This window comes from Ruegeria sp. B10 (assembly GCF_056539825.1).
This window is the reverse complement of sequence record NZ_JBQFVP010000015.1, coordinates 57,672-114,812: the sequence shown is the minus strand read 5'-3', so window position 1 is coordinate 114,812 and position 57,141 is coordinate 57,672. Positions and strand designations below refer to the sequence as shown.

The 57,141-nt window shown below is 55.4% G+C and carries 50 protein-coding genes and 1 pseudogene; 33 read left to right on the top strand and 18 right to left on the bottom strand.

The genetic code is table 11. The features are described 5' to 3' along the window. Positions 1-217: 217 nt before the first annotated feature. Positions 218-1,873: an adenylate/guanylate cyclase domain-containing protein gene (locus tag ACR0J4_RS19525; RefSeq protein ID WP_480668792.1), complete on the bottom strand. Its 1,656-nt coding sequence runs from the start codon at positions 1,871-1,873 to the stop codon at positions 218-220. Positions 1,874-2,102: 229 nt separating this feature from the next. On the opposite strand from ACR0J4_RS19525, the gene ACR0J4_RS19520 reads away from it, so the two are divergent. Further along, positions 2,103-2,336 carry a site-specific integrase gene (locus ACR0J4_RS19520; protein WP_480668788.1) on the top strand — a complete coding sequence of 78 codons (234 nt, stop codon included), beginning with the start codon at positions 2,103-2,105 and terminating at the stop codon, positions 2,334-2,336. Between the two features lie 723 nt (positions 2,337-3,059). Here the strand turns inward: ACR0J4_RS19520 and ACR0J4_RS19515 are convergent. Continuing rightward, a complete protein-coding gene (locus ACR0J4_RS19515) occupies positions 3,060-3,959 on the bottom strand; it encodes a LysR substrate-binding domain-containing protein (RefSeq protein WP_170643837.1) in 900 nt (299 codons plus the stop codon). A gap of 122 nt (positions 3,960-4,081) precedes the next feature. Here ACR0J4_RS19515 and proX point away from each other — a divergent pair, with 122 nt between their 5' ends. The 5 genes from proX (at position 4,082) to ACR0J4_RS19490 (ending at position 9,700) form a co-directional block, all read left to right on the top strand. Further along, positions 4,082-5,041 (top strand): glycine betaine/L-proline ABC transporter substrate-binding protein ProX, encoded by a 960-nt coding sequence (proX, locus tag ACR0J4_RS19510; protein ID WP_170549615.1) that lies wholly within the window; start codon positions 4,082-4,084, stop codon positions 5,039-5,041. A gap of 62 nt (positions 5,042-5,103) precedes the next feature. Further along, a complete protein-coding gene (locus ACR0J4_RS19505; protein ID WP_170549618.1) occupies positions 5,104-6,123 on the top strand; it encodes a glycine betaine/L-proline ABC transporter ATP-binding protein in 1,020 nt (339 codons plus the stop codon). A gap of 11 nt (positions 6,124-6,134) precedes the next feature. Continuing rightward, positions 6,135-7,052, top strand: a complete 918-nt coding sequence (locus tag ACR0J4_RS19500) for an ABC transporter permease subunit (protein WP_170549621.1) — start codon at positions 6,135-6,137, stop codon at positions 7,050-7,052. A gap of 1 nt (position 7,053) precedes the next feature. After that, positions 7,054-8,550, top strand: a complete 1,497-nt coding sequence (gene betC / locus ACR0J4_RS19495) for a choline-sulfatase (RefSeq protein ID WP_170643835.1) — start codon at positions 7,054-7,056, stop codon at positions 8,548-8,550. Between the two features lie 238 nt (positions 8,551-8,788). Further along, positions 8,789-9,700 (top strand): homocysteine S-methyltransferase family protein, encoded by a 912-nt coding sequence (locus ACR0J4_RS19490; RefSeq protein WP_170549627.1) that lies wholly within the window; start codon positions 8,789-8,791, stop codon positions 9,698-9,700. A gap of 223 nt (positions 9,701-9,923) precedes the next feature. Here ACR0J4_RS19490 and ACR0J4_RS19485 read toward each other — a convergent pair whose 3' ends face one another. Next, positions 9,924-11,234 (bottom strand): aminotransferase class I/II-fold pyridoxal phosphate-dependent enzyme, encoded by a 1,311-nt coding sequence (locus tag ACR0J4_RS19485; RefSeq protein ID WP_170549630.1) that lies wholly within the window; start codon positions 11,232-11,234, stop codon positions 9,924-9,926. A gap of 100 nt (positions 11,235-11,334) precedes the next feature. On the opposite strand from ACR0J4_RS19485, the gene ACR0J4_RS19480 reads away from it, so the two are divergent. Beyond that, the gene (locus ACR0J4_RS19480; protein ID WP_170549633.1) at positions 11,335-12,231 is read left to right on the top strand and encodes a LysR family transcriptional regulator; all 897 of its coding nucleotides are present in this window, start codon (positions 11,335-11,337) and stop codon (positions 12,229-12,231) included. A gap of 64 nt (positions 12,232-12,295) precedes the next feature. Here the strand turns inward: ACR0J4_RS19480 and ACR0J4_RS19475 are convergent. Further along, a pseudogene (locus tag ACR0J4_RS19475) lies at positions 12,296-12,964 on the bottom strand (IS6 family transposase). A 215-nt stretch (positions 12,965-13,179) separates the two neighbouring features. On the opposite strand from ACR0J4_RS19475, the gene ACR0J4_RS19470 reads away from it, so the two are divergent. Next, positions 13,180-13,608, top strand: a complete 429-nt coding sequence (locus ACR0J4_RS19470; RefSeq protein WP_480555423.1) for a CAP domain-containing protein — start codon at positions 13,180-13,182, stop codon at positions 13,606-13,608. A 584-nt stretch (positions 13,609-14,192) separates the two neighbouring features. Here ACR0J4_RS19470 and ACR0J4_RS19465 read toward each other — a convergent pair. Genes ACR0J4_RS19465 through paaG form a run of 4 tightly spaced genes read right to left on the bottom strand, consistent with a single transcriptional unit; the run spans position 14,193 to position 17,340 of the window. Continuing rightward, a complete protein-coding gene (locus tag ACR0J4_RS19465) occupies positions 14,193-14,789 on the bottom strand; it encodes a TetR/AcrR family transcriptional regulator (RefSeq protein WP_170643833.1) in 597 nt (198 codons plus the stop codon). 3 nt (positions 14,790-14,792) lie between these two features. Then, entirely contained in the window at positions 14,793-16,103 is a 1,311-nt protein-coding gene (gene paaK, locus ACR0J4_RS19460) for a phenylacetate--CoA ligase PaaK (protein ID WP_170643831.1), read from the bottom strand. 23 nt (positions 16,104-16,126) lie between these two features. Next, the gene (paaI, locus tag ACR0J4_RS19455) at positions 16,127-16,552 is read right to left on the bottom strand and encodes a hydroxyphenylacetyl-CoA thioesterase PaaI (RefSeq protein WP_170643829.1); all 426 of its coding nucleotides are present in this window, start codon (positions 16,550-16,552) and stop codon (positions 16,127-16,129) included. 2 nt (positions 16,553-16,554) lie between these two features. After that, complete coding sequence (gene paaG / locus ACR0J4_RS19450; protein WP_170643827.1) at positions 16,555-17,340, bottom strand: 2-(1,2-epoxy-1,2-dihydrophenyl)acetyl-CoA isomerase PaaG; 786 nt, start codon at positions 17,338-17,340, stop codon at positions 16,555-16,557. A 103-nt stretch (positions 17,341-17,443) separates the two neighbouring features. Here paaG and ACR0J4_RS19445 point away from each other — a divergent pair, with 103 nt between their 5' ends. The 20 genes from ACR0J4_RS19445 (at position 17,444) to ACR0J4_RS19350 (ending at position 38,020) form a co-directional block, all read left to right on the top strand. Beyond that, positions 17,444-19,462 carry a 3-hydroxyacyl-CoA dehydrogenase NAD-binding domain-containing protein gene (locus ACR0J4_RS19445; RefSeq protein WP_170643826.1) on the top strand — a complete coding sequence of 673 codons (2,019 nt, stop codon included), beginning with the start codon at positions 17,444-17,446 and terminating at the stop codon, positions 19,460-19,462. A gap of 85 nt (positions 19,463-19,547) precedes the next feature. Then, positions 19,548-20,567 (top strand): TRAP transporter substrate-binding protein, encoded by a 1,020-nt coding sequence (locus tag ACR0J4_RS19440; protein WP_170473496.1) that lies wholly within the window; start codon positions 19,548-19,550, stop codon positions 20,565-20,567. 57 nt (positions 20,568-20,624) lie between these two features. Next, complete coding sequence (locus tag ACR0J4_RS19435; protein ID WP_170549656.1) at positions 20,625-21,131, top strand: TRAP transporter small permease subunit; 507 nt, start codon at positions 20,625-20,627, stop codon at positions 21,129-21,131. Then, entirely contained in the window at positions 21,128-22,480 is a 1,353-nt protein-coding gene (locus ACR0J4_RS19430) for a TRAP transporter large permease (RefSeq protein WP_170643824.1), read from the top strand. Before ACR0J4_RS19435 ends, ACR0J4_RS19430 begins: the two co-directional genes overlap by 4 nt. After that, positions 22,480-23,667: a cytochrome P450 gene (locus ACR0J4_RS19425; RefSeq protein WP_170643823.1), complete on the top strand. Its 1,188-nt coding sequence runs from the start codon at positions 22,480-22,482 to the stop codon at positions 23,665-23,667. Before ACR0J4_RS19430 ends, ACR0J4_RS19425 begins: the two co-directional genes overlap by 1 nt. A 119-nt stretch (positions 23,668-23,786) precedes the next feature. Next, positions 23,787-25,817 (top strand): phenylacetic acid degradation bifunctional protein PaaZ, encoded by a 2,031-nt coding sequence (gene paaZ / locus ACR0J4_RS19420; RefSeq protein ID WP_170643821.1) that lies wholly within the window; start codon positions 23,787-23,789, stop codon positions 25,815-25,817. A 49-nt stretch (positions 25,818-25,866) separates the two neighbouring features. Continuing rightward, positions 25,867-26,682 carry a PaaX family transcriptional regulator C-terminal domain-containing protein gene (locus ACR0J4_RS19415; RefSeq protein WP_170643819.1) on the top strand — a complete coding sequence of 272 codons (816 nt, stop codon included), beginning with the start codon at positions 25,867-25,869 and terminating at the stop codon, positions 26,680-26,682. Between the two features lie 196 nt (positions 26,683-26,878). Further along, positions 26,879-28,081, top strand: a complete 1,203-nt coding sequence (pcaF, locus tag ACR0J4_RS19410) for a 3-oxoadipyl-CoA thiolase (RefSeq protein WP_170643817.1) — start codon at positions 26,879-26,881, stop codon at positions 28,079-28,081. A 16-nt stretch (positions 28,082-28,097) separates the two neighbouring features. Beyond that, positions 28,098-28,661 carry a phosphohydrolase gene (locus ACR0J4_RS19405; protein WP_170643816.1) on the top strand — a complete coding sequence of 188 codons (564 nt, stop codon included), beginning with the start codon at positions 28,098-28,100 and terminating at the stop codon, positions 28,659-28,661. Between the two features lie 24 nt (positions 28,662-28,685). Continuing rightward, a complete protein-coding gene (paaA, locus tag ACR0J4_RS19400; protein WP_170643815.1) occupies positions 28,686-29,663 on the top strand; it encodes a 1,2-phenylacetyl-CoA epoxidase subunit PaaA in 978 nt (325 codons plus the stop codon). A gap of 23 nt (positions 29,664-29,686) precedes the next feature. Then, positions 29,687-29,971 carry a 1,2-phenylacetyl-CoA epoxidase subunit PaaB gene (gene paaB, locus ACR0J4_RS19395; RefSeq protein ID WP_170747324.1) on the top strand — a complete coding sequence of 95 codons (285 nt, stop codon included), beginning with the start codon at positions 29,687-29,689 and terminating at the stop codon, positions 29,969-29,971. Next, positions 29,971-30,729, top strand: a complete 759-nt coding sequence (paaC, locus tag ACR0J4_RS19390) for a 1,2-phenylacetyl-CoA epoxidase subunit PaaC (protein ID WP_170643813.1) — start codon at positions 29,971-29,973, stop codon at positions 30,727-30,729. Before paaB ends, paaC begins: the two co-directional genes overlap by 1 nt. 6 nt (positions 30,730-30,735) lie before the next feature. Continuing rightward, positions 30,736-31,197, top strand: coding sequence for a 1,2-phenylacetyl-CoA epoxidase subunit PaaD (paaD, locus tag ACR0J4_RS19385; RefSeq protein ID WP_170549682.1), 462 nt, complete (start codon positions 30,736-30,738; stop codon positions 31,195-31,197). A 13-nt stretch (positions 31,198-31,210) separates the two neighbouring features. Then, on the top strand, positions 31,211-32,284 hold the full coding sequence (locus tag ACR0J4_RS19380; protein WP_170549686.1) for a 2Fe-2S iron-sulfur cluster-binding protein: 1,074 nt from the start codon (positions 31,211-31,213) through the stop codon (positions 32,282-32,284). 13 nt (positions 32,285-32,297) lie between these two features. Then, entirely contained in the window at positions 32,298-33,059 is a 762-nt protein-coding gene (locus ACR0J4_RS19375; protein ID WP_170643811.1) for a Phenylacetic acid catabolic protein, read from the top strand. A gap of 126 nt (positions 33,060-33,185) precedes the next feature. After that, positions 33,186-33,389, top strand: a complete 204-nt coding sequence (locus ACR0J4_RS19370; protein WP_170643809.1) for a hypothetical protein — start codon at positions 33,186-33,188, stop codon at positions 33,387-33,389. Positions 33,390-33,523: 134 nt separating this feature from the next. Next, on the top strand, positions 33,524-34,504 hold the full coding sequence (locus ACR0J4_RS19365; protein WP_480668787.1) for a helix-turn-helix domain-containing protein: 981 nt from the start codon (positions 33,524-33,526) through the stop codon (positions 34,502-34,504). A 110-nt stretch (positions 34,505-34,614) separates the two neighbouring features. After that, positions 34,615-36,021, top strand: coding sequence for an aldehyde dehydrogenase family protein (locus ACR0J4_RS19360; RefSeq protein WP_480668786.1), 1,407 nt, complete (start codon positions 34,615-34,617; stop codon positions 36,019-36,021). A 22-nt stretch (positions 36,022-36,043) separates the two neighbouring features. Further along, positions 36,044-36,889, top strand: a complete 846-nt coding sequence (locus ACR0J4_RS19355) for a hypothetical protein (RefSeq protein WP_480668785.1) — start codon at positions 36,044-36,046, stop codon at positions 36,887-36,889. Between the two features lie 9 nt (positions 36,890-36,898). Next, positions 36,899-38,020, top strand: a complete 1,122-nt coding sequence (locus tag ACR0J4_RS19350; protein WP_480668791.1) for a copper amine oxidase — start codon at positions 36,899-36,901, stop codon at positions 38,018-38,020. 308 nt (positions 38,021-38,328) lie between these two features. On the opposite strand, the gene ACR0J4_RS19345 is transcribed toward ACR0J4_RS19350, so the two are convergent. From ACR0J4_RS19345 to hmgA, 5 genes are read right to left on the bottom strand one after another with little or no spacing between them, the layout of a single operon-like run. Then, complete coding sequence (locus tag ACR0J4_RS19345; protein WP_170549697.1) at positions 38,329-38,517, bottom strand: DUF2783 domain-containing protein; 189 nt, start codon at positions 38,515-38,517, stop codon at positions 38,329-38,331. 4 nt (positions 38,518-38,521) lie between these two features. After that, complete coding sequence (locus tag ACR0J4_RS19340; RefSeq protein ID WP_170643805.1) at positions 38,522-40,135, bottom strand: FAD-dependent oxidoreductase; 1,614 nt, start codon at positions 40,133-40,135, stop codon at positions 38,522-38,524. Positions 40,136-40,176: 41 nt separating this feature from the next. Further along, positions 40,177-41,127, bottom strand: a complete 951-nt coding sequence (locus ACR0J4_RS19335) for an MBL fold metallo-hydrolase (protein ID WP_170549703.1) — start codon at positions 41,125-41,127, stop codon at positions 40,177-40,179. Positions 41,128-41,164: 37 nt separating this feature from the next. After that, the gene (fahA, locus tag ACR0J4_RS19330) at positions 41,165-42,424 is read right to left on the bottom strand and encodes a fumarylacetoacetase (protein ID WP_170643803.1); all 1,260 of its coding nucleotides are present in this window, start codon (positions 42,422-42,424) and stop codon (positions 41,165-41,167) included. A gap of 38 nt (positions 42,425-42,462) precedes the next feature. Beyond that, on the bottom strand, positions 42,463-43,818 hold the full coding sequence (gene hmgA / locus ACR0J4_RS19325) for a homogentisate 1,2-dioxygenase (RefSeq protein WP_170747325.1): 1,356 nt from the start codon (positions 43,816-43,818) through the stop codon (positions 42,463-42,465). A gap of 136 nt (positions 43,819-43,954) precedes the next feature. On the opposite strand from hmgA, the gene ACR0J4_RS19320 reads away from it, so the two are divergent. Together ACR0J4_RS19320 and maiA are read left to right on the top strand one after the other, a co-directional pair. Beyond that, the gene (locus ACR0J4_RS19320; protein WP_170747326.1) at positions 43,955-44,392 is read left to right on the top strand and encodes a MarR family winged helix-turn-helix transcriptional regulator; all 438 of its coding nucleotides are present in this window, start codon (positions 43,955-43,957) and stop codon (positions 44,390-44,392) included. Then, a complete protein-coding gene (gene maiA, locus ACR0J4_RS19315) occupies positions 44,393-45,010 on the top strand; it encodes a maleylacetoacetate isomerase (protein WP_170747327.1) in 618 nt (205 codons plus the stop codon). It abuts the gene before it with no gap. Here the strand turns inward: maiA and ACR0J4_RS19310 are convergent. The 5 genes from ACR0J4_RS19310 to ACR0J4_RS19290 form a co-directional block, all read right to left on the bottom strand. Then, complete coding sequence (locus ACR0J4_RS19310) at positions 45,007-45,462, bottom strand: MarR family transcriptional regulator (protein WP_170642267.1); 456 nt, start codon at positions 45,460-45,462, stop codon at positions 45,007-45,009. The two genes, maiA and ACR0J4_RS19310, sit on opposite strands and share 4 nt — an antisense overlap. Positions 45,463-45,929: 467 nt before the next feature. Then, positions 45,930-46,460 carry a TetR/AcrR family transcriptional regulator gene (locus ACR0J4_RS19305; protein WP_170549719.1) on the bottom strand — a complete coding sequence of 177 codons (531 nt, stop codon included), beginning with the start codon at positions 46,458-46,460 and terminating at the stop codon, positions 45,930-45,932. Further along, positions 46,457-47,452 (bottom strand): FAD-dependent oxidoreductase, encoded by a 996-nt coding sequence (locus ACR0J4_RS19300; RefSeq protein WP_170643994.1) that lies wholly within the window; start codon positions 47,450-47,452, stop codon positions 46,457-46,459. Before ACR0J4_RS19300 ends, ACR0J4_RS19305 begins: the two co-directional genes overlap by 4 nt. Then, complete coding sequence (locus ACR0J4_RS19295; protein ID WP_170644005.1) at positions 47,449-48,120, bottom strand: cupin domain-containing protein; 672 nt, start codon at positions 48,118-48,120, stop codon at positions 47,449-47,451. The genes ACR0J4_RS19300 and ACR0J4_RS19295 overlap by 4 nt, the downstream gene beginning before the upstream one ends. Before the next feature lie 694 nt (positions 48,121-48,814). After that, positions 48,815-50,224, bottom strand: a complete 1,410-nt coding sequence (locus ACR0J4_RS19290; RefSeq protein ID WP_170643993.1) for a CocE/NonD family hydrolase — start codon at positions 50,222-50,224, stop codon at positions 48,815-48,817. Positions 50,225-50,868: 644 nt separating this feature from the next. On the opposite strand from ACR0J4_RS19290, the gene ACR0J4_RS19285 reads away from it, so the two are divergent. The 3 genes from ACR0J4_RS19285 (at position 50,869) to ACR0J4_RS19275 (ending at position 56,923) form a co-directional block, all read left to right on the top strand. Next, positions 50,869-52,002, top strand: a complete 1,134-nt coding sequence (locus ACR0J4_RS19285; protein WP_170643991.1) for an efflux RND transporter periplasmic adaptor subunit — start codon at positions 50,869-50,871, stop codon at positions 52,000-52,002. Between the two features lies 1 nt (position 52,003). Continuing rightward, positions 52,004-55,147 (top strand): efflux RND transporter permease subunit, encoded by a 3,144-nt coding sequence (locus ACR0J4_RS19280; protein ID WP_170643989.1) that lies wholly within the window; start codon positions 52,004-52,006, stop codon positions 55,145-55,147. A gap of 165 nt (positions 55,148-55,312) precedes the next feature. Continuing rightward, the gene (locus ACR0J4_RS19275) at positions 55,313-56,923 is read left to right on the top strand and encodes an FAD-dependent oxidoreductase (protein ID WP_170643987.1); all 1,611 of its coding nucleotides are present in this window, start codon (positions 55,313-55,315) and stop codon (positions 56,921-56,923) included. The last annotated feature ends 218 nt before the right edge of the window (positions 56,924-57,141 follow it).

Below are 57,141 nucleotides of genomic sequence, written 5' to 3'. Positions count from 1 at the left end.
TCCCGCACACATGGGCGGCCGAAAAAGCGCTGCCGCAGTTGCAGGAGCACATTGCTACCTTCGAGGAGTTTCCTCCGATCCCCCCAGGAACGCCGGACCCCTACGAACCACCCACTGACTGAAGGGCGGCTTTGCCCCGCATTTTCCGAATTGCCGTCGTTCCCTGCAACTTAACTGAACATCTACTTTGCAGACATTTGCCGACTTTGCCAGTCACCTATTGAGGTAACCCTGCCTTCAACCAACCTTCACGCCAGTTGTTTGCGGAGGCTGGAACAGTGAAGATTGGTATCTGGGTTTCCTGTGAAGCGGCAGTCAAACCCGGGCGCAAAATCTGCAGGTCTTTAACCGCTTTGCGAGCGACTTCTTCATCAGTCAGGTGCCCCAGAGAAGCGATCAGCATGAGATGACTCATGACGAAGCTGGATCGCACTGACAAAGCATCCCGACAAGCTCCAGCCGCTTCCTCATATCGCTCAAGCTGAAAGAGTGCGCTTGCCTGAGCAAGGTAGGCGGCGTGGCGCAACGGATCATGCGGGCTAAGATCGACAGATTGAACCGCGTGTTTCAGAGCCTCCTCCGGCCTATCAAGCAGGCATAGGTTAATGGATGCTAGCATGTGAACTGTTGCAGCGTTTGGATTTTGCTTGAGCGCTTGTTTGAAAACGTCCCGCGCACGCGGCAGGTCTCGCGCGAGCATTGAGATGGAATGCGCCGCATACGCCATTGCGATCCCGTCTGCACGATCGCTCATGAGGACCCGTTCAGCGGCCTTGATAGCTTCCTTTGGTCCCTCACCAATAGGTTCAAGCCCTTGAACCATTCGTTGAATATGCAACCAAGCCAATAGCCCGGATGCGGACGTATAGTCTGGATCACGATCCAGTGCGAGTGTTGTGAGTTGTATGGCCTTGCGGTTGTCTTCGTCCGTCAAAAGATGGAAGTGCGATTGCGCCCGAAGGTACAGTTCGTAGGCTTCCAAATTGTCCGTTGGTTTCGCTCGTGCTCGGTTTGTTTCAGCGTGCCTCAGCGATGGCTCAATCGCTGTCACGACCTCAACGGTGACTTTGTCTTGAAGGTCAAAAATATCATCAAGCACACCGTCAAATCGATCTGCCCAAAGATGGCTGCCGTTTTCTGCATCAATCAACTGCCCTGTAATGCGGACGCGCTGACCTGCACGTCTGACCGAGCCCTCCAGAACATACCGCACCCCAAGAGTGCGCCCGACTTCGCGTATATCTGTGCTTTTACCTTTGAACGTGAATGACGAGTTTCGGGCCAACACCATCAGCCAGCGGAAACGAGACAGCTCTGTGATGATGTCCTCGGTAATGCCGTCTGCAAAAAACTCCTGTTCGGGGTCACCGGACATATTGTCGAACGGAAGTACGGCAATTCCGGGTCTGACATCTGTTGTTGTGGAAAGAATGGCCGAAGTGCCTTTGGGCCAGTGCCAAACACCGATGCGGCGTGTGATGTTCTTCAGCTCTGTTTGCTCACCGCCTTCAAAGTGAGATGCATCGCCGCGGTCCAAACTGTTATGCGAGGTGTCTGAGATCAGAACCTGATCCGGCTCGGCCAGCGCTTCGAGACGAGAGGCGACATTGATTCCGTCACCAAAAATGTCATCACCATCCGTGACGACCTCGCCGGTATGAATGCCAATTCGAAGTCTGATACCTTCAGGTTTCTGAGCTGACTGTATTGCGATTGCGCAATCTGCGGCATCTGATGTGGATTTGAACTCGGCAATCCAACCATCGCCCATGCTTTTGATCAGCGTTCCATCATGGTCTTCCAGCAGACACTGAAGCGTTTCTTCACGGAATGATCTGAGCGCTGCAATCGTACCTTCCCGGTCGCGATCCATCAGTGCAGAGTAGCCAACGATATCAGCTGCAAGCACTGTGGTAAGCCTTCTGTCCATTCGTTAACCCCCGTTTCTAGGAACTTAACGCGACGCTCAGGTTCTGTCAGCCCGACAAGGTCACCTTGGGGCTCAGTGGCGACCTCGGTGACAGCGCGGCATCCTGTTATGCCCTATCTAGTCAACTTCGGGTCTTCGTTGTGGGCGTGCATAGCGGATCGGAGGATCAGTTGTGGAAACACAAAACCCACCTGCCATTCGTGCTCTTCGTTCGTCTTGGAAAAAGGGACGCATCGTCGGTCAGAAACGACCTTTGAAACCTAAACACGTCTGGGCAATTCAAGTAAGATTAGAACTCGCAACGAACTATCGCGGCTCGCCTCTCTTTAAAATCGCCATCGCCAGCGAGTTGTGCGGCTGTGACGTGGTGAAGATGAAAGTCGTTTACATCATGGCGTCAGGTTAGATCAACGAGCTGTTTTCGGTGCTACAAAGCAAAACTTAGCAACCGGTCCGCTTAGAGATTTCTGAAGCAATTCAGATCTTAGTCGAGAGGTGGATGGAAGGCGAACTGATGGTCGGGTCTGAATACCTTTGGATAGGGCGTTTCCATGAGTCTATACACATTTCAAAGCGCCAGTATACGCTGACCGTGAGCGCTTGCGCGGCTGCCTTTGCTGCACCTTTCGGCTTGAGTTCACGCCAATGACTGGGAGACGTATGTCAGAGGAACGAACACTTCACTCCCGGTGCCTCGATTCGAACAACGCTTCACCTCATTCATAGTGTGCCTCCAGGCTGCGAGAAATGGTGATGCGTGATCCTTGGCTGGTAAATGTTCTTTCAAAACTTGATTGATCAAGGACAACTGGTGCGCGTGGCGAGCAGGAGCGTCCGAACCGAATGGAGATACTTCGCCTTTTTGACCGAGAGAGCTTCGAAATACGCCGCTTAAAAGAAAGTTTGGGAATGGCTGGGCTCCCTGTCCGAAGCCGCACCGTGACAAGGACGAAAACCTAATGAAGGGCAACTTCCGCGGCCCATTAGCTACGAGCAGCCCAAAGCTGTCGTTGATACATTAGTCCTATTGCTGCGCTGCGGTCCGTCAGAGAAGACATTTGCCGCAGGCGCAATATTGCGAACTGATTTAGAGTGCGAAGCGCACTTTCTGCTGTAGTACTGGCGGATCTTACAGTTGAGTTGCCTGATCAATTACCCAACTGCAGAACTTTCTTGTGTCTTCTCTGTCTGCAGCAGCGTTGATTAAATAGAAATAGTCGCGTTCGATTTCCAAGAATCCTTCCAACTTTATCAAAGTCCCGTCAGCGAGATATGGGTCGACCAATGGGTTTCCCGCCAAAGCGATACCTTGTCCCGCGATCGCGGCCTGCAGCATGTTGATATAGGTATTCATAGCCACGCCGCTGGAGTCCGCTGACAGCACCAAATCGTTGGCTTTAAACCAATGTGGCCAACGCGCCCCAGCCCGATAGATACCAGACAGGTAAAGCAAATTCTCCTTCATCAGATCCATGGGTTCTGACAGAGCAGTACTGGGAGAGTATTTTGGGCTCATCACTGGAAAAATGCGCTCGCGCAACAGCGGAATTACGTTGTCTCCGGTTGGCTTTTCCTTGGAATAACGGATCGCAACATCGACGTTTTCCGCGGCAAGGTCCAGCTTACGATCAGTGACTACAAGGTTCAGTTCAACCTCCGGGAACTGATTGCTGAAATCCACCATACGCGGCATGAGCCAGTAGGTCGCAAAGGCAGTCGTCGTGGTTACTGTCAGTGGGGTATCACCTGACGTCTTTGAGACATTCAGAACGGCGTTTGCAATCTGATGCAAAGCCGGAGCCACCTCAGCCTCCAGCATCCTGCCCGCCAGAGTCAAAGATACTTTTCTGTGGTCCCTGACAAACAGCGTCGTACCAAGTGCTTGTTCAAGCTCGGCAATCTGGCGACTAACCGACACGCGCGTGACGCCCAGCTCTTCTGCCGCACGTGTAAAGTTGGAATTTCTGCATGCTGCCTCAAAGGTTATCAGATGCGGCATCTTAGTAAGTGTTTTGCGAAGATTTACCATAACGTTCTGGTTAACAAACTGGATGGTATTTTGGAACTTCACAACTGCATTCAGATGACAAAAAATTACCCCAAGAGAAGAAACCGGCCAAATAGGCTCTTGTAAATTTCAGGGAGGAAAACATGACAAACTTCTCCAATTTTGCGCGCACCGCAGCGATGACAACCGTGCTTGGACTTCCGGCATTTGCGGCCGATCAGCCCGGCGCAGGTGTTGATGTCTCGCCAATTAAGGGATCGCCCGCCAACGCATGGTTTCAGCATATGGTCGTGCAACAGGGTTTGGAGGCTTTGGGCTACAACGTCGAAGAAACCTTGGAAGCAGATTTCCCGGCTGTGCATCTGGCTGTCGCGTCTGGCGACGCCGACTACACCTTCAATCACTGGAAACCCCTCCATAACGACTTTTTTGACAAGTCCGGCGGCGAAAGCACAATGACGCGTGTAAAGGCCGGGATTACCGGGGCAGGCCAAGGGTTCTTTATCGACAAGAAGACCGCCGAAGCGAACGGCATAACCAGCGTTCAACAGTTTTCCGATCCTGCCGTTGCTGCCCTGTTTGATGCAGATGGCGATGGTCGTGCCAACCTGTCCGGATGCAATCCCGGTTGGGGATGTGAAATCGCAATCGAGGATCATCTGGACAATTTGAACCTGCGCGAAAACGTTCAACATGATCAGGGTAGCTATTTCGCGATCATGGCGGACACTATTACGCGATATAACGAAGGTGGCGCCATCCTGTATTACACATGGACGCCAAACTGGATCAGCGATGTCCTGATCCCCGGTGAAGACGTAGTGCAGATCGGTGTTCAAAGCGACGGCGAGATGGACGCGGGTTTTGCTGTGAACGACGTCTATATTGTCGCGAACAATGAATTCCTTGAAGAGAACCCCGCCGCCGCCAAGTTCTTTGAACTGGTCGATATCCCGATCAGCGCCGTCAACGCGGCGCAAGTAAAACTGCGCGACGGGGAAAATACGCTGGAAGACTTCCAGCGCCACGCCGCCGATTGGATTGCCGAAAACCAAGCGCAATTCGACGGTTGGGTGGCCGAGGCCGCGGCTGCCGCAAACTAACTCTCCCCGAAGACTTTGGGGCGGCTTATCCGGCCGCTCCGGTTTTTTGAAGGAACAAGACAATGGCTGACGCACAGATCGAATGTCGTGACCTCTGGAAAATCTACGGCAACCGCTCGGACGAAGCCATGAAGGCGGTCCTGGCTGAGGGGCTGTCGAAAGAGGACGTAAGAGACAGATTTGGCTGCGTTCTTGGCGTTCGGGATGCGAGTTTCAGCGTCCGGAAGGGCGAGATTTTCTGCATCATGGGACTGTCCGGGTCAGGCAAGTCCACCCTTGTGCGCCACGTCAACAGGTTGATTGAACCGACGTCTGGCCAAATTCATGTGGCTGGCCAGCGTGTGGACACGATGGGCGAAGAAGAACTTCGCCAATTGCGAGCCGAAACGATTGGCATGGTCTTCCAGCATATGGCGCTGTGGCCGCATCGAACCTTGGGCGAAAATGTCGGATTCGGGCTCGAAGTTCGCGGCATTGATTTGCCAACACGGCGAGAGGCGGCAGTCAAGGCGCTCGAAGCCATGGATCTAGGCGGTTGGATTGATCACTACCCCGATCAGCTTTCGGGCGGCATGCAGCAACGTGTCGGTCTCGCCCGCGCATTGGCAGCCGACCCAGAAATCCTGTTGATGGACGAGCCATTCTCGGCGCTTGATCCTCTGATCCGCCGCCAATTGCAGGACCAGTTCCTGAACCTGTCGGCGCATATGCACAAAACCACGCTGTTCATCACCCATGATCTGGATGAAGCCATCCGGATGGGAGATCACATTGCCATCATGAATGACGGTGAGATCGTGCAGATTGGTACACCCGAAGAAATCGTGACCAGCCCCAAGGACGACTATGTCGCAGAGTTTGTGAAAGGCATCAGCCGTGTCGCGCTGGTCCGGGCGGAAACCATCATGGAGCCGCTGAACGGGCGGGAGACAACGGAAAAGACCGTGCGCGTCGACGCTGAACTGGGTGAGATCATTGATCTGTTCATGGAAGATCAGTCTCCAGTCACCGTCGTTAGTCCGGATCATGCCTCCGTTGGGCAGATCACCATCAAGGACGCGTTGACTGCGTTGCGCGGGTAAGGGGCGAAATCATGGATATCTGGAATATTTTTGACACCGAATGGGTCCCCGTTGGCACATGGGTTGAATCCTTCCTGCAATGGGTGGTGACCAATTTCCGCTTCATCTTTCAGGCGATCAAGGTGCCGTTTGAAATCGTTCTGACCGGATTGGAGGACGCTCTGACCCAGGCCCCAGACTTGGTGGTTCTGGCATTAATCATTTTGGTGGCCTGGCAGGCAGGCGGTCGCCGTCTGGGCCTGATCTCGGCGGCCTGCATGCTTGCCATCGGTCTGATGGGTGCATGGGAAGAAAGCATGACCACCCTGTCCATCGTTCTGACATGCGTTGTGTTCTGTTCACTGATCGGCATTCCGCTGGGTGTTTACTCGGCCAAGAATGATCGGTTCTGGACGGTTCTGCAGCCCATGCTTGATCTGATGCAAACGATCCCGTCCTTTGTCTACCTGGTGCCAATCGTGATGTTGTTCTCGATCGGCAATGTCTCAGGTGTAATCGTGACATTCATCTACGCCCTGCCGCCAGTGGTGCGCCTGACCAATCTGGGCATCCGACAGGTTCGGGGCGATATGGTCGAGGCCGCGCGCGCCTTTGGTGCTTCGAACCGGCAAACGCTGTATAAGGTCGAGCTACCTTTGGCGATGCCGACCATCATGGCAGGCGTGAACCAGACCATCATGATGGCCTTGAGCATGGTCGTGGTGTCTTCGATGATTTCCGTGACTGGTCTGGGCCAGATGGTTCTGCGGGGCATCGGGCGTCTGGACATGGGTCTGGCGACCGTCGGTGGGCTGGGCATCGTATTTCTGGCCATCGTCATTGACCGTGTATCGCAAAGCTTCGGCATTTCATCGCGTGAGCGTGGTCACAAGAAATGGTACGAAACCGGCCCGGTTGGATATGTCCGCAGCCTGATGGGACGGTGGTAACATGACCGAAGCTCGCCCAAATATCCTGTTCTTTCAGGTCGATCAGCTGACGGCGTCTGCCCTGCAAACCTACGGAGACACCATCTGCCACTCCCCGACCATTGATGATTTGGCCGCGCGTGGTGTGGTGTTTGAGAACGCCTATTGTAACTATCCGCTTTGTGCACCATCCCGCTTTTCGATGGCAACAGGGCAGCTGGCGTCGAAAGTTGGCGCTTATGACAATGCAGCAGAGTTTTCGGCCGAAATCCCGACCTATGCGCATTACCTGCGCGCAGCGGGCTATCAAACGGCCCTGTCCGGCAAGATGCATTTCATCGGCCCTGATCAGTTCCACGGGTTTGAAAAGCGCCTGACAGCGGACCTGTATCCGGGTGATTTCGCCTGGGTTCCCAATTGGGAAAACGAGGGCAAGCGCGACACCAACGATCCTCGGGCCGTGCGCATCGCCGGGATCTGCGAGCGATCGGTCCAGATCGACTATGATGAAGAGGTCACGTTCAAGGCAATACAACACATATTCGATATGGCGCGCGGTGACGACAAACGCCCGTTCTTTTTGCAAGTCTCTTACACCCATCCGCATGAACCTTACCTTTGCCGGAAAGAGTTCTGGGATCTCTACGAAGGAAAATACATCCCCATGCCCGCTGTCGGGGCATTGTCGGAAAATGAGCATGATCCTCACTCTGTCCGCCTACTCAAGGATTTTGGTATGTTGGGCATCCAGTTCAGTGACGAGGACGTTGTCCGCGCCATCCGCGCCTACTATGGATCTATCAGCTATATCGATAGCCTGATGACTCGGATCATGGATGCCCTGAGAGCAACCGGCGCGGACCAGAACACCGTAATTGTTTTCACTTCGGATCATGGTGAGATGCTTGGTGAACGTGGCATGTGGTTCAAAAAGCATTTCTTTGAAAAGTCCCTGCGCATTCCCCTTATCATCGCTGGCCCCCGTATCGCGCCGCAACGGGTTCAGGAGTTGACATCTCTTGTCGATGTCGTCCCGACCCTGAACACAATTGCCGAGATTGAGAACGCTGTAGAACCGCTGGAAGGTGTGGATCTGTTGTCACTCGCAGACAGGGGTAATCCGCCACCTGAACGCGCAGTCTATGCCGAGTATCTGGCCGAGGCGACCAAGGTTCCGATGTTCATGATCCGCCGTGGGAACTTCAAATTCATCTCGTCTTCCCATGACGGGATCATGCTCTTTGATCTATCGGACGACCCGAATGAGCGCACAAACCTCGCACATGCCGAGAGCCATCGCGAATTGGTCCACGGATTCATCCAAGAAGTCGAAGAAAAATGGAATGAAGCTGAGTTGATGGAAAGCATCGTTCTCAGTCAGAAACGACGCGCTCTGGTTCGCAGGGCAATGGGGCAAGGCGTCAAGCAGCGTTGGAACCACGGTGAGTCTGAAGCCGACAAAGTTCTATGGTACCGCGGAGAACAGGGCTACAACGAATGGGCGTTCGACTATATCTGACGCCAAACCAATGAGCCGCCATTTGTAACGGCTGTCTGGGCCCAAACCTGCCTTTGGTTAAAGCTTGATGACGCTGCAGTGCGGCCGGCAGAAGGAGACTTTCGCTGCGGTTCAGAGTTGCCCGGGAAGATGGGGTCAGTCCCGCGGAACACAGTGTGTCGCCGCCCTAAGGTTCACAGAAAACCCGAGACAATGTAGGTTTCTTTTGAAAGCTTAACAGCAATGGGAGTGGACTAAAATGGCACGACAGTTCCCACTCGAAGGTCAAAAGACTTATCTGGTTTATGCTGGCACTGGCACCGACCTGATATTTAATCATGGAGTTGAGTTGCCTGGTTTCGCGTCGTTTCCATTGCTGGAAGAGCCTGACACAAGGGCAATACTGGCCGGTCAAATGAAAGCTCTTGTCGATCTCGCGCGTGAAATGAATGTCGGATGCATCCTTGATGCGCCCACATGGATGGCGAACGCCGACCGGGCAGCGCCCTTGGGGTACGATGCAGAACGGCTCGTTGAAGTGAACAAAGATGCGGTCAGTCTAATGGAGGAATTACGCCAAACTTCCGCTCGCGATGATGTACTGGTGTCGGCCTGCATCGGCCCCCGCTATGATCCTTACGCCGATATCCCACCAGTACCCCTCGAAGATGCACGTCAGTATCACGCCGCTCAAATGCGAAGCCTGAAAGACACAAGCGTCGACCTGGTCACCGCTTATACATTCAACCGTCCAAGCGAGGCAGCGGGATGCATCTTCGCCGCCCGAGACGCTGATCTGCCGATCATAATGTCTCTGGCCGTTGAGACAGACGGGTGCTTGGCAGACGGAACCAAACTTGTGGACGGAATAGACCAGATCGATGCGGCAACCGACTCAGCGGCGCTGTTTTTTATGGTTAACTGCGCCCATCCGACCCATTTCGGCGGAGCGCTTGACAATCACCCTCGACTTAAAGGACTGGTGGCGAACGCTTCAAGTTGCTCGCATGCGGAGCTGGACGAGGCAGATGAGCTGGACGAAGGCGATCCAATTGAACTTGGTAAGCAGATTGGCGCGATTGCGCGGCAGAATCCTTCGATTAAAGTATTTGGAGGGTGCTGCGGTACCGACATGCGTCACTTGAAGTCAATGGCCCGCGAATTGTTGTAGCCAACATAGTTGAATCTTAGCGTTAGCGTTGAGATCTGCGGTGATACTGTGAATTCTGTTCGTAACTTTCTATGAGCGGCCCAATCCGAACCTTGAGCCAAGGATCGTGGTGCCACGGTGCGGTCCGTCAGACCGGCCATTCGCTGCACTTTCGAACCCTGGTTGGTGTCGGAAGTGTGCGGACGAAGCGGTCATTTATTCTCCTGCGGCGATATTTATAGATCTAGCCGTGAACGAAGTGCACACTTGCAAAATGACAGCGCCAGTCAGCCACTTCGGCGGCGATATCGTCGCCCTTCAATCCGCGCGCAATCAGAGAAGACAGTCTGTCGGCGTGATCAGACGTCATGCCCCATCTCACCAACTCGGGCGTACCTATGCGCAGACCATTCATATCGCCTTCGATTTCCTTCACCGGGAGGCCAATACCGCTAGCTAGGAACCCAGCTTTGCGCAGGGTCTTGGACGCAGCTTGTCCACCGCCAAAGCGTTCCGCCAGAACGGCGAACTGGTGAGAGGCGGTGAAGCCCTCGCGTCCGGCAAAAACTGGAACACCTTGCACGTCCAGGCCCTTAGCCAATGCGCGGGACATTGCGATCATCTCGGCAGCGTAGTCCTGTCCATAGTCGCGCCAATCAAGCATTGTTACAGCAAGCGCAGCTGACTTCGCAGCATCGAAGTTCGCCGTCATACCTGGGAATGCAATGGCATCCAGAGCCTTTGCGATCTCCGCATCGTTTGTGACAATCAGCCCCCCAGCAGGACCGCCGAGGCTTTTGTACGTACTCATTGTCATGAAGTGTGCGCCCTCGGCCAAGGGGTTACGCCAGGCTCTTCCCGCGATAATCCCGCATTGGTGCGCGGCGTCGAACATCACCTTGGCACCGACTTCATCTGCAATGGCCCGTACTTCTTTGACCGGGTGTTCAAAAAGGTTGAGACTTCCGCCGATCGTGATCAATTTGGGACGCTCACTTCGCACAAGCGCGCGGAGTTGGTCGAGATCGACGGTGTAGCCATCGGCATCGGTTGGTGCATCTATTGTTCGCAAACCAAACAACCCGGCGCATCCTGAGATGTGATGTGTTACGTGCCCACCGATCGATGCCGGCGGCGCAATGATAGTATCGCCGGCTTGGCAGGTGGCCATGAAGCCATAGAGGTTCGCAATCGCGCCAGAAGGCACGCGGATTTCTGCGAACTTTGCGTCGAAAACCTCCGCGCAAAGCTCCGCTGAGATGACCTCGATCTCTTCGATGGCTTCAAGTCCCATCTCATATTTTTCGCCCGGATATCCAAGCGACGGGCGCGAGCCAATTCCCGAAGACAGTAAGGCTTCAGCTCTCGGGTTCATTACATTGGTTGCAGGATTTAGGTTGAAGCATTCTTGCTCGTGGATTTCCCGATTTCGGGTGGCTAAATGCTCAATCCGATCCAGCAGAGCCTTGGATGAGGTGCGAGACGTTTCGGTTGCGATCTTCTGGACCAGTGCTTCGCTGTCGGCCGGCACCCAGTTTCTCATTTCTATTGTCATCGCAATTCCCTCCTTGGCTGCACACAGATTGGACAGATCGGAATGACAACGCAAACCAGTTTTGCTATTTCTGGGCTTAGAAAAACTAAGGCTGAGATCTATGGCTGTCGCTCCACGTCGCCCCAAAGGGCCACCCCTCAATGCTCTGCGTGCCTTCGAAGCTGCGGCGAGGCTAGAAAGTTTCGTTTCTGCGGCCGAGGAGTTGGGCGTCACGGCCGGCGCGGTCTCACAACATATAAAAGCTTTGGAAGGCTGGGCCGGAACTACCTTGTTTGAAAGAGGTGCTCACGGTGTTTCGCTATCCTCCTCTGGTCGCAAGCTAGCAGGAGAGTTCACACATGCCTTTGATCTTCTCGCGGCGGCGACGCAGAGTTTACGAAACCTAGCACCCAACCCCGAGATTCATATTGCCGCTTTGCCCTCAATTGCGCAGCTATGGTTGCCAGCGCGATTGGGCAAGCTGCGCGAGAAGCGTCCCGACCTGAATGTCTCGGTGACAGCGATGGAGAGGCCTCCCAGCCTGTCGAGAGAACTATTTGATCTGTCGGTTTTCTTTTCCGTCCCGGCTGAAACACCGGATCAGATCGTGCTTGCGGAAGACGAAATCCTCCCAGTTTGTTCACCAAAGATAGCAGATGGTCTTGATCTAGAGACCGCGCAGTTGCTGCATGACCAGACGTGGAAAGAAGACTGGTCCATTTGGTCAGAGGCGACGGGTGTTTCAGTTGGTGATCCCCAAAGGGGGCCGAGATATTCGCTATACGCCCTTGCCGTAGAAGAAGCGAAGTCCGGTGCGGGTGTGCTTATGGGACATAGCTGCCTGGTTGAGCAGGCGCTTCAGTCTGGGCAACTCAAGAAAGTTTCATCGGAAAGTATCGGAACGGGTCGGGTGTTGGCCCTCGAGCTTCCACATAGATCGAGACGCCATCCTGCGATTGATGAGGTCGTTAGTCTACTTCGAGAGGAAGGACAGCAATTTACGGATGAAAACTGCTGACATGTCGAGTGTTTCTGCGTTGGGCTCAAAACCGATTTCGGTGAAGACACAGAACCTGGGTTTTTCAGGCGTTGCATCTTCGGTTGAGAACGGGCGTGAGTTGACCTTTGCAGATCATGTGAGCCACTTCGATTCCATCTAGCGTTGCAGCTGCTGATGCTTCGGCGTTTGACCCAAGCATCGGTCGTATTCGCCTCTTAATGGATTGGTGGTCTTGTTCGATGATATTGTTCGAGTTCTTTCGCCTGACAATCTCTATTAGTATAGGGCAACCAAAGCCTTTGAGCATTCTGTTGATTGCTTTGTTACCCGCAGTGTTTGCGCCGCTTTTGTCGATGACAATCTTTCTTAGAAGGCCGTTGATGCTCCTGCATTTTGGCGAAGAACTTTGTGGCTGCCAGTTTGTTTCGACGTTCTGAAAGCATGAAATCAAGCATTTTGCCATGTTTGTCTACGGCGCGGTAATGACAGACCCAAGTTCCTTTCACCTTTATATGTAAGTCTCGTTCATTCTCCAGGAGCGGTCGCATGGCTCTTTCCGCCGAAGTTCTGCTTCAGCGATTGCACCGGAAAATTGCGTACCCCAACTGTTCAGCGTGTTGTGGTCGACCGGAACATCTCGTTCGTACTTGATTTCTTACAAATCGCGGCAGGAAACACCATAGCGAACATAAAAGAAGACCGTGAACTGGATAACGTCTCTCGGATACTTCGCTCCTTTGAATGAAATCATGATTAGGATTTCAACTGGTTAAGACCCGAAGTCATTCACTTTGCAGCCGCTACACCGCCAATTGCTAAAAGCTTGCAACAGAGCCCAATAGGCCGCGATTATCTTGGCCTGCGCATATCTAGTCCCTGAAGGAGCAGATTTATAGTAGCAAGACTTACGACCAATAATCTTCGTTTGTAGCAAACCAGGGTTGTAACTATTGGAAGATTCTGGGGATGACTGAAATGTTCCGTGTACTGCTAGTTTTGGCGTACCTGCTCCCTTCGACCATAGTGGCTAACACGTTGGCGACGGACGCATTGAATTCACTTCGCGAACGCCAAGGTCTTCACGCCTTGCTATATAGCGAAAAACTGGAGAAAGCTGCGAAATCTCATGCAGAGGACATGGCTAAGAGAGGTTTCTTTTCGCACACCGGATCAAACGGGTCTGATGTAGGAAGGCGGGTTCTCGGGGCAGGCTACAAATGGTGCTTCGTCGCTGAAAACATCGCAAAGGGGCAGCAAGGGTTGGATGCAGTTGTGTCGGCTTGGGCTCGATCACCCGGACATCGAGCGAACATGCTCTCTCGCGAGGCTAGGGAATTCGCGCTCTACGAAGCCGCGGATCGAACTTGGGTAATGGTTTTGGCCGCCCCTTGCTAGTTTCGCGCAGGATCAGCGGGTCAGTTGAAACAATGGTGACGGCCAATCCATTTGTTCGACACGGCCCAATTGAACGCTATGCGCATCTAATCTTCTCAATTTTATCCATATTGGGCATTGAACGGCTAGCGAGCGAGGCGTCTCCATGGCTGAGGTGCATATGGTAGCATGGCAAGAGTTCGTGTGACGACGCATACCACTGCGAGTGTTTTCTGCCGCGGCCCGAATTCCAACCTCCATAGAAGCACTGCCGGTGTCATTCTCATTGGCTTTAAACGTCACCAATTGCCTGACACGTACTGGCTCTTGAAGGGTGACCTGATCAACACTCAACCTAGCAGAACACAAGCCCGAAAACCGCGATGCTTAAGAAAACGCGATGCGGTCCAAAAGGTTGAGAAATGCCCGGCCATGTACTTTCCCAATGAAATTTGCCATTTTGGGTGTTTTAGATACGGTCATTTATACTAGTTGAACAGCCCAGCATCTGGTTTTCTCCTCATTCGAAATGCCAGTAGTCTGCGATGAGGAATCTCCCTTGAAGCCAATGAAAAGCCGTCAATTGAAAGAAGAGTGCTTCCCTCCTACAGCTTTCGAATGCCGTGGACCGTCAGTGTGCTGACCAGATCAGCGTAGTCTTCACGTGCCTTGGTTCCTGCTCCCGTGTTCCACATGTAATACCAGTTCAGCATGCCGAAGACTGACATTGTGGCTCCGCGCAGCTTGGCCTTGTCATCACCCAATGTCTCTGGAGACAGCTCCTGTAGGATATTGTTGATGAAGCTGACCATATCACGCTGGTACTCGCGCAGTTTCTTTTGCTGGTCGTCGGCGAGGGCGTTCATACCGCTGATCTGAACCCGGTGCTCGTCATCTGCACCTTGATAGGCGAACAAGATTTCGCGGACAGCCTTTCGCAGTTTCTCTTCTGGCCCAAGCCCTTCGAAATCAACGTTGCAAATGCGGTCACGTAAATCCTGAAGATAGGTCTCAAGGATGTCATACAAGATGGCATCCTTACTGTCATAATAATGGTATATGTTCGCCTTGGAGATCCCGCACTCTTTTGCCAACAGGGTCATCGAGGCGCGGTCGAACCCCTGGTCCGCAAAGATTTTCGCAGCTCTTTTGAGTATCTGTTCCCGCTTCTGGTCGTGGTCTTTGGCGATTGTCCTGGCCACGGCTTATTCCTTATCGCGGTTGTCGATGACGCGCTTCGCCTTGCCCTGAGAGCGTTCGACGTCGCCTGGATCACCTACAACAATTTCAGTTGAAACGCCAACAACGTCCTTGATGCGCTTCGTCAGCATTCGGGCTGCGGCAGTCTTTGACATCTCGTCGGTTGAGTCTGCTGACGCTTCGACAAACACCCTCATCGCGTCCATTCGGCCGGATTTGTAGAGTTCGATCTGATAGTAGGGGGCCAGACCGCCCGTCGCCATGACCTGCTCTTCGATCTGGCTGGGGAAAACGTTCACGCCCCGCAGGATCATCATGTCGTCGCTACGGCCGGTAATCTTTGCCATCCGCCGCATCGAACGCGCCGTTCCGGGCAACAGACAGGTCAGATCGCGTGTTCGGTAGCGGATCATTGGCAAACCTTCTTTGGTCAAAGTGGTGAACACCAACTCGCCGGTTTCGCCGTCGGGCAGTACTTCGCCTGTGGCCGGGTCAATGATCTCTGGTAGGAAGTGATCCTCCCAGATCACGGGACCATCTTTTGTTTCGACGCACTCGCTCGCGACGCCGGGGCCCATGATTTCAGAAAGGCCGTAGATATCGACCGCGTGCATGTCGAATGCGGTTTCAACCTCCGTTCGCATTGCGTCTGTCCAGGGCTCTGCTCCGAAAATGCCGACCTTGAGAGAGCTTTTTCTGGGGTCGAGCCCGGATTTGTGGAACTGTTCAAGGATGTTCAGCATGTATGACGGCGTCACCATGATCCCGTCGGGCTGAAAATCATTTATCAAGCCGACCTGTTTCTCGGTCTGCCCGCCGCTCATGGGGACAACGGTCGCACCCAAACGTTCGATCCCGTAGTGGGCGCCCAGTCCGCCGGTGAAAAGGCCATAGCCATAGGCGTTGTGGACCAAATCGCCCTTACGCAAACCTGCCGCCCGCAACGACCGCGCACCCAAATCTGCCCAGTTATCGATATCAGCTTTGGTATAGCCCACCACAGTTGGTTTGCCGGTTGTCCCGGAAGACGCGTGCAGTCGAATAATCTCACTGCGTGGGACCGCGAAAAGGCCGAAAGGGTAATTGTCGCGCAGATCGTTTTTATACGTGAACGGGAACTTCGAAATATCCGAAAGCTGTTGCAAATCATCCGGATGGACACCCGCCTCATCAAAGCGCTGCTTGTACATCGCCACGTTTTCGTAGGCATGTCGGACCGACCATTTGAGGCGTTCAAGCTGTGTCGCACGGATTTCGTCGATCGATGCGATTTCGATCGGGTCCAATTCAGTTTTGTTGGGGGACAGGGCGTCCATTGCGTTGCTCCTCCAGCGTATTTCTATTCGTCAAAATTCTGACCACCAACCGCGCGGGACATGCCCCGGAATTCGGCGACAGTCATGCCATCTTGATTTGTAATGCGTACGTCATAGACGCCGCTACGACCTGCGACAGCGGTTTCTGTCGCGGTTGCGGTCAGGCGGTCTCCCAGGCGGCCCGGTGCGAGATAGCTCATCATTGTATGTTGGCCGACGGTCGCCACGTTGCGACTGTTGCAGGCAAAGGCAAACGCGCTGTCTGCCAAGGCGTGGGTGACGCCGCCGTGGCATATGCCATGGCCGTTGCAGTGATGAGTTGCGACGGTCAGTGCCAGAATAGCGCGGCCTTCGTCGACGTTAACGAGTTCCATGCCGAACCATTTGCTGGCCTCATCATTGGCCCACATAGCAGCGGCAGATTTAGCGGCGCGTTCTTGCGGGGTCATCGTCATTTGCCCTGAAAACTTGGCGCGCGTTTTTCGAGGAAGCTGGACACGCCTTCGGCATAGTCCGCACTTTCCCCGCAGATCTTCATAGCGTCCGCTTCAATTTCAAGATGATCAGAAAGAGTGGTGGTCGCCGCGGTCTGAATGCACTGCTTGGTCTTACCCAACCCAACGGTCGGACCGTTGGCAATTTGGTTTGCCAAGGCGCGGGCTTCGGCCATCAACTGCTCATCGGGCAGGGCTTTCCAGATCAGGCCCCAGTCTTCTGCTTGTTTTGCTGGCAAGGGTTGTGCCGTAAACGCCAATCCTTTGGCTCTGGCCTCTCCCAACAGGCGGGGCAGGTGCCAACTGCCGCCAGTATCAGGAATCAGACCGACCTTTGCGAAACTCTGAATGAACTTGGCGCTTTCGCCTGCCAAAACCATGTCGCAGGCTAGTGCCAGATTGGCCCCGGCTCCGGCAGCAACACCGTTCACAGCACAAATAACCGGGAAGTTCAGCGACCGGATCAATCGCACCAAAGGCGCATAGAGGGTCCGCACGGTTTTGCTCAGATCAGGCGGGCCGTCCATTTTCGATGGATCACGGTCACCAAGATCCTGTCCGGCGCAAAATCCGCGCCCGACACCAGTCAAAAGGATGGCGCGCGCGCCGTTGTCCCGGGCGGATTTCAGCGCGTCTCGCAGCGCGCAATGCATCTCATCATTGAATGAGTTCAGTTTGTCGGGACGATTCAGTGTAATCTCAACCCAGGTCCCGTGATCTTCTACAAGAATCGTATCGCTCATGACTGCTCTGCCAGATGTCGTTTCATTTTTATCATTGCATTAACCGAACGGTTGGTCAATATATAAACAAGACTCGAATCCAGAGCGCTTGAAGGGCACACCCATGTCTCAGACGTCACTTGTGAATGTTGAACTCAAAGGCGATGTCGCCTGGGTCACCATTGACAACCCGCCGGTCAATGCGACCTCGCAAGCGGTCCGGCAGGGGCTTGCAGATGCTGTGGATGCGGTCAAGGGCGCGCGGGTGGCTGTGCTGCGATGCGCTGGTCGGACTTTTGTCGCGGGCGGCGACATGTCCGAATTCGGCAAGTCGCCGGTCGAGCCGCACTTGCCCGATGTCGTCCAAATGATCGAAGACAGCGAGGTTCCCTTCATTGCCTGTATGCACGGGAACGTTCTGGGTGGCGGACTCGAAATTGCGATGGCTTGCGCTTGGCGGATTGCTGCCCCCGGGACGGGATTTGGTCTGCCAGAGGTCAATGTTGGATTGATCCCCGGCGCGGGGGGCACGCAACGTCTGCCACGCCTTGTGGGGATGGAAGCGGCAATTGATCTGGCCTGCACAGGCAAAGTGCTGAAGGCGGAAGAGATGCTGCAGCTTGGGGCGGTCGACCTATTGGCCGGCGATCTTGAGGAGGCGGTCGAGAGTTTTGTGGCCGATCTGCCGGACCGTCCTTTGGCGGTCAGCCAACGTAGTGTCGCTGATTTTGCGCCTGATCTGATCGAGACCTCTCGGGCATCGCTGAAAAAGCGCGCCAAGGGGCAGCAGTCGCCGTTGGAGAACCTGACCGCGCTAACCTGGTCCCAAATGCCGTTTTCCGAAGCTCAGCCGATGGAGCGGACGCGCCATCTGACGCTTCGCCAAACTGCGGAAAGCCGCGCGCTGCGTCATGCGTTCTTTGCAGAACGCAGTGTCTCCAAGCCCTCTCTGATCAAGGATGTCCAGCCGCGCGATATCAGCCGTATTGCTGTGGTGGGCGGCGGCTTGATGGGGGGCGGAATTGCAACCGCCGCTCTGACGGCTGGCCTGTCTGTCAAGTTGATCGAGCGCGACTCCGAGGCCGCATTGGCAGCCCATGATCGGGTTGAAGACCTGTTGAAGGGCGCGGTCAAACGCGGAAAGATGACCGAGGCTAAATACCTGAATTGCCTGTCCCGATTTCGCGCCGTTGACAGCTATGCCGAAGCAGCCGACGCGGAATTGGCCATAGAAGCCGTGTTCGAGGAACTATCGGTCAAACAGCAGGTCTTTGCCGAATTGGCCAAGAACATGGACGTCGACGCAATTCTTGCCACCAATACATCCTATCTAGACCCGGCTGAAATCTTCTCGGGCATCGAAAACCAGTCACGGTGCATAGGGCTGCATTTCTTCAGCCCGGCTCATGTGATGAAACTGCTCGAGATCGTGCACACCCCCCAAAACACCCCCGAAGTGGTTGCCACGGGATTCGCACTGGGCAAGAAGCTTCGCAAGGTCTCGGTTCTGTCAGGCGTTTGCGACGGTTTCATTGGCAACCGTATGCTGGCCGCTTATCGGCGCGCGGCAGATTATCTGCTGGCAGACGGGGCACTGCCGCATGAAATTGATCAGGCGATGCGGGATTTCGGCATGCCGATGGGGCCCTACGAGTTGCAGGACTTGACCGGGCTGCAGATCGCCTGGGCGAATAGAAAACGCAACGCCGCCAACCGCAACCCGAGTGAACGCTATGTCACCATTGCCGACCAGCTATGTGAGTTGGAGCGGTTTGGTCAGCGATCCGGCAAAGGCTGGTACCGGTACGAAGATGGAAATCGCAAACCGATCCGCGACCCCGAGGTTGAGGCTTTGATCGAAGGGTATTCCGCTGCGCAGGGCATTACCCGCCGGACCTTTACGGCCGAGGAAATATCGTCTCGCCTTCTGGCTGTCATGGCAAATGAGGGCGCTTTGATCATCCAAGAAGGGATCGCTGAAAACGCAGAAGCCGTCGATATGGTTCAGATCCATGGCTATGGCTTTCCGCGTTGGCGCGGGGGGCCGATGAACTATCGCAAGGAAATTGGGAGTGACGTGTCCCAGTCGGTTATGCTGACAGTGGCCGAGGAAAGTCCGGCGTCTTGGGCCATCGCGGCCTAAACGAAGGCGCTTTAAAAGTGTTGATGGTTACAAAAGCAACCATTAACGCATTCAAAATGCATGTTTCACAGGGAGGAGACAGAACATGAAACTCAGCAACTTGAGCACCTTGCTGGCTTCGGCGGCACTGGCCATTTCAGGCACCGTTGCGATGGCGGCAGACTATACGCTGACCATTTCCAGCTGGGCACCGCCGACCCATGGCATCAACGCCAAGATGTGGCCGAAATTCGTCGAGATGGTTGAAGAAGCCACCGATGGGCAAGTCACCGCTGAACTGAAACTTGGCATCGCACCTCCACCGGCTCAGATGGACCTAATCATGGATGGGGCGGCGGATGCCTCGATCATTTTCCACGGCTACCAGCCCGGCCGCTTTGTCACCACCAAGATGATCGAACTGCCTGGATACGAGGGCTCGGCCGAGGCCGCATCGGTGGCCTATTGGCGTGCCTATGACAAGCACCTGAAAGCGGCGGATGAACATCGCGGCGTCAAGGTGATCGCGTTGCATACGCATGGACCGGCCCAACTGCATTCCAGCAGCCCTGTTACCACGCTGGACGAGGTATCAGGCCTCAAGGTTCGCATCCCCGGCGGTGTTGGTGGCGATGTCGGTACAGCGTTGGGCGCAACCGGTATCCAGGTGCCTGCTCCGAAAGTGTACGAAACGCTGGCTTCGAAAGCAGCCGATGGTGTCGTGATGCCATTTGAATCTCGCAAGGGCTTCAAGCTGACCGAAGTGGCTCAGAACGTTTACGAAGTTCCGGGCGGCCTGTATCGCGGTTCTTTTGCCTTCATCATGAACGAAGACACATTTGCCGATCTGCCTGCCGAGCTGCAGCAAGCGCTGGAAGAGCAAGTCTTTGGCGAGCCGCTGAGCCGTGAAATCGGTAAAATCTGGGACGAAATTGATGCCATCGGGCGCGAAGCCACCGAAGGCACAGACGGCAACGCGATCAACACCGCATCTGCAGAAGACCTGGAAAAGTTCAACGCAATTGCTGTCGATGTCCGCGCCAAGGTCATTGACGAAGTCAACGGTGCCGGGGTCGATGCTCAGGCCGCATATGACATGATCGTCAGTGAAATGGCCGCGCAATAACGCGAGCTGGTTGGCGGTCTCGCACCGCCAGCCGTTTCGACCGGGCGGGAATTCCTCATGCAATCTCTGGTATCCTTCGCGCGCCGCATCAGTGTTTTTCCGACAGTGATGGCCTGTGTGGCGCTTTTTATCCTCATGGTCATGACGTTTTGCGACGTCATTCTTCGGTCCATGTTCAACGCACCGATCGAAGCCGCGACCGAGTTGACGCGTATACTGATGGCGATCCTAGTATTCTCGGTTCTTCCGATGATTTCGGCTGGAAAGGGTCAGATTGCAGTCGACCTGACGGACGGGTTGTTTTCGCGACTGCGCCTAAGCCGCGCCCGGGATGCGATAGTCTATCTGGTCTCGGGCATCATGCTCTTCTGGCCGATACAGCGGGTCTGGATCCTTGCCGAACGGGCGCGGGACTATGGTGATGTGACCGAGTACCTTTCGATCCCCGTGTTCTATATCGGCTGGTTCATCGCCGCTTCCACCGCGATCACCGCCGTTGCGATGATCACGACCGGCCTTTTGCACATCTTCGCCCCCCATACTTTGTCGGAGCACCCTCAATGACTGCCGCACTGATCGGCTTTGGCCTTGTTCTTGTTCTCGTGCTTCTGCGCCTGCCGATTGTCTTTGCAATGGGCCTCGTCGGAACGCTGGGTTTTGCGTATGAACGCGGAGGCAGCATTTTGTCCGAACGCGGCTTGAAAGCGGCGATGTCGATGGTGGGTCGTCAGATCACCGACACGGCACAGGACTACGGCCTTTCGGTTATTCCGCTGTTTATTCTGATGGGCTTGTTCGTGAACAAAGGTGGGCTGGCGCGCGAGCTCTACGCCGTATCAAACGCATTTCTGGGCCATTTCAAAGGCGGGATCGCAATGGCTACGGTGGCGGCCTGTGGCGGGTTTTCGGCCATCTGTGGCTCGTCCCTGGCAACGGCGGCAACGATGTCCAAGGTCGCCATGCCGGAAATGCGCCGCTATCGCTATTCGGATGAGCTGTCGACCGCCTCCATTGCGGCAGGCGGCACGCTCGGCATTCTAATCCCGCCCTCCGTGATCCTTGTAATCTATGGTCTGCTGACCGAGACATCCATCGGCAAGCTGTTTGTTGCCGGTATCATTCCCGGCGTGCTTGGCATCCTTCTGTACCTGTTTGCCGTTCGCTGGACCGTCTGGCGCAAACCCGACTCCGGACCCGCAGGAGAAAAACACGGCTGGGGCGAGAAGCTGACGGCGTTACGGTCGGTTTGGGCGGTGTTGCTGTTGTTCTTTCTGGTCATTGGCGGGCTTTACGGCGCGTTTGATTTCCATCCGTTGAACCTGACCTTCAGCCCGACCGAAGCCGCTGGCATGGGTGCCATGGGGGCGTTTCTGATCGCTCTGTCGCGCGGTGGGCTGACTCTGAATTCGACCTTCGAGGTGTTGAAAGAAACAACCTATACCGCCGCGGCCTTGTTCTCGGTTCTGATCGGGGCTCAGATCTTTTCGAACTTTATCAACCTCGCGGGCCTGCCCGAGGCGCTGATCGGCCTTGTCACGGCCTATGACGTGGAACCGTTCGTGGTGATCCTGATGATCCTGGGCATCTACATCATCTTGGGCTGCGTCTTTGAATCGCTGTCGATGCTTTTGCTGACTGTGCCGATCTTTTTCCCGCTGGTGACGTCGCTGGGTTATGACCCGATCTGGTTCGGGATCGTGGTTGTTGTCGTGACGGAAATCAGCCTGATCACCCCGCCGGTTGGTTTGAACGTGTTCATCCTGAAAGGGGTGGTCGGGGACGTTTCGACCGCAACGATCTTCAAAGGTGTCACGCCCTTCTGGATCGCCGATATCTTCCGTCTGGCCCTGATCGTTCTGGTGCCCTGGCTGGTACTGGTGCTGCCCGAACATATGGGGGCGATGGGTCACTGATGTTTTGCCTGACGGCGCTTCCCGAAGGGTTTCACGAGGACCCTTATCCAGCCTATGCCGCGCTGCGCGAAGATATGCCGGTTTGCCCCCAACCCGACGGCTCGGTGATCCTGTCGCGATACGAGGATCTGGATCTGGTCTATCGGGATACGACGCGGTTCATCTCGGACAAAAAGGCGGTGTTTGGGCCCAAATACGGGGTCGACAGCCCGTTATATGAACACCACACCACAAGTCTGGTGTTCAACGATCCGCCCCTGCACACCCGCGTCCGCAAGGTGATGGTCGGCGCGATGAACCCGCGTGCCTTGGCGCAGATGGAGCCGGGATTGATCCAGCTCGTCGATAGTTTGCTGGATCAGATGCAAGCCAAAGGCACAGTCGAGTTGATCGAGGATTTCGCCGGGGCGATCCCCATCGAAGTGATCGGCAACCTGTTGGGTATTCCAAGGTCCGAACGCGAACCACTACGGGACTGGTCTCTGGCTATTCTTGGGGCTTTGGAACCACAATTGACGCCACAGCAGGAAGAGTGGGGCAATCGCGCCGTCTCCGAATTCAAAGAATTTCTGCGCCATATTATCGAAGACCGAAAAGCTAACCCGGGCAATCCGGAAACGGATGTTCTGACTCGGCTGATGCAAGACGACGCGGACGGAGGCCTTACCGACGTCGAACTCTATCAGAACTGTATCTTTATCCTTAACGCGGGGCACGAAACCACGACAAACCTGATTGGCAACGCTCTGGATTTGCTGGATCGGCACCGCGACCGACGGGCTGAGTTGCTGAACAACCCAGGCCTGATTACCACAGCAGTGGACGAATTCTTGCGCATGGAAAGCCCAAACCAGTTTGGCAATCGCCTGACCACCGAAGACGTAACACTCCATGGCTATACAATCCCAGCAGGCACGGATGTTCACCTGTGTATCGGCGGCGCCAACCGCGACCCAAGGCAGTTTGATCGGCCCGACGACATGCTGCTGGACCGCCGCCCGAACAAGCACCACGCCTTTGCCGGTGGCCCGCACACCTGCGTCGGTCTGACTCTTGCTCGGATGGAGGGCAAGATTGCGGTCAGTCGGTTTTTGAACCGCTTTCCCAATTATCAGGTCACAGAGGGCGCAAAGCGTGGTGGGCGAATTCGCTTTCGAGGGTTCGCCCAGCTTCCTGCACAGGTTTGACGTGACCGAACAAGAAAATGAAACGGTCTTTTTATTGACCGACCGTACGGTAAATATTATAGCTATCATAACCGCGCGCATAGGGCTGCGTAGATCATCTCAGGACTGAGGAGAGGCACATGACCATCCAACAGATTTCAAGTTTCGCGGTCGGTGAGTGGATCGCGCCGGGCGAAGGGGCCCGCAACATTGCCAGCGCCGTAACAGGTGAGGTGATCGCGACCGCTGGCAACACTGGCTTGGATGTGCAGGGCATGCTGGATCATGCACGCAATGTTGGCGGGCCAGCACTGCGGCAGATGACCTTTCATGAGCGCGCCAAGATGCTCAAGGCATTGTCGGTGCATTTGGGGCAGCACAAGCAGGCCCTGTACGACCTGTCATTCAACACGGGCGCGACCCAATCGGATCATCTGATCGATATCGATGGTGGGATCGGTACGATGTTCGTATTTGCCTCGAAAGGCCGCCGCGAAATGCCCGATGGTCACGTTTATCTGGATGGCGACGTCGAACAGCTGTCGCGGAATGGGACCTTTGTCGGTCAGCACATCTGCACCCCGCTGCAGGGTGTGGCGGTTCATATCAACGCGTTCAACTTTCCGGTTTGGGGCATGTTGGAGAAGCTGGCTCCGACCTTGCTGGCCGGTGTTCCAGCTATCGTCAAACCGGCGACGAATTCCTGCTACGTAACCGAATTGTGCGTGCGGTTGATGCTGGAGTCTGGCATTTTGCCTGCCGGGGCGCTCCAGCTTGTGTCGGGTGGTCTGGGTGACATGTTGGATCGCCTGACCATGCAAGACGTGGTCAGTTTTACCGGTTCGGCCGATACTGCGCTGAAACTACGGTCTAACCCCGTCATTCTGCAAAACTCCGTCCGTTTCGTGGCGGAACAGGACAGTCTGAACTGTTCGGTATTGGGCGCTGACGCCCAACCGGGAACACCGGAATTTGACCTGTTCATCAAGGAAGTTCAGCGCGAGATGACCACAAAAGCGGGTCAGAAATGTACCGCGATCCGCCGGATCATCGCACCCGAGCCGCATGTGCAGGCGGTGATCGAGGCACTTTCCGCGCGGCTGGCAAAAACGGTTATCGGCGACCCTAGGCTTGAGACAACGCGCATGGGCGCGCTGGTATCGAATGATCAAAAACTGGATGTACTGGAAAAGGCTGCGATCATTTGCCAAGAGGCCGAACGTGTGTTCGGCAACCCGAATGACTTTGCCGTTGACGGCGCAGATGCCCAAAAAGGGGCTTTCCTGCCGCCAATGCTGTTCCATTGCGCCAACCCGGATGCGGCACAGCGCGTTCATGACACCGAAGCCTTTGGTCCAGTCAGCACGATCATGGGGTATCGCGACACCGACCACGCGATTGAGCTCGCGAACCGGGGGCAGGGGTCTTTGGTCGCGTCTGTCATTACCCATGATTTGGATGTGGCGCGCAAATTCGCCAGGGGGGCCGGGGCGTATCACGGGCGGCTCTATTTCAACAACAGAGACTCGATGAAAGAGGCCACGGGCCACGGCTCACCCTTGCCGCATATGGTCCATGGCGGCCCTGGTCGCGCGGGTGGCGGCGAGGAGATGGGCGGTGTGCGGGGCGTGAAACACTACATGCAGCGTACAGCCATTCAGGGCTCGCCTGACCTGTTGACGGCGATTGGCTCGAAATGGGTCTCGGGCGCAACCGAGATCGAAGGCCCGGCGCATCCTTTCACGCGGCGCTACCACGATCTGGCAATCGGTGAGACAATTCACACGGCGCCGCGCACCGTCACGCTCGAAGGTATCGAGCACTTTGCGGAATTCACCGGCGACACCTTCTATGCGCACATGGATGAGGCCGCCGCGGAACGAAATCCGTTCTTCCCGGGTCGTGTCGCGCACGGATACCTGTTGTTGTCGTTCGCCGCCGGTTTGTTTGTCGAGCCTAACGAAGGTCCTGTTCTGGCCAATACAGGCTTGGATGGGTTGCGTTTCATGAAACCAGTTGTGGCCGGGGACAGCATCAAAGTGCGCCTGACCGTTAAGTCAAAGACCAAACGCAATGATCAGTATGGCGAGGTTCGCTGGCACGTCACGATGACTCAACAGGATGATGACCTTGTTGCCGAATACGAACTGTTGACAATGGTAGCCTACTGACGAAACCGGGCCGGATGGTAATTCGATCCGGCCCGCCTATACTGCGGCCATGAAAGACGCTTCCACAGACTGGTTCGACCATTGCGTTCGTCATTTGACCTCCGAAGGGTCTCTGCGGGTTTGGTCTGTGCTTGTCACGATCTTTGGCGATCTGGCGCAAAACAAATCCGATCAGATAAGCGGATCATTGATCACTGCGTTGACGAGCCTTGTGGGTATCAAGGCCGAAGCGACCCGAGTGGCATTGCATCGATTGCGCAAAGAAGGCTGGATCGAAAGTACGCGAGTTGGTCGTGCGAGTGTCCATCGGCTTACGGACTATGGCCGCACTCAAAGTGCAGCCGCTGCGCCACGCATTTACGCCCGCGAAACGGCCAAACCAGACATCTGGCATGTGCTGATGTCGAGCAGCTCGGAAACATCCCGAAAGGAACTGTCCGATCTGTTGCTGACTGGGGAATATATCTCATTAAACCCTTCCACAGCGATGGCAGCGGGAACCATGCCGCGCGATCTGGAAGACCTGCTAGGTTTTGAGACCACCGCGATTTCAGTACCAGATTGGTTAACAGAGCTATGCGGACCAGAGTCGCTGAAAACCGCGTATGACGAGTTTTGGACATCAATCCAGGCGATCGACGATCTGCTGCCGACGACCGGTGTGGATGATCCGATGAAATCGGCAGCGCTGCGTGTTCTTCTTGTGCACAATTGGCGTCGCATCATCTTGCGACACCCGGCTTTGCCCTCGGATTTTCTGCCCAGTGACTGGAAGGAGCCCGCCTGCCGCGAGGCGGTCTCTAGGATTTTGGACAGGCTGCCCCGACCGCAACTCAAAAATTTGGAAGCAGATTTGAGCACTTAGGTTTCTGGGACAAAGGCCCTCCTGATATCTCAAAGGATGATGGCTTGCTTTAACAGAAAACTGATTTCTTTTTATGTTACGATAATGTGCAGAAAAGTAAAATTCGGTAACATAATGCTTGCCTCGAATCGATGACGGAAATATAAACCGACCATACGGTCTATAATTGAGTGTGAACGCCCGGGAGAATTCACAGATGGATGCATTCATTTGCGACGCGACGCGCACGCCGATTGGGCGATACGGCGGGGCTTTGTCGTCGATCCGCACGGATGATCTGGCGGCCATTCCGCTGGCTGCGCTGAAAGAGCGGAACCCGCAAGTCGACTGGTCCAGCGTGGATGACGTCATCTATGGTGATGCCAATCAGGCCGGTGAAAGCAACCGGAACGTCGCCCGTATGGCGGCCTTGTTGGCTGGATTACCGATTGATGTTCCGGGGACCACCATAAATCGCCTGTGCGCCAGCGGCATGGATGCTGTTGGAATGGCCGCCCGAGGCATCAAGGCGGGTGACTATGACCTGGCGATCGCGGGTGGGGTCGAAAGCATGTCCCGTGCACCCTTTGTGATGCCCAAGGCGACATCTGCATTCACGCGCAGTAACACAGTTTACGACACGACCATCGGCTGGCGCTTTGTGAACCCGAAGATGCAGCAGGCCTACGGCATCGATTCAATGCCCCAAACCGCTGACAACGTTGCCGACGACTATGGCATCAGCCGCGCAGATCAGGACAGTTTCGCAGCGCGTAGTCAGGCCCGATGGGCCGCCGCGCGTGAAGCGGGGCTGTTCGCGGATGAGATCACTCCGATCTCGGTTCCACAACGTAAGGGTGACCCGATAGTGGTCGATACCGATGAGCATCCTCGCCCGGGAACAACGGCCGACAAGCTGTCGGGCCTCAAGGGAGTGAACGGGCCAGACAAAACCGTTACGGCCGGCAATGCGTCTGGTGTTAACGACGGAGCTGCTGCTATTTTGATGGCGAATGAGGCAGCGGCTGCAAAGAACGGCCTTGCTCCGATTGCACGGGTTGTTGGTATGTCGGTGGCAGGCGTCGCGCCGCGCATCATGGGGATTGGGCCCGTACCGGCCAGCCAGAAGGTTTTGGCCCGGGCCGGGCTAACCATTGAACAGATGGATGTGGTAGAGTTGAACGAAGCTTTTGCGTCGCAAGGGCTGGCAACACTTCGCGAACTGGGCCTTGCTGACGACGCACCGCATGTGAACCCAAATGGCGGTGCCATTGCCATGGGGCACCCTTTGGGCATGTCCGGAGCGCGGCTGGTTTTAACCGCCGCCTATCAACTGCGGCGGACAGGTGGGCGGTATGCTCTCTGCACGATGTGCGTTGGCGTAGGGCAGGGCGCAGCCTTGATCCTTGAACGGGTTTGATAGGGAGAGCACTGTTTTGACTGAGGCGATCCAAATAATCGACCACAGCGAACGCGTCGAGCGGCTGTTTGAGCCGTATCAAGATGTTCTCGGCGACGACTACAAGGCCTATCGGGGCCATGTTTATCGTGTGATTACCTATGCCATGCACTTCCTTGGCGGCGATGACACGCATCGTGCATTGGTCGAGACGGCCTTCGTCTACCACGATATCGGACTTTGGACGAAACACGATCTGGCATATCTGGAACCATCCGAAGAACTGGCGCTGAGGGACAACGCTGAAAAGAGTTGGGGACTGGATCCAGAGCTGCTGCGCAATGCCATCCACTGGCACCACAAGGTTACACCCTACCGCGGGCCGCATGCCGATGTGGTCAACGCCTGCCGAAAAGGTGACTGGATCGACGCGACAGGGGGCAAGGTGCGAAAAGGACTGTCGCGCGATCAAGTCGCCCAGGTCGAGGCCGCTATTCCCAGCTACGGATTTGCGGATGTTTTACAGCGCTTGGCGAAGGACCTTGATGGCTCCGCATTTAAAGGAAACATGCGGGTTCTAAGCCACGTATTCAAAATCTGATCCCATCCGAGAGGAGGAAACACGATGTACGCACAAATGGTTAAGTCTGAGGCCACAAACGATGACCCTGAAAAGCTTGCCGAGTTTCAGGCAAAGATTGACGCGGACATCAAGATTGAGCCGAAAGACTGGATGCCGCAAGGCTATCGCAAAACGCTGATCCGCCAGATCGGTCAGCACGCCCATTCCGAAATCGTCGGACAACTGCCCGAAGGCAACTGGATCACCCGCGCGCCCACGCTGGAACGCAAAGCGATCCTGCTGGCCAAGGTGCAGGATGAGGCCGGACACGGGCTGTATCTTTATTGCGCGGCGGAAACACTGGGCGTCAGCCGGGACGAGCTGACCGAGATGTTGCTGGACGGTCGGATGAAGTATTCGTCGATCTTCAACTATCCCACCCTGAACTGGGCCGATATCGGCGCGGTTGGCTGGCTGGTCGATGGGGCCGCGATCATGAACCAGGTGCCGCTGCAGCGGACATCCTACGGGCCGTATTCGCGTGCCATGATCCGGATCTGCAAGGAAGAGAGCTTTCACCAACGTCAGGGATACGATGCCATTCGCAAGATGGCAGAAGGCACGCCCGCGCAGAAGAAGATGGCACAGGATGCCCTGAACCGGTTTTGGTACCCATCGTTGATGATGTTCGGACCCTCGGACAAGGACTCGGTCCATTCGACTCAATCCATGGCCTGGAAGATTAAGATGAACACCAATGACGAGCTTCGTCAGAAATTCGTCGATCAGACCGTGCCGCAGGCCGAATTTCTTGGCCTGACCGTCCCCGACCCGGAGCTGAAATGGAACGAAGAACGCGGCCATTACGATTTTTCGGAACCCGACTGGACCGAGTTCTTTGATGTCATCAAGGGCAACGGCCCTTGCAACACCGACCGCCTGGCTGCGCGCAACAAGGCCTGGGACGACGGACAATGGGTGCGCGACGGCCTGCTGGCCCACGCCAAGAAGAAACGCGCCGGTCAAGTGGCCGCTGAATAAGCCTGACCTGAGGAGGAAACCCGATGAAAAACGAATGGCCCCTATGGGAAGTCTTTATCCGCGGTCAGCACGGTATGAGCCACCGTCATGTCGGTTCACTGCACGCACCGGACGCAGAAATGGCGATCAAGAACGCACGCGATGTCTACACGCGCCGCAACGAAGGCGTGTCGATCTGGGTGGTCGAAGCGAACAATATCTCGGCCTCATCCCCCAGCGAAAAAGGCCCGCTGTATGAGCCCAGCGAAAGCAAGGTTTACCGCCACCCGACATTCTTCGACATTCCCGATGAAGTGGGGGCGATGTGATGACCCGCGACGAAGCCTTCCTACAGTTTCTGCTAAGAATGGGTGACAACACACTCATCCTTGGTCACCGCGTGAGCGAATGGTGCGGTCATGCGCCTGTGCTGGAAGAAGATATCGCACTGGCCAATACCGCGCTGGACCTCATCGGCCAGACCCAGATGTGGCTTGGCCTTGCAGGCGAAATCGACGGCGGCCAAAGTGCCGATGATCTGGCGTTCCTGCGCGATGCCTGGGATTTTCGCAATGTTCTGATGGTCGAGGTTCCGAACGAGGATTTCGGCCGGACCCTAATGCGCCAGTTCTTGTTTGATGCGTGGCATTCGATCATGCTGGGGCGTCTGATCAAATCGTCAGACGACCGTGTCGCGGCCATTGCGGCCAAAGCCAGCAAAGAGGTTGCCTATCACCTGGAACGCTCTGGCGACACGGTGGTTGGCTTGGGCGACGGAACGGCGGAAAGCCACGACCGGATGCAAGCGGCGCTGGATTATCTTTGGCCCTACGTGGGTGAGATGTTCGCCAGCGACGATGTGGATACCCAGATGGCAGCCGCTGGTATCGCGCCCAATCCTGCCGATTTGCGCGAAGAATATGACGCTTTGGTTCAGCGGGTCTTGGCGGATGCGACGCTAACGATCCCAGACAGCGATTTCGCGCATAAGGGCGGGCGTACCGGGCAGATGCATACCGAGCACCTGGGGCATTTGCTGACTCAGATGCAATGGCTGCAACGCGCCTATCCCGGCGCAAGCTGGTAAGCCGATATGGAACGGGTGCCGACAGATCAGATATGGGACTGGCTGGATGCCGTCCCCGACCCTGAAATACCCGTCATTTCTGTGGTTGATCTGGGGATTGTGCGCGATGTGCGCTGGGATGCCGAAACCTTGAAGGTGACGGTGACACCGACCTATTCAGGTTGTCCGGCGACGTCGATCATCAGCATGGACATTGAAACCGCGCTACGGGATCGCGGGATCGAAGATATCCGGATCGAGACCACCATCACTCCCGCATGGACCACCGATTGGCTCAGCGACAAGGGCCGCGCCCGGCTGGAAGAATACGGTATCGCCCCGCCACAACCGGCAGGCGGTCCGCAGCGGTGCCCGCATTGTGGCAGTAAGGCGGTTGAGAAGGTTAGCCAGTTCGGCTCGACCCCGTGCAAGGCACATTGGCGCTGCACCGACTGCCTTGAACCTTTTGACTATTTCAAGTGCATCTGAGGAGGAGCACCGGATGGCACGTTTCCACGACCTGAAGGTCACCGACATCCACAAAACGATCCGCGACGCGGTGGTTTTGACGCTGGAGCCCATGAATGGTGCCGCGCAAGAGTTTGACTTTACCGCCGGTCAATACCTGACGTTCCGCCGCGAGTTCGACGGCGAAGAATTGCGCCGGTCCTATTCGATCTGCGCAGGCAAGGACGACGGTGTCCTGCAGGTTGGGATCAAGCGCGTCGACGGCGGGGCGTTCTCGGGCTGGGCGAACTCGGAACTGAGTGTCGGGGACATCGTGCAGGCAATGCCGCCGATGGGTAGCTTTCACGCTCCCATCGATGCAGATTCAGAAAAGCAATATCTCGGTTTTGCCGGTGGGTCCGGGGTGACGCCAGTTCTGTCGATCCTCAAAACGACACTCGCCCGTGAACCCCAGTCGCGCTTTACGCTGATCTATGCCAACAAGGGCATCAACACGATCATGTTCCGCGAAGAACTTGAGGACCTCAAGAACTTGTATATGGGGCGCCTTAACGTGATCCATATTCTCGAAACGGATTCCCAGGAAATTGACCTGTTCACCGGGCTGGTGACACAGGAAAAATGCGCCGAACTATTCAAGCACTGGGTCGATATCGAAAACGTCGATACGGCGTTCATTTGTGGTCCTGAACCCATGATGCTGGGGATCGCAGCGGCCCTGCGCGACCACGGGCTAGACGACAGCCAGATCAAATTCGAACTTTTTGCCAGCGCCCAGCCGGGTCGCGCAAAACGCAAAGCAAGTTCGGCAGATGCCGGTCGGACAGACAATCAGACCAGTGCATCCATTACGCTGGATGGCTCGACCCAGAATCTGACCATCCCCAAGGACCTGTCCATTCTGGATGCTGCTTTGGAAAACGCGTTGGACGCTCCCTATGCCTGCAAAGCCGGGGTCTGTTCGACCTGCCGCTGCAAAGTACTGGAAGGTGAGGTCGAGATGGTCGCAAACCACGCGCTTGAGGACTATGAGGTCGAAAAGGGTTATGTGCTCAGCTGTCAGGCCTATCCGATAACGGACCGTGTGGTCGTGGATTACGATCAGTAGAGGAGAGGTAGACATGACCGATACGATGACTCTCGACAGCTATTTGGCAGCGGGCGGCGTGCTGACCAACCCGTCAAACGTTCCGCCACGCTATCGTGCGGAACTGCTGAAACTGATGGCAACCTTTGTTGACAGTGAATTGGCAGGCGCAGCCGGTTTTGCTGACGTAATTAACCTCGGGCCAGGAATAAAAGAACGCATCGCTGCCGCGAAGATCGTGCTTGAAAAAACGGATCATGCAAATCGTGTTCTGAACATCATGGGAGAGTTTGGAGCCGACACAGAACGCTACGCCAATCATCATCCGTGGACGGCCCGGTTAAGCCGGGGTGCGGACATCGGAGCAACGCGTTCCGAACATGATATGCGCTTGGCTGTGTTCAACTATCCGTTCTCGGGTTGGACGGATGCCGTGATCATGAATCTGCTCATGAGCCGCGCCGTCGCCGAACAACTGGCTGAGTATTCTACGATTTCCTACCAACCCCTGGCCGAGGCGTTCCGCTCAATTGCTCCGATCGAAGCACACCATGGTGAACTGTCGATGGAAGGCGCAAATAAGTTGATCGAACGAGGCGAAGCTGAGCAAATGCAAGTCTCGGTCGACTACTGGTGGCCTCGCGTCGCGGTGTCCTTCGGGGGCGATGATCCGAAACGTTTCGAGTTGTTGAAATCTCTTGGTCTGCGGCGGAATAAAAACAGTTCCCTGAGAGAACGCTGGAGCCAGACGATGGATGACACGCTGAAGACTTTGGGATTGAAAACGCCTTTGTAAATCACTTGATTGGGGCGAGTTTGGGCCTGTCCTCTAGTCTGAGGCGAGGCCCAAGTTTTTGGGAAAACAAGAAAAATAGCAATGTAGGGCTGGGGTTTGTCGGACGTGGCCTGACGACTGATCGCAATGGGCCATTCGGTAACACTTCAGATTATCGATTATCCGGGGATTCAGAAATTCGCTCAATGGGGAATGAAAGAACTCTTGGATTACGCGAGTAAACAGGCTGAAAATCTTGGTTTCTTGCTGTTCACAAGTGAGATCGCGCTGCAACCAATTGGCCAGCCCGTGGTGATCGTCCCAACGCCATCAGTTTGGGTCAATTCCTAAAGCGAAACACTTTGGAGTGAGTTACATACAGCCCGACGAGTACACGCCAAATCCACCAGTTCTATACATTACAAAACGTTTTGCTGAAAACTAACATCAGGGGTACTCTTTGCGCTGATCCAATCGCAGCAAATATGACACCCATGAAGCCACAGCTAGACAGCGCATATTTTAAACCGCTTGTGCGGACGAATTTGCGTTCACGATCTGTAGAGGGCTTTTCTCAGGATCTGGAAAAAATCTGCGGGCAGTTTGCTGTTGAGTCCAGTGATGCCACGCGCGGACGTATTGACGGGGATATCTCCACCTTACCGGTCTCACGCTTTGAGACGGCAATCGTATCACTGGACGCACAAAGGGTTTTTCGGGACGAGCGTATGATCCGACAAGACCCCGGAGAGCACTTGTTTCTTCTCATCCAAGACAAGGGAAATTGTCGTATCCACCAGAATGATACATCAGTTTTGTTGGGTCCCGGCGACATGTATCTGGTCGACAGCGCGAAGCGGTCGGAGTTTGTTTATGACGGGATGAACTCGCGTCAGGTTTCGATCCATTTGCCACGCGACGAGATGGTCCACAGATTCGGTGAGATCTGCACGGGAGGTATTTCGGTAGATCGAAACGACCCGCTGTTTTTCGCCATGCGTGCCGTGCTGGCCAAGATATTTACCGAGGAAGCCACTGTCGCCCCACATTTGGGCGAAGCCTTTCTGAGCTTGTTAGGTGCGTATTTCCGCTGTGTCAGCCATCAGGAAGATCAACGCGGGCGAGAAGCAAACGCGGTCCTCTCGCGCGCCCTTCAACTGATTGAACAGAACGCGATGGATCCTGCATTCGGACCGCAGGCATTGGCCGAAGCATTGCAGGTTTCGCCTCGGACGCTACAGCGTCATTTTGGAACCCTTGGGGAAACCGCCAGCAAACGCCTTATGTCCGTGCGGCTTGAAACAGCGAAAGCCCGGCTAAAAGAGGTGAACTCTGACGTAGGGCGCGACACGATCGCTGCGGTTGCGTATGATTCCGGTTTCAACGACCTGTCGCATTTCTACAAAGTCTTTCGGGAACGATTTGGTGTCTCACCCGGGGCGGTGCGGAAAAGTATGTCGTCCTAAGCCATAATTTTTGGCGCAAAACCCCAAGACTCGACCGACCGGTCGGATAATAGTACTCCCCAGCCTTGCTGCGTTCGCGCACAGGCATCGCGATTTAGGGAGGACAAGCCGTGATCGAATACGATCTGACTATCGGGGGGCAATCGGTATCGACTGCCGCCAGCTTTGACGTATTGAACCCGTCAACCGGTGAAGTCGCAGGGCGTGCGCCCAATGCGACACGCGCTGATCTGGATACTGCCGTTAAAGCTGCGAAAGCTGCTTTCGAAAGCTGGTCGGCCAAATCGGATAAAGAACTGCAGGCCGCATGCGAGGCCGTAGCGCAGAAGATCGGAGAACATTCCGAGGAACTCGCACAGATTATAACAGCCGAACAGGGTAAGCCGCTTAACGGGCTTGGATCGCGCTGGGAAATGGGCGGGGCAGGGGCTTGGGCAGGATATACTGCCGGGCTGTCCCTACCAATGAAAGTGTTGCAAGATAACAACGAAGGCCGCGTTGAACTACACCGCAAGCCGCTGGGCGTTGTGGGGTCGATCACCCCTTGGAACTTCCCAGTGATGATTGCGATCTGGCATATCATGCCAGCGCTGCGCACCGGCAATACGGTGGTTATCAAACCCTCGCCTCTGACCCCACTGTCGACCCTGCGCCTTGTTCAGATCATCAACGACGTGCTGCCTGCGGGCGTCGTGAACGTGATCACAAGCGATGACAAGGGCGACAACATCGGAGGGGCTATGTCTGCCCATCCCGATATCCGCAAGATCGTCTTCACCGGGTCCTGTGCGACAGGGCAGAAGGTCATGGCCTCGGCCGCGGAAACCATGAAACGCCTGACCCTGGAACTGGGGGGCAATGATGCCGGTATCGTTCTGCCCGACGCAGATCCGCAAGCGATTGCCGAAGGTTTGTTCTGGGGCGGTTTTATCAATAACGGCCAAACCTGCGCTGCGATGAAACGTCTTTATGTCCACGAAAGCATCCATGACGAGGTTTGCGACGCGCTGGTGGCCTTCGCCCGCAATATCCCGGTGGGGGATGGCATGGACGACAACGCGATCCTGGGTCCGGTCCAGAACAAGATGCAGTTTGACAAGGTCAGCGGCTTGGTGGCCGATGCGAAAGAGCGTGGCCAGGTCTTGCTGGGCGGTGCGCCGGGCGACGGGTTGTTCTTCCCTCCCACGATCATTGCAGGCCTGAAAAACGGCGATCCGCTGGTCGATGAAGAACAGTTCGGCCCGGCGCTGCCAATCATCAAGTATTCAGAAGTGGAAGACGCGATTGCGGCCGCCAATGACAGCCCGAACGGGTTGGGTGGCTCAGTCTGGTCGTCTGACATCGACGCCGCAAAGGCCGTTGCCAGCCGTATGGAATGTGGTTCGGTCTGGATCAACAAACATGGCGCAATTCAACCCAACGCCCCGTTCGGAGGGGTCAAATCATCTGGCGTTGGTGTCGAATTCGCGGACGAAGGTTTGGCCGAATACACCGATATCCAAGTCGTATTCAGCTAAGAACAAGATAGGAGAGGAAAAGATGAAGATCAGAAGTATCCTTGCCACAACTGCACTGGGCGCGGTTTTCGCCGGCAGCGCTTTGGCACATCCCCTGGACGGGTTAACGCCGGATGAACTCCAGCAAATCAACACGATCCTGAAAGACAGCGGCACTGTCACCGACAAGACGCTGTACCCTTTGATCGATCTACACGAGCCGTCGAAAGCCGAAGTTCTGGCTTGGAAACAAGGCGATGCACTGGATCGCAAGGCGATGGTGCAATACACCACCGACGAAGGATTCAGCGAAGCAATCGTGAACATCACGCAAGGTACCGTTGAAGATAACTTTGCCATCGAAGGCTCGGGCCAGCCGATGGTATTGTTTGCGGAATTCATCGGTGCATTGGAAGGGGCGCTGGGTCACCCGGATATGATCGCCGGGCTCGAAGCGCGCGGCCTGACAAATGAAGACGCCTTCTGTCTGCCGTTGACAGCGGGTAACTTCTTTACCCCCGAATTTGATGGCACCCGCCTGATGAAGGTGCCCTGCTATCAGAACCCGACGGGCTCGAACTTCTACGCAAAGCCGATCGAAGGATTGTTCGCAATCTACGACATCGGCAAGCAAGAGGTTGTTGAGGTCATCGATACCGGTGCGATCCCGTTGCCGCAAGACGCCTGGGGTTACACGGCCGAAGAGGTGGCCGAACGGGTCGAACTGCGACCGGAAACCAACAAGGTTCTGCTGACGCAGGAAGGTGGCCCGAACTACACCCTGGATGGCAACCACCTGGAATGGGACATCTGGCGTATGAATCTGCGCGCGGAAAAGCGTGCGGGTCTGGTCGTCTCGAACATTGATGTCAACGATCAGGGCAATTGACGTTCGGTCATCTATCAGACGCATCTGTCCGAAGTGTTTGTCCCCTATATGGATCCGACCGAGGGGTGGTACTGGCGGACCTATATGGACAGTGGCGAATACGGGTTTGGACTGTTCCTGACGCCGTTGCGTGCGGGTGTGGATTGTCCTGAATATGCAACTTTCCTGCCTGCCGTAATCGCGGATGACGCAGGTATGCCGTTGGAAATCCCGGATGCGATCTGCATCTTCGAGCGCAACATTGGTGACCCTGCTTGGCGCCACTTTGAGATCTTTGCTCAGACGCCAGACAACTTTGTACCTGCTGAGGGCCGCTCGGAAACCGAATTGGTTGTACGCACTGCGTCAGAGGTCGGTAACTATGACTATCTGATCGACTACCGCTTCAAGCAGGACGGTCAGATGTTCATCAAGATCGGCGCAACCGGTCTGGACGCGGTCAAAGGCGTGGTTTCGACCTCGATGAATGATGAAACCGCTGCGGAAGACACCAAGTATGGCACGTTGATTGCACCGCATCTGGTTGCGGCCAACCATGACCACTATTTCAACTTCCGGATCGACTTTGACATCGACCAGCCGGTCAACCACATGGGGTTGATGGAAATCGTCCCGGCCGAAATACCTGCGGACAGTCCGCGCAAATCGATGTGGACCTGGCAACATGTGATGCCGGACAGTGAGCTGGACGCGCGCTATCGCTTCAGCGCGTCCAAACCGCGTCACGTCCATATCTCGAACCCGCAATCAGAAGGGTATCTGGGCCACACTCCGGGTTGGATGATCCACCACGGCTCGATCGCATACGGTCCGTTCGACTTTGAAAGCGACCCTCCGTTCAAGCGTAACGCCTATATCGAGTACTCCTCGTGGACGACTGTCTATGACCAAGAGCAGCGCTATGCAGGTGGCAAATATGCGATGCAAAGCGACGGTTCTGACACGCTGGCGGAATGGGTTAAAGAGGACAAGCCGCTGATGGGTCAGGATATTGTGTCCTGGTTCACCGCAGGGTTCCACCACATCCCGCGGATGGAAGACTGGCCGGTCATGTCGACCGAGTGGAAGACGGTTCACATCATGCCGTTCAATTTCTTCGCGCATAACCCGGCGTTGACGATCCGCGAGTGATTGATGGCAAATGAAATTAAAAGGGCGGCCGCAATAGGCCGCCCGTTCTTTTTGTGTCTTCTTGTTTTTTCTTAGTTCTGCAGCATCGAATACAGACCATCCAGGATCTGATCAGCCTGCTCGATCGGAATATGATTGGGGGCGGGGAAAGGATGATCTTGTTGGCGTCGATCCGTAACAAAACACCATCATCCTATAGCTCCTTACAGATGCGGCGCATTTCGGGCACGAGTTCGGGGTCTTTCGGGGCGAAATGGTTTCCTTGGTCCCAGCACAGCCGAAAAGTTGTCGGGCCGACAACCAAGAGGTCAACTTTCCTTCGCGGCCTCCAGTGCCTGTTTCAGTGTTTCTCGATCCCCGATGTGGTTGGAAAGGATGAGAATGAGGCGCGCGTTCAGGGCTTCGCTTTCCTCATCCGACAGCCCTTCATGCACTGCGATGAGGTCTGCGTAAAAATCATCCGGGGAATACAGATTAGGTTCGGTAATCAGGGGCATCAGCTTATTCCTTTCCGCAGGCTCTAAGGACTGCTGAACGCAGTGCAGCCTCGTCGTAATTACGCCAGCGCGCCGCGACATGCTGGTCGGGGCGAATTAGGTAAACCGCCTGGCTTTCGGACCCAAGGTAACGCTCCGCCAATGCGTCCGAAGCCGTAAGGGACACGCTTCTGACCTTGATACCGTCGATATTGAGGCTGTTCGGAACTTCGGTGTTGAGTGCCAAAACCACGAAGTCGTTTCCAAGCTGATCGAGAAGGAATCCGTCGCCAACCGGGGCATCCTTGCATGGAGATCCTACTCTGGACGTGTCAGGACCTCCTGCGAGGTTATCTGCTCCGTTCAGGGACGAGCGATCATAGGTACAGGGCACTGACAGTCGCCCCGAATTCACCAGAGGTCGCGCAAATGTATGACGTTCGGCCAGACTAAGCACAGCGTCCCGGAAATTCTTGCTAACCTTCGATTTTGGTGTGATGAAATCGGTTGAACGGGTCGAATTCAGGATATTTTCATCCGCTCCGTAGATCCGTTCGTCATCATAGGTGTCCAGAAGGCTTTCCGGTGCCTTGCCCGAGATAACGAGGCCAAGCTTCCAACCAAGGTTGTCGACGTCCTGAAAGCCGGAATTCGCGCCACGTGCCCCGAAGGGAGACACTTGATGCGCCGCGTCGCCAGCGAAAACAACGCGCCCGTGGCGGAATTTGTTCATACGTCGGCACTGGAAGGTGTAGATGGACGACCACACCATTTCATACTCGACGTCATCGCCCAACATCGCATCCAGCCGCCTGCGGATGTTTTCCTCTTTCAACTCTTCCTTGCGATCGACATCCCAGCCGATCTGGAAGTCCACGCGCCACACGTCATCAGGCTGTTTGTGCAGCAAAGTCGAGGCGCCGGACTTGAAGTAGGGCTCGAACCAGAACCAGCGCTCTGTCGGGAATGTGTTGTTCTTCATCCGGATATCAGCGATCAGAAAGCTGTCCTGAAAAACCCGGCCTTCAAATCCCAGATCCAACATGTCGCGCGTTGGCGAACTTGCGCCATCGCAGGCGATCATCCAATCCGCCTCAAGCTGGTAAGGCCCGTCCGGAGTTGTGACGGACAGAACAACATGGTCGTCCTTGACGTCTACAGCTTCGACCCGGTTCTTGCCTCGGATTTCAATCGGCGCGCCGCGTTCCTGTTCCGCGCATATCGCTTCGAAAATAAACTTTTCGAAGTAGGGCTGCTGCAAGTTGATGAAGGCAGGGTTACGATGGCCGGATTCTGGCAAGAGGTTAAACTCAAAGACCTTTCGATCATCCTGAAACACCTTCCCAACATTCCAGACCACCCCTTTTTCGAGCATCGGCGCGCCGCATCCGTAACGGTCGGCGATTTCCAGCGTTCGCTTGGCAAAGCAGATGGCGCGGCTTCCCATGCCGATCCCTTCGTGATCGTCCAGCACCAACGCCGGAATGCCCTGTCGACCAAGGTCCAGCGCGGCGGCCATGCCGATAGGACCACCTCCGACTATGACAACCGGGTGACGCACAGCATCGGATGCGTCCTGATCTTTTGATTTCTCATAAGGGTAAAGCTTGAAGGCGAGGGAATATCGGTCCTGAAGCATCGAAACACCTAGCTTGTTGAGTTCGGAGGAGATGAGTGGGTTCAGCCTTGCAACTGTTCCCACATTTCCAGATCGCGTTTGTCAGTCCAGATGCGAGGGTGGGCGATCCCCCGAGCTTCGTCATAGGCACGGCTGACGTTGAACGGCAGGCAGTGCTCGTAAATCGCGTAGTCTTTGAATTTAGGGTCACAGGCGTCGCGAACGGCATCCCATGCGTCTTTCAGGCTGCCGCCTTTCATCGCGACCTTCTTGGCGGGCTCGTAGGTTGAGTTGACAAAGTCGCGAGTGCTTTCGATGGCCCGTTCGACTGCTTCTTTGCCGATCAGCGCGCCGCCGCGCCCCGGAGCAATGGCGTCGACGTCATAAGCTTTGATATTATCCAGCGTCCGGCCCCAATCGGCAAAGTGACCATCTCCGCAATAGCAGGCCGAGTGGTCCTCGACGATGTCGCCGGTGAACATGACGTTCTGATCAGGCACATGGATCACCGCATCGCCTGCCGTATGCGCGCGGCCGATCTGTTTGATATCCACGCGGCGGTTACCCAGATAGACTGTCATGCTATCGCTGAATGTGGTGGTAGGCCAGGTCAGGCCTGGGATGCTTTCATGACCTTCGAACAGGCGCGGGAATCGCTGGAACTCGCTGTCCCAGTCCTCTTGCCCGCGTTCCACGACCATTGAGCGCGCCACATCCGACATGATCACTTGCGGCGCGTTGAAGGCCGAGGCGCCCAGAACGCGCACCGCGTGATAGTGCGTGAGCACAACATGGCTGATCGGCTTGTCGGTGACTTCACGCACCTTCTCGATCACTTTGTTCGCCAGACGCGGGGTGGCCTGCGCCTCGACAATCATGACGCTGTCGTCGCCGATAATGACGCCCGAATTCGGGTCACCTTCGGCAGTAAAGGCCCACAGGCCCTCGCCGATCTCATCGAAGGTGATTTTCTTTTCTGTCATGTCGCCTTGCGATGCGAATGCTTTAGCCATGGGAGTCCTCCGGTGCCCGAGCGGGCGATTTCACTTGTCAGTTGCTTTTGTAGGGATCGTCGAGTGCTGCGAGGACTTGCCCCGTGCAATCGCCGAAACCGATCCGATAGCCGTCGCCTATCGCAGCGCCCCTCAGGGTTAGGGTGTCTCCGTCTTCAACAAAGCTGCGGGTCTCACCGGTGTCGAGAGTAAATGGCTCTTTGGCCCCCCAGCTGAGTTCCAAAAGGGAGCCGCGATTGTGCTTTTCCGGGCCGGAAATTGTGCCCGAGCCCAGAAGATCGCCGGTATTCATCGGGCACCCGGACGTGGTGTGATGGGCCAATTGCTGAGCTGCAGAATAATACATCTCATTGTAATTGGTTCGGGCAATGATTGTAGCCGCCTTGCCCTTGGGAGCCAACGTGACCAACAGGTCGATGTCGTATAGCATCGGGCCACAATCCTTCAGGTGGTCCAGCAATTCGAACTCTCGCGCTGGGGTGTTGCATCGGAAAGGCTCAAGCGCAGCTTTGGTCACGATCCAGGGACTGATCGAGGTTGCCGTGGCCTTGGCCTGGAACGGCCCCAGCGGTTGGTATTCCCAAGCCTGAATGTCGCGGGCAGACCAGTCGTTCAGCAGTACGTAGCCAAAAATGTTGTTATCCGCCTCTTGCACCGAGATCGGACCATCGGAAGGGGTTCCAACAATTGCGCCCATCTCAAGCTCAATATCGAACCGTTGCGACGGGGCAAACCGGGGCAGGGTGTCGTTTGGACCTTTCAGTTGACCCCAGGGGCGACGAATGTCCGTGCCCGAAACAACCACTGAAGAGGCACGACCGTTGTAACCGATTGGGATGTGAAGCCAGTTCGGGGGCAGCGCGTTTTCCGGCCCGCGGAACATGGTGCCAACATTGAAAGCATGGTGTCGGCCCGCGTAGAAATCTGTGTATTCGCTTACAGCGAAGGGCATATGCATCTTGGCATCGTCTTGCGCGACGAGAAGCGGTTCGATTTTATCTCGTTCTTCGACGCCTTCGGCCAAGAGGCTTATCAGCCGGTCCCGCAATGCAGCCCACACTGCCGGGCCCTCTTCCATCAATGGATTCCAGAAAGGCAGATCGAAAAGGGGTTCGTCGCTCAGGGCAATCAGGCCTTCGGCCTCGGCAGCGGAGACGTCGAGGATCATATCGCCGATGGCCACGCCACAACGGGGTTCGCCGCCTTCGGTCGAAAAAACCCCATAAGGCAGGTTGTTCAAGGGAAAAGGATGGGCTTCATCATTGGCCGATGTCACCCAGGAGTTCATCAAAGGCATTCTATATCCAGACTTTTGTCACGAGCGGATTTGTTGTTTCATTTTTTGCCGGGCGTGCCGTCAAATTTCTTTTCGATGTCTGCCCAGCAGTCAATATAGTCGTCCTGCAGCGGCGCCTCGGTCGCGGCGAAGGCCGTCAGATGCTGTGGGAAGCGGGTTTCGAACATGAAGGACATGGTGTGGTCCAGCTTGTCCGGCCCCAGATTGGCGTTTGAGGCCTTTTCGAACGCTTCCCGGTCCGGGCCGTGCGGGATCATCATGTTGTGCAGGCTCATGCCGCCGGGGACAAAGCCCTGCGGTTTGGCATCATACTGGCCGTAGATATTGCCCATCAGCTCGGACATGATGTTCTTGTGATACCACGGCGGGCGGAACGTGTCCTCGGCCACCATCCAACGCTCGCGGAACAGGACGAAGTCGATATTGGCTGTGCCAGGCTGGCCCGAAGGGGCCGTCAGGACGGTGAAGATTGACGGATCCGGGTGGTCGAACAAGATTGCGCCGACCGGGCAATAGGTGCGCAGGTCGTATTTGTAAGGCGCATAGTTGCCGTGCCAGGCCACTACGTCCAGCGGGCTATGACCGATCTGAGTGACGTGGAACTGCCCGCACCATTTGATCGTCACGGTCGAGGGCACCTCTCGGTCCTCGAATGCAGCGACGGGTGCTTTGAAATCGCGCGGATTGGCCATGCAATTGGCGCCGATTGGTCCACGCCCTGGCAGTTCGAATTTCTGCCCGTAGTTCTCACAGACAAATCCGCGTGCCGGACCTTCCAGCACTTCAACACGGTAGAGCAAGCCGCGTGGCAGGATCGCGATTTCCTGCGGTTCCAGATCAATGATCCCCAGCTCGGTCACAAAACGCAGACGACCGTCTTGCGGAACCACCAGCAGCTCGGAGTCGGCTGAGAAGAAATAGTCATCCACCATCGAGTCGGTGACCAGATAGACATGGCTGGCCATGCCGACCTGCGTGTTCACGTCCCCCGCCGTCGTCATGGTGCGCATCCCGGTCAGCCACGTTAAAGGGGCGTCAGAATGCGGAACCGGGTCCCAGCGATACTGGCCCAGGCTGATCACATCCGGGTCGATACAGGGCGCGGACTTCCAGTAGGGCAGGTCAATTTTCTCATAGCGATGCGAGTGCTTGACCGACGGACGAATGCGGTAGCACCACGTCCGCTCGGGCGGATTGGCGGTGAAGGCCGTGCCGCTGAGTTGTTCGCCATAGAGGCCGTAGTTGCAGCGCTGCGGGCTGTTCATGCCCTGCGGCAGCGCGCCAGGCAAAGCCTCGGTCTCAAAATCATTGGCCCAACCGGGCATGTAACCCTTTGAAATGGCGTTCCCATCTTCTGCAACGGTCAATCCGCTATGTTTAACGAGTGCATTCATCTGGATCTCCTTATCACTCGATTCGAGAAGATTTTGGGTTCACAGTAAATATTTGTTGCATTTGCAACGTTGTCAATATTTTTGTTGCAGATGCAATGAAAATCTGAATTCAATAACGCCGAAAGGAAATCCCTGCATGAGCACCAAAAACTTGCCTGAGTTCGATTTGGAAGGGTTCTTGCCATACCGGCTTACGGTGCTGGCCGCGCGACTGAGCGCAGAAATGGCGCAGCAGTACAAACATGAGTTTGGCGTTTCGAACCCGGAATGGCGCGTTCTTGTGAATGTCGGATATGCCGAAAACCCGTCGGTTCGGGACATTGAGAAACGAGTCAGTCTAGAGAAGTCAAAGGTCAGCCGTGCGGCCGCACGGCTTGAATCCCGCGGACTGATCACCAAGGTTGAAGACCCTGCCGACAGACGACTTGTTAAACTCGACCTTACGGAAAAAGGCGCGGATCTTCTCAGCCAATTGGTCCCTATTGCACTGTCGTTTCAATCCAGCCTGGAAACCAAACTTGGTGAGTCTCAGGAAGCGCTGAATGCCGCACTCGATCTGCTGTCGGAAGAATGAATGATTAAACTTTATGACTATTGGCGCTCTTCAGCCAGCTATCGTGTGCGGATTGCGCTAGGCCTTGCCGGGGAAAGCTGGCAAACCGTCATCGTGAACCTGCTGGAAGCTGAGCAGCAGTCCGACGCGCATCTGTCCAGAAACCCTCAGGGTCTGGTGCCGGTGTTGGAGATAGACGGCAATAGGTTCACCCAGTCGCTAGCGCAGATCGAGTATATTGACGAAACCAGAGGCCTTGGCCTTTTGCCCTCGGACCCTGTGGGCCGCGCCGAGGTGCGTGCGTTGTCTTATGCTGTGGCAATGGATATCCATCCGGTTTGCAACCTTCGAGTGGTGAAATGGGCCGTAGAACACTCAGGGAAACAAATTTCGAATGAAGGCTGGATGCAGCATTTTATCGGCGAAGGTCTGGCGGCTTACGAGGAGATGGCGCAGGGCGGTCCGTTTTCCTACGGTGACCGTGTAACGCTTGCCGACGTTTGCCTGATGCCTCAGCTTTACAACGCGCAAAGATGGGGTGTTGAATTGGCTGACCTGCCCAAGATTTCTCGGATCAAGGACAGCTTGGATCAGATCCCGGCCTTTCAGAACGCCCATCCGGACAACAGCCCTCATTAACTGTTTTCGTTCTCGCGACTCTGCCCATAGTCAGCCACAGCCTTTTCAAGGGCGCGAAGTCCATCCTTAAGCTTGTCTATGTCCTCATCGCTCATGCGTTCCAAAATCGAGTCAGCACAGTTCTGCACGGCTGGAAAAACTTCGTTGAATAGGGACTTTCCAGCCTCGGTACAGGAGTATTGGCGCAGCCTCCGGTCACTGTCCGCGACGGCGCGGCCAATTAGGCCCTTTTTCTCTAACCTGGTCGCAGCACGGCTTACCTGAACTTTGTCCAACGTGGTGCGCTGCGCCAGTTGGAGCGAGTTCGACTGACCCGCGCTGGCCAATAGAAACAACAGACGCCATTCCTCTCGCGAGAGGCCGTAGGTTCGACCATAGACCTGAACAAGCTGGCGAGAAAACGCCTCGGCGGTCGATGCAAGCTGATAAGGAAAGTATGTTTCAAGATTCACAAGAGCTCCTCACCAGCGGTCAATGCACACCATTGGATATGCAGGGAACTTATCTGAATTAAAGCAAATTCGCACGATCAGTGTTTTGCATTCTAACCAGAGGACTCTAGCTTTCCGACTAAAGAGCGCATTATCGACCAAAAACTTACCTCACTACTGAGGTAAGGGAACAATTTAGACCGCTTTGTTGAGCACATTTGCTTGCGCACGGGCCTTAGCGTAGCGCAAGCTTTGACTTCCGTGGCATTCTCTTAGTCTCAGAGTCCTCTAACTACTCTGAACACTAGGTTTTCTTTGTTGAACTGCCAATGGGCGTTTAGTGCAGTTTGCTATTCAGGGCAGCGCGCAGTCGAATCGCATTCTTGGTGAGACTACGGTTCCAACAAAATCAACTATTTAGAACATTGAATTTTTGAGACTCCAGAATCCGAGATTGATATCCAAACAAATAATAAGCAGTCATTCATTTAACACGCAGTGAACGACTGCATTGAGCCCGAAGCGGACGTTGCTTTCTCGAAGATGTCAGGGTCACCCTGCACAGTCGCAAGTAGCGCTGCACCTTCCAGCGTTGCGAGCATAGTTAGTGCGTCAGAAAGCGGATCGGCGCTGTCCGGAAATGCGCTGACAAGCCGATCGACCAATGCTGCAAAGAACATTTTTGCCGCCTCCACGACCGGTTCAGGCAGGCCTCCGCTTTCAGCTGCGAGCAGTCCACAAAGGCACATTTTTCCGTCCTGGCGCAAGCTTTCCGCGAAAAGCTCGCGTAGGCGCGCGACACGCGTATGAGACGGGCATTCATCCAAAGCGTCTAGGAAACGGGACGTGTAATTTCTGGCCAGTCGAGCGACCAGATCGGTCTTGGTCGGGAAGTAATGATGTACGCCTGCGCTAGTCAGCCCTGCGTCGCGCGCAATGTCTCGGAACGAAAAGCCGTTGTAGCCGCCAGTGCGGACCCGCGCCTCGGCGGCGGCAAGGATTTTCTCTTCTGATGTCATACCATCACCCTCGACAATTCATGCCGCGCTGCATCCATGGCTTCAAGAGCTCCTTCGAGGAAACCCCCGTGCGACGGTGCGGTTTCAGTTCCTGCAAAAATCACCCTCTGAGTAGGAGTGAGTGTACTATACATAGGATGGGCGTTAAGCGGCTTTAGGTCGGCAGAGGTGGCGGTAGCCATGTCGGCGCTCCAATCTTTGACGACTACACCGCGCGGCTCGGCTGCTTTGGGGCCAAACAGGCGAACCAGTTGCGCCACCGCTTGCGCTTCGAACCCGGATTGTCGGGCCCTGCCGGGCATTGCAAAACCGAACAGAGCACCCTTGGTGCCGTCCATGGGTGACGCGTCATGGATTTCAGCCAGCGGACCTTGATGAGAGATTGCGTCACCATTCAGGCCCGCGTCGCGCCAGAATGGGGTGTCGTAAAGAGCAACGAGTTTGGCGTGCCCGGCCATCCATGTTGGAACATCCGGAACGACCACACCCATCTGTGCAGCGAGGCGCGGGGGCAACGCCAAAACAACGAAGTCGGCGCGCAATGAAAACCCGTTTCCGCTCAAGGTCACGAATTCGTCTTCTTCGATCACACGCCGAACTTCGTGACCAAGGCGCAGCGTATCATCAAGCTTTTGGGCGAGGGCGTTGGTTATCTGAGCGAGTCCGCCTGAAACGCGAAGCGCGTCACCCATGGGGGCGAAATCGAAGTCACGACGCACATTTCCCTGTGCATCCTCGAACGCCAATCGTCCATCGCTGTATTGTGGAAATGTTCGCAGCCCAAGTGTGTCTACGAGGGCCAGCATGCGATAATTGTGCGGCCAAATCCAAGCAGGGCCGAGGTCATAGCCGCTCTGTGAGAGAACGCGACCGCCTACGCGGTCGCGCGCCTCCAGCAAAAGCACGTCGCGCCCTTCAAGCTTCAGCGCATGCGCCAAAGCGAGGCCGGACAACCCTGCGCCGACGATGACAATTTCTGCGCTTGGCTTCATGTCGCGCTCTCTGCGACGTGACTAAGGTGGCCGGTCTTGATCCAGATTCGCGCCCCGTCAGCTCCAGCGGTCGCCTCGAAACTCGCCCCGACGGGTAGGCGTAACCAATCCCAGCGGGACAGGGTATCGCCGCCCTCGTTCAGGCTCCCATCAATCACAAAGACCTCAAGCCCGCCTGAGGCATGTAGAGAGCGCACTGTACCTGCATCCCAGTGTTCCATCGCTACAGTTTCACGTACATCTGTGTAAAGGGGCAACCTGGAAACACCATCTGCTGCTTCAATCCAGCTTGCCTTGCCGCTGTCGATCTGGACCTGATTGCGGTCGCTAGCGTCGAATTGGTGGAGCTTTACCAGAATTGTCGCGCCGTCCTGTGCGGCAGGTGTATGAGACGAGGTCGGTGGGTTCCGCACGTAGGAACCAGTTGGAAAATCACCGTCCTCGTCCTGAAATGTACCGTCGAGCACCAGGTATTCTTCGCCACCGTCATGCGTGTGGGCAGAGAAGGCGCTGCCAGGCGCGAAACGTACGATGGTGGTGGCACGAGCTACTTCCTCTCCAATTCGGTCAAGCATCTTCCGCTCAACTCCAGGCATCGGGGATGCGACCCAATCGTTCTCACTAAAACGTACAAGAACACGTTCATTAAAGTCGGCATTCACGCGCATGGTTTGGTCTCCTTCTATCGTCACTGTACTTGTGCAAATTGGCTCTACTTACCTACTGATAGGTAGGTTATTTCTCAATATCGCTATCGCAACAGTGATCACGCGTTCGTGATCCACTGGTTGAACCGCAGCGGCTGCCGGTCCCATCCTTCGAGTTAAGCAAGCAGCCTTGAAAGTCAGCAATGCAACCCAAACCTGACGAATGCAAATGCTGCGACCTTATGGATCAGGAAAACCGGTGGCGGTTCGTTCGACCAATCGAGATAAGTCTTGTTAAACGTCGGTAGTGGGCCCAGATCTACCACGTTAAGTTAAAGGCATACTGGACATGCATTAGGCAGGGCGCAGCCCCTGAGCAGACTTTCAAAGCCGGACCTTGCTGTTTCAGATTTGCTGACAAACCTGCCAATTGACCAATGTCTGCTTTTCGCACTCGCTCTTAGTTCGAACAACCGTTCTTTGTCTGGCAAAGGCCGGACTATAGACAAATTAGCAAAACCGAACGGTTTAATCCTCTCGATAGCTGCTTCCATCTCGGCCGAGGCGGCGTTTGTGAGCCCAGCAATTCCTCGTAAGTCGAAGTCACAGTGCTAGTGGCAACCGATACGATAAGAGTTCGACTGGACCCACGTGCATTCAGATCCAACAAAACGAAAGTGCTCAACCCGAGAATGAATTGAACAGAGAATTGTAACTAAATACGCCATTGCCGCGTTGCGAAGGGCTGATTGTTCCATGTCGCATTCAACTCAGCATCCGCCGTGGTGCGGTCGCCTGTGGTTCTGGCAGTCAATGCGACCAAAACCTCGGCAGTTCCATCAGGCCGTTCGAAAACCATCCTGTGAAGTACGTTTGTCTGTTTCTCAACGCCATCTGAAGCATCCAGACTGTGCGTCATGCTTGTTTCATAGCTGAAAGCGGTTTCTGTTTGGGCGAAGGTTGTTTTCAAAAGCGGCTGATGCCATCCCATCTCAATCCTGTCTCCGGTGGTCTGTGTCCAGCGAGACAAAGGGTCAGGCGCATAGGTGGAATGCCGCTTCTGCACGGGCAGCTCTTGTGCCGGGGGCAGTGGTGCGGACAAGTCTTCGGGCTCTTGGAGTAAAACAGGCAAACGCAGCGATGCATGGTATATCTGTATATCCAAGGCCGATGATTTCGCGTGAATGAGAGGCCAGAAAGATGACGACAAAGCCAGTCGCAGGCTGTGTCCCTTGCGCACGCGATAGGCGGTCGAATGAAGCCGGATGTCCGCATTGAAATCGCCAGTTTTCACCGCTGACGGGGTACGATCCAAATTCTCATCAAGTGCGAGGTTTCGAACCCCATAGCTTACACGCGCAGCGACCCCATCCGAGGCCACATCGCTAAGTCTGGCGATGATCTGCCCCGGATTGCCGCCGGTCTCGCCGCGCAGAGTCAGTGTAACCGAACCATAAATAATGACGTCTTGGGCCAAAGGCGCCGTTTCGAACACCAATGAACGATCATCGTCTGCAGTTTGATCAAGTGGCAGCCCGCCGGGGCGGCCAAAATACCCCGTGTCCCCGGCGGTTTGCCCGACGGTCGGGTCTGCGGGAACCCTCCATGGTAAAGGGCCGTCGCTGGATTTAAGCGTGGACAAGTCCCAGTCCTGCGTCTCGCTTTCCTGCGAGGCTGGCCCGCTTTGCACCCATGCCCCGGATCTTTGGGCCAAACTATCGCCCGGTGTATCGAATTCGCGCATCCAGACCCTCAAGCGCGGCCATTCCGGCGTGTCGGGCTGATCCGATTTCAACCAATGATCCCACCACTCCAGCGCCAGCTTTTGAAAGCCGATGGCAGGCCCCGGGCTCCCGTGGTCGGGATAATGATGCCCCCATGGACCAACGACCCCCCAGACCAGATCGGGGCGGACATCAACCAAAGACATGACAGAATTGGAGTAGCGATCACTCCACCCTCCGACTGACAGGATCGGAACCGAAAGGGCATCTGCCGTGTGGACTACCGAGCCGTGACGCCAATAGTCACCACGCCCCTCCTCGCGCAGCCAGTTTTCCAAGGGAAATGTCAGGGTGTCGATCCGCTCTTTCCAAATCACTTTCCAATCTCGCCCGCGCGTCATTGTCGCCGCCAAAGGATACCACTAATCCTCCAACGAAGCCGCTATACGCGCTAGCTTACGTATCGGGCATTGCACAAAAAGGCATGCTGACCGGATGCTCATGTTGTACTTCGCCCGTATCTCAGTCCTGCACGCCTTCTCTGGCGGCACAAGTTTCGGCAGTCAGCTGTTGCGGGACCAACGCATTGGGTTGGGCGGTCGTGTCCGAATGAGCCTCGAAAGCATAGACTGTGCCTCACTGAGCGCAGAATTCAAACGTTCGCATTGTTGCGCAGCTTGGGAATTGCGAGTCTCAGTATCGAATGTGCTGTTTGGGCGGCCTGCGTTTATCCAGTTCCAACAGGCGATAGCAGCGAACGGCAGCTGCGTGGCCTTGGAGGATAGATCAGCGATAGAGGCTGCATTTGCAGCGAGTTTCCGGAAAACGGGCAGCAACCGCAGCATCGAGGCTCGGGTGTGTGCGTCCGCTTTGGGCCAAACTTCTAGCTCGCTCAAAGCTAAAAAATTGATCGCAGTTCGCTGAATGTGGTCCGGAAATGGAGCAGAATGATCGCTAGCATCAAATCAACTGGATCCTTTGTGCTAGAACACTCTATAGTGTTTGATGGCAGATTTCACCTTCAGTCATCGTTAATCGCGGGGGCATGAGCATGATCAGCAGGATTTTTCCTATCGCCACTGTTTTTTTGATCGCCCTCTCGGGCGCTCTTGTGGCTCAGCAGGGTCCTCCACCCGTGACGGTGGCAAAACCGGTTGTTAAGTCCATAGTTGAAGACGACGAGTTTGTCGGTCGCTTCGGCGCCGCGGCTGACGTGGACGTCCGAGCGCGGGTTTCCGGTTTTCTGGACCAGGTGCATTTCAAGGACGGAACTCTCGTCGAACAGGGCGATTTGCTCTTTACGATCGACCAGCGTCAGTTTCGCACTGCATTGAGACAAGCCCGGGCACAGATCAGCATTGCTGAAGCAACGAGTGCCTTCACGACTGATCAGCTTGAACGTGCTGAGGCTTTGATCAGAAATGGAAACATCGCGGAGAGCGTGGTGGATCAACGTCGCGAAGCTTTTCTTGCGGCGCAAGGTGTTTTGGAACAAGCGCGCGCTGCACTGGAATTGGCCGAGCTTGATCTGGAGTACTCGGAAATCCGAGCGCCAATGTCAGGGCGTATCGATCAGGCCCGGGTTGATCCTGGAAACCTGATCATAGCCCAAGACACCCTTTTGACATCGATCGTCTCGACCGACCCGATTTATTTCTATTTCGACATAGATGAACGCTATTTTCTGGCATACGCGCGAGATGCGCGTGCCCGGGGATCCGTTCTGCAAGAAGGGGCAGACAATCTCCAAGTTCAGGTAACAGTGGCCGACCGAAGCATACCGCCTCAGAACGGAATACTGGATTTCTCGGAGAACCGCATTGATGATGAAACCGGCACGATGCGCGTACGCGCAGTTCTGCGCAATCCGGATGAGCTTTTGACACCTGGTTTGTTCGGACGCGTGAATGTTCCAGGGTCGCTTCCATATGAGGGCATTCTGATCCCGGATGAGGCGATTGCTTCCGATCAGAACCGAAGACTTGTCATGACAGTGGATGCTCAAGGCAATGTCATACCAAAGGAAATCCGACCGGGCCCCAGAATAGACGGCTATAGGGTCGTGCGTGAAGGTTTGGATGGGTCGGAAACGCTGGTCATCGAAGGTCTTGTTCGCGCCCGTCCGGGAACCGTCGTTGCTGCGGAATTGATCGAGCTGCCGTTGGTCGCAGAAAACTGATATGGGGCGTTTTTTTGTCACCCGCCCCATCTTTGCGATCGTTGTCGCGGTTGTGACAACCATCGTTGGGTTGCTCGCGTATTTCGAACTGCCCGTTGAGCAGTACCCGGAAATCGCGCCTCCATCGATTGTGGTCAGGGCGAGTTACCCCGGAGCAGACGCTGAAACAATTGCCGCCACAGTCGCAACCCCGTTGGAGCAGGAGGTCAACGGTGTTGAGGGCATGCTCTACATGTCGTCATATTCGACGGCTGACGGGTCTATGTCGCTGACGATTACGTTTGAACTGGGCACCAATCTCGACGCTGCTCAGGTTCTTGTCCAAAACCGCGTTTCCATCGCTGAACCCCGCCTTCCACAAGAGGTAAGAGCGCTCGGCGTCACGACCAACAAGTCTTCACCCGACCTCATGATGGTCATCCATATGCTCTCACCCGATGAGACTTTTGACCAACTTTATGTATCCAACTACGCCCGTTCGCGTGTCAGAGATCGCCTTGTGCGTCTTGATGGTGTCGGCGATCTGATTATTTTCGGTGAACGAGAGTTTTCGGCGCGCGTGTGGTTGGACCCGGACCGGCTTGGCTCGCTAGGATTGACGTCCGGAGATGTCGTCGCGGCGCTGCGCGAACAAAACGTTCAGGTTTCGGGCGGTTCCTTGGGATCGCCGCCCAATGCGACCGACAGCGCCTTTCAGGTGACGCTCACAACGCAAGGTCGATTGGAAGATCCACGCCAATTCGGTCGCGTTATCGTCAAATCGACTGACGACGGGCGCGTCGTACGAGTTAGGGATGTGGCGCGAGTTGAAATTGGAGCACGCTCCTACGTGACAAACTCGTACCTGAACAACAAACCAGCTGTGGCCCTTGGCATTTTTCAGCGACCGGGTTCGAACGCATTGGCATCGGCAGATGAGATTTTGGCCGTTGTCGAGGAGCTGTCACAGGATTTCCCATCCGGGCTTGAGTATCAGGTGGTCTACAACCCCACAGAGTTCATTGAAGCCTCGGTGAACGCGGTCTATCGAACTTTGTTCGAAGCCGTATTGCTGGTTGTTGTTGTGATCGTTGTTTTTCTTCAGAGCTGGCGAACGGCCATCATACCGTTGATTGCCATTCCCGTATCGCTTATCGGGACATTTGCAATGATGCTGGCGCTTGGATACTCTCTGAATTTGCTGACGCTGTTCGGGCTTATTCTGGCGATCGGGATCGTCGTGGATGATGCCATCGTTGTGGTCGAAAACGTTGAACGAAACATCAAAAACGGCATGTCTCCGAAGGATGCGTCTGCCCGCACCATGGACGAAGTCCAAAATGCAATCATCGGAACGACACTGGTTCTGATTGCTGTCTTTGTGCCAGCCGCTTTGGTTCCCGGCATTACCGGCCAATTCTACAGGCAATTTGCTGTTACGATTTCCGTCGCAACAGTTATTTCGACCATCAATTCACTTAGCCTTTCGCCAGCGATGGCCGCCGTGATCTTGAAGCCAAACTCTAGTGCACCAACACGAAATCCGCTGGCCTTTGTCACAGACCCACTTAGCAACGGGTTCAACAGGGGGTTTGACGCAATGGCGTCCGCTTATGGTCGGACCGTGCGCGCATTGTCTGGTTCAACCGGGATGCGCAGCATCGTCCTTCTGGTTTTTGCCGGATTGATGGGCGGAACATACTGGATCACGACAAAAGTACCGACCGGGTTCATCCCGGAAATGGACCAAGGGTACGCCATCGTCGTGGTGCAACTGCCAGATGGTGCAGCACTGGACCGGACCGACGATATCATCAGGCAAGCGACTGAGATAGCATTGGAAACACCCGGGGTCACAAATGCTGTGGCATTTGCGGGTTTCTCGGGGGCGACGTTTACCAATGCAAGCAATCAAGGTGTTATTTTCACCACCTTCGAGAGCTTCGAAAGCCGTCAGGAAAACGGGCTGACTGCAGGTGCTATTGTGGGCCAGCTTTTTGGCCGGATGCAGGCCCTGCGCGAAGCCTTTATCATCGCCATTGCACCTCCGGCGGTCCGCGGGGTCGGCACTGGTGGCGGTTTCAAGCTTCAGCTTCAGGAACTTGAAAGTGCAGACATGTCACGCGTGTTGCAATCTGCCTATGCAGTCATGGGCAGCGCAAGCCAGTCGGACAAGGTTCAGGGCGTGTTCACAACTTTTTCGTCCGGGTCACCGCAGCTGTACCTTGAGATCAATCGCGTTCGGGCACAAATGCTCAACGTCCCGATTGGTGAAATATTCGAAGCACTCTCGATCAACCTCGGGTCTGCCTATGTGAACGACTTTAATGCTTTCGGGCGTCTTTTTCAGGTGCGCGCGCAGGCGGACGAGCCGTTCCGTCTGAACCAGAGTGATATTCGAAGTCTGCGAGTTCGTTCCGCAACAGGAGCTTTGGTTCCGTTGGGCACCTTGGTTACCCTCCGCGAAACCGCGGGGCCTGCCTTGGTTCAGCGCTACAATCAACAGGTGTCTGTGCCGGTTCAGGGGTCGCCAGCACCCGGTGTGTCAACGGGGCAGGCATTGCTGGAGATGGAAGCACTCGCAGAAGCAGTCATGCCGCCGGGGTTGGATTTTGAATGGACCGAGCTTGCTTTGCAGGAACGAAATCAGGGCAACACGGCAGCATACATCTTTGCATTTTCAGTGCTGTTTGCCTTTCTGTTTCTCGCGGCGCTCTACGAAAGCTGGACACTTCCGATGGTCATTATTTTGATCGTTCCTCTCGCCGTCTTAGGCGCGATGCTGGGGGTGATGTTTCGAGGTATGGACAACAATATTCTGACGCAGGTTGGATTGATTGTTCTTGTGGGGCTTGCCGCAAAGAATGCCATTCTGATCGTGGAGTTCGCCAAACAAGCGCAGGAAGAACGTGGGTTGTCGGCTATTGATGCCGCTGTCGAAGCCAGCCAATTGCGCTTGCGGCCAATACTGATGACCGCATTCGCGTTTATACTCGGCGTTGTGCCCTTGATGATTGCAGTCGGCCCCGGTTCAGAGATGCGACAGGCTCTTGGTACGGCAGTATTCTTTGGCATGTCGGGCGTAACTCTGCTTGGGCTGTTTTTCACACCTGTTTTCTATGTGGCCATGCGCAAGGTTTTCCCGATGCGACAAGCCACAACGTAAGCCAATGGTGCAGTGATAGATGCCTTCGCGAGGCTCGCTGCGCAGGAAGCAGCATGCAAAACGTCGGTAGGTCTATTGCGGCGGCCCTAGTGCCAAGTGAATAGGTGAAAACCTCGAAATAGCCGCTAGGTCTTTTTATAGCGCTGAACGTCAGGAGAACTGCACATGGAGAGCCTCGCTGCCAATCTTCGCGAAATGACGCGAACGCCTTTGCACCAGAGCCATGTCGAAACCTTGAAAGCGTTAGGCACTGAAGTGAGTTTTGAGGCAGGCCAAATGATCGCTGAGGTTGGCGATCCAATGGACCAGTTTATCTACATTGTCAGCGGTCGGGTTGAGGTAATTGATCCACAAACGCGAGAGGCTTATCTACCGACGTCCCTTGGGCCAACGCAGTTTCTGGGGGAGATCGCGTTTCTCAGCGGCGGGGTCTACTCGCTGCCGATGCGTGCCAGAGAGAACACGCGTGTTATCTCTGTGCCGCGCGAAAAGATGCTGGATGCAATGTCTCGCATTCCAGAGATGTCAGACATCGTCATCACTGTCTTTTCCGCACGTCGCCGACGTCAAATCGAAGACAACGACAGCTCTCTGAAACTGATTGGCGCTGATCTGGATCGCAACATCCGTCAAATCGAAGAGTTTGCGATCCGAAACAAAATCCCATTCCAAACGATGGATCTGGGTTCTGAGACTGCATGTGAGGTCGCGCAGGCCTGTCACCTGACAGGCCATCAGCCGGCGGTTATCTTTGGCGACAGCCTGGTGGTTGACAACCCGACCCCAGCCAAGGTCGCCCGATTGCTTGGGCTCGAACAGACTTACGATTGTCGAGAGGTCATAGATGTATTGATTGTTGGAGGGGGTCCGGCCGGGGTCGCGGCTGCGGTCTACGCTGGAGCGGAAGGGCTGTCTGCGATTGTTGTAGAGGACCTCGCAGTTGGGGGGCAGGCTGGGACATCCAGCCGGATCGAGAACTACATGGGCTTTCCGACAGGCATATCGGGTGCAGACCTTGTATGGCGAGGAGAAGTCCAAGCCATGAAGTTTGGCACCCGATTTGTTCGACCAAAACGGGCTACGCAATTGCAACGTCAATCTGATGGCGTGTTTTGTGTAACGCTGGATGATGGGCAAAAGCTAAGGGCACGTTCGGTCGTAGTCGCCACGGGGGTCCAGTACCGGCGCTTGCCGTTGGATAGACTGAAGGATTTTGAGGGTTTAGGCATCTACTATGCCGCGACAGAAATGGAAGCGCGCTATTGCAAGGGCGCAGAAGTCGTCGTCGTTGGGGGCGGAAACTCCGCAGGGCAGGCGGCGATGTACCTGTCGCGATCCGCAAAACATGTCCATGTACTGGTGCGGGGAGACAGCTTGGCTGCATCGATGTCCGATTACCTGCTGTCAAGGTTAGAGGCGGATCCGGCGGTCACCATCCACTACAAGTCCCAGCTAAAGACACTCCTTGGGGACAAATCCATGTCCAAGGTCATAATTGAACGTGACGGATCAGACTGGCCACTCGACTGCAGCGCTGCATTTGTAATGGTTGGGGCTGCACCTAATACCGAATGGCTGTCGCAGAGCTGCCAGCTGGACGCACGCGGCTTCGTGGTCACGGGCAACGAGGCCAATGCCGGATCATCTTTCGCAACGTCTTGTCCCGGGATATTTGCCGTGGGCGATGTGCGAGCAGGGTCGGTCAAGCGCGTTGCCTCTGCGGTGGGCGAAGGGTCAGTTGTCATATCCCAAGCTTGGGAATACCTGCAAAACTGAATGCTTTTATCCGCGTAAGAGCTGCTTCGCTGTCGTGCCTAGGCTTGCCCAGCTACAACCAGACAGAGTTTTTCCTTTGTCGACGCGGTCTCCAGTCAGGCCTTTATTGCTAGGCTATTTTGGTCCTCAGAGAAGCTTGGGTCAAAAAGGTGTGCGCTTCATTCGCGTTTTTTTTTGCTTGTTGGTCAGGAAGGTATGAATGTCAGTCACGATACACT

Bases quoted from the DNA above. Each gene is read 5' to 3' on its own strand.
- ACR0J4_RS19380 (WP_170549686.1), top strand. From the start codon at position 31,211: ATGGCACGTTTCCACGACCTGAAGGTCACCGACATCCACAAAACGATC.
- ACR0J4_RS19335 (WP_170549703.1), bottom strand. From the start codon at position 41,127: ATGGCTAAAGCATTCGCATCGCAAGGCGACATGACAGAAAAGAAAATC.
- paaZ (WP_170643821.1), top strand. From the start codon at position 23,787: ATGACCATCCAACAGATTTCAAGTTTCGCGGTCGGTGAGTGGATCGCG.
- ACR0J4_RS19515 (WP_170643837.1), bottom strand. From the start codon at position 3,959: ATGGTAAATCTTCGCAAAACACTTACTAAGATGCCGCATCTGATAACC.
- paaG (WP_170643827.1), bottom strand. From the start codon at position 17,340: ATGAGCGATACGATTCTTGTAGAAGATCACGGGACCTGGGTTGAGATT.
- betC (WP_170643835.1), top strand. From the start codon at position 7,054: ATGACCGAAGCTCGCCCAAATATCCTGTTCTTTCAGGTCGATCAGCTG.
- ACR0J4_RS19320 (WP_170747326.1), top strand. From the start codon at position 43,955: ATGAGCACCAAAAACTTGCCTGAGTTCGATTTGGAAGGGTTCTTGCCA.
- ACR0J4_RS19285 (WP_170643991.1), top strand. From the start codon at position 50,869: ATGAGCATGATCAGCAGGATTTTTCCTATCGCCACTGTTTTTTTGATC.
- ACR0J4_RS19470 (WP_480555423.1), top strand. From the start codon at position 13,180: ATGACTGAAATGTTCCGTGTACTGCTAGTTTTGGCGTACCTGCTCCCT.
- paaK (WP_170643831.1), bottom strand. From the start codon at position 16,103: ATGGACGCCCTGTCCCCCAACAAAACTGAATTGGACCCGATCGAAATC.
- ACR0J4_RS19480 (WP_170549633.1), top strand. From the start codon at position 11,335: ATGGCTGTCGCTCCACGTCGCCCCAAAGGGCCACCCCTCAATGCTCTG.
- pcaF (WP_170643817.1), top strand. From the start codon at position 26,879: ATGGATGCATTCATTTGCGACGCGACGCGCACGCCGATTGGGCGATAC.
- ACR0J4_RS19490 (WP_170549627.1), top strand. From the start codon at position 8,789: ATGGCACGACAGTTCCCACTCGAAGGTCAAAAGACTTATCTGGTTTAT.
- ACR0J4_RS19280 (WP_170643989.1), top strand. From the start codon at position 52,004: ATGGGGCGTTTTTTTGTCACCCGCCCCATCTTTGCGATCGTTGTCGCG.
- paaI (WP_170643829.1), bottom strand. From the start codon at position 16,552: ATGACCCCGCAAGAACGCGCCGCTAAATCTGCCGCTGCTATGTGGGCC.
- fahA (WP_170643803.1), bottom strand. From the start codon at position 42,424: ATGCCTTTGATGAACTCCTGGGTGACATCGGCCAATGATGAAGCCCAT.
- ACR0J4_RS19365 (WP_480668787.1), top strand. From the start codon at position 33,524: ATGACACCCATGAAGCCACAGCTAGACAGCGCATATTTTAAACCGCTT.
- ACR0J4_RS19340 (WP_170643805.1), bottom strand. From the start codon at position 40,135: ATGCTTCAGGACCGATATTCCCTCGCCTTCAAGCTTTACCCTTATGAG.
- ACR0J4_RS19305 (WP_170549719.1), bottom strand. From the start codon at position 46,460: ATGACATCAGAAGAGAAAATCCTTGCCGCCGCCGAGGCGCGGGTCCGC.
- maiA (WP_170747327.1), top strand. From the start codon at position 44,393: ATGATTAAACTTTATGACTATTGGCGCTCTTCAGCCAGCTATCGTGTG.
- ACR0J4_RS19425 (WP_170643823.1), top strand. From the start codon at position 22,480: ATGTTTTGCCTGACGGCGCTTCCCGAAGGGTTTCACGAGGACCCTTAT.
- ACR0J4_RS19300 (WP_170643994.1), bottom strand. From the start codon at position 47,452: ATGAAGCCAAGCGCAGAAATTGTCATCGTCGGCGCAGGGTTGTCCGGC.
- ACR0J4_RS19345 (WP_170549697.1), bottom strand. From the start codon at position 38,517: ATGCCCCTGATTACCGAACCTAATCTGTATTCCCCGGATGATTTTTAC.
- ACR0J4_RS19415 (WP_170643819.1), top strand. From the start codon at position 25,867: ATGAAAGACGCTTCCACAGACTGGTTCGACCATTGCGTTCGTCATTTG.
- ACR0J4_RS19505 (WP_170549618.1), top strand. From the start codon at position 5,104: ATGGCTGACGCACAGATCGAATGTCGTGACCTCTGGAAAATCTACGGC.
- paaB (WP_170747324.1), top strand. From the start codon at position 29,687: ATGAAAAACGAATGGCCCCTATGGGAAGTCTTTATCCGCGGTCAGCAC.
- ACR0J4_RS19375 (WP_170643811.1), top strand. From the start codon at position 32,298: ATGACCGATACGATGACTCTCGACAGCTATTTGGCAGCGGGCGGCGTG.
- ACR0J4_RS19275 (WP_170643987.1), top strand. From the start codon at position 55,313: ATGGAGAGCCTCGCTGCCAATCTTCGCGAAATGACGCGAACGCCTTTG.
- paaA (WP_170643815.1), top strand. From the start codon at position 28,686: ATGTACGCACAAATGGTTAAGTCTGAGGCCACAAACGATGACCCTGAA.
- hmgA (WP_170747325.1), bottom strand. From the start codon at position 43,818: ATGAATGCACTCGTTAAACATAGCGGATTGACCGTTGCAGAAGATGGG.
- ACR0J4_RS19525 (WP_480668792.1), bottom strand. From the start codon at position 1,873: ATGGATCGCGACCGGGAAGGTACGATTGCAGCGCTCAGATCATTCCGT.
- ACR0J4_RS19445 (WP_170643826.1), top strand. From the start codon at position 17,444: ATGTCTCAGACGTCACTTGTGAATGTTGAACTCAAAGGCGATGTCGCC.
- paaD (WP_170549682.1), top strand. From the start codon at position 30,736: ATGGAACGGGTGCCGACAGATCAGATATGGGACTGGCTGGATGCCGTC.
- ACR0J4_RS19355 (WP_480668785.1), top strand. From the start codon at position 36,044: ATGAAGATCAGAAGTATCCTTGCCACAACTGCACTGGGCGCGGTTTTC.
- ACR0J4_RS19440 (WP_170473496.1), top strand. From the start codon at position 19,548: ATGAAACTCAGCAACTTGAGCACCTTGCTGGCTTCGGCGGCACTGGCC.
- ACR0J4_RS19485 (WP_170549630.1), bottom strand. From the start codon at position 11,234: ATGACAATAGAAATGAGAAACTGGGTGCCGGCCGACAGCGAAGCACTG.
- ACR0J4_RS19430 (WP_170643824.1), top strand. From the start codon at position 21,128: ATGACTGCCGCACTGATCGGCTTTGGCCTTGTTCTTGTTCTCGTGCTT.
- proX (WP_170549615.1), top strand. From the start codon at position 4,082: ATGACAAACTTCTCCAATTTTGCGCGCACCGCAGCGATGACAACCGTG.
- ACR0J4_RS19370 (WP_170643809.1), top strand. From the start codon at position 33,186: ATGGGCCATTCGGTAACACTTCAGATTATCGATTATCCGGGGATTCAG.
- ACR0J4_RS19290 (WP_170643993.1), bottom strand. From the start codon at position 50,224: ATGACGCGCGGGCGAGATTGGAAAGTGATTTGGAAAGAGCGGATCGAC.
- ACR0J4_RS19435 (WP_170549656.1), top strand. From the start codon at position 20,625: ATGCAATCTCTGGTATCCTTCGCGCGCCGCATCAGTGTTTTTCCGACA.
- ACR0J4_RS19500 (WP_170549621.1), top strand. From the start codon at position 6,135: ATGGATATCTGGAATATTTTTGACACCGAATGGGTCCCCGTTGGCACA.
- paaC (WP_170643813.1), top strand. From the start codon at position 29,971: ATGACCCGCGACGAAGCCTTCCTACAGTTTCTGCTAAGAATGGGTGAC.
- ACR0J4_RS19295 (WP_170644005.1), bottom strand. From the start codon at position 48,120: ATGCGCGTGAATGCCGACTTTAATGAACGTGTTCTTGTACGTTTTAGT.